At 63.0% G+C, this 43,719-nt stretch carries 46 protein-coding genes and 2 pseudogenes; 23 read left to right on the forward strand and 25 right to left on the reverse strand.

Features of this window, described 5'->3' with window-relative positions; translation table 11 throughout:
- Window positions 1-259 precede the first annotated feature (259 nt).
- Window positions 260-499, reverse strand: a complete 240-nt coding sequence (locus AC1DEZ_RS26570) for a hypothetical protein (RefSeq protein ID WP_476781196.1) — start codon at window positions 497-499, stop codon at window positions 260-262.
- Between the two features lie 215 nt (window positions 500-714).
- Entirely contained in the window at window positions 715-1,272 is a 558-nt protein-coding gene (locus AC1DEZ_RS26575; protein ID WP_476781197.1) for a TetR/AcrR family transcriptional regulator, read from the reverse strand.
- Between the two features lie 47 nt (window positions 1,273-1,319).
- On the opposite strand from AC1DEZ_RS26575, the gene AC1DEZ_RS26580 reads away from it, so the two are divergent.
- Entirely contained in the window at window positions 1,320-1,844 is a 525-nt protein-coding gene (locus AC1DEZ_RS26580) for a dihydrofolate reductase family protein (RefSeq protein ID WP_476781198.1), read from the forward strand.
- Between the two features lie 218 nt (window positions 1,845-2,062).
- Window positions 2,063-2,264, forward strand: a pseudogene (locus tag AC1DEZ_RS26585) (IS5/IS1182 family transposase); the annotation flags it as partial.
- A gap of 20 nt (window positions 2,265-2,284) precedes the next feature.
- Here the strand turns inward: AC1DEZ_RS26585 and AC1DEZ_RS26590 are convergent.
- Window positions 2,285-3,655, reverse strand: a complete 1,371-nt coding sequence (locus AC1DEZ_RS26590; protein WP_476781199.1) for an MFS transporter — start codon at window positions 3,653-3,655, stop codon at window positions 2,285-2,287.
- A 91-nt stretch (window positions 3,656-3,746) separates the two neighbouring features.
- Between AC1DEZ_RS26590 and AC1DEZ_RS26595 the strand changes: the two genes are divergently transcribed.
- Window positions 3,747-4,643: a LysR substrate-binding domain-containing protein gene (locus AC1DEZ_RS26595; RefSeq protein WP_476781200.1), complete on the forward strand. Its 897-nt coding sequence runs from the start codon at window positions 3,747-3,749 to the stop codon at window positions 4,641-4,643.
- Window positions 4,644-4,903: 260 nt separating this feature from the next.
- Here AC1DEZ_RS26595 and AC1DEZ_RS26600 read toward each other — a convergent pair whose 3' ends face one another.
- The 6 genes from AC1DEZ_RS26600 to AC1DEZ_RS26625 all read right to left on the reverse strand — a co-directional run bounded on the left by AC1DEZ_RS26600 (window position 4,904) and on the right by AC1DEZ_RS26625 (window position 10,018).
- On the reverse strand, window positions 4,904-5,557 hold the full coding sequence (locus tag AC1DEZ_RS26600) for an RraA family protein (RefSeq protein ID WP_476781201.1): 654 nt from the start codon (window positions 5,555-5,557) through the stop codon (window positions 4,904-4,906).
- 34 nt (window positions 5,558-5,591) lie between these two features.
- The gene (locus tag AC1DEZ_RS26605; RefSeq protein WP_476781202.1) at window positions 5,592-6,614 is read right to left on the reverse strand and encodes a C-terminal binding protein; all 1,023 of its coding nucleotides are present in this window, start codon (window positions 6,612-6,614) and stop codon (window positions 5,592-5,594) included.
- 24 nt (window positions 6,615-6,638) lie between these two features.
- Window positions 6,639-7,391 (reverse strand): amino acid ABC transporter ATP-binding protein, encoded by a 753-nt coding sequence (locus AC1DEZ_RS26610; RefSeq protein ID WP_476766343.1) that lies wholly within the window; start codon window positions 7,389-7,391, stop codon window positions 6,639-6,641.
- A gap of 2 nt (window positions 7,392-7,393) precedes the next feature.
- Window positions 7,394-8,191, reverse strand: coding sequence for an ABC transporter permease subunit (locus AC1DEZ_RS26615; protein WP_476781203.1), 798 nt, complete (start codon window positions 8,189-8,191; stop codon window positions 7,394-7,396).
- Window positions 8,188-8,904, reverse strand: coding sequence for an amino acid ABC transporter permease (locus AC1DEZ_RS26620; protein ID WP_476781204.1), 717 nt, complete (start codon window positions 8,902-8,904; stop codon window positions 8,188-8,190). Before AC1DEZ_RS26620 ends, AC1DEZ_RS26615 begins: the two co-directional genes overlap by 4 nt.
- 223 nt (window positions 8,905-9,127) lie before the next feature.
- A complete protein-coding gene (locus AC1DEZ_RS26625; protein WP_476781205.1) occupies window positions 9,128-10,018 on the reverse strand; it encodes a transporter substrate-binding domain-containing protein in 891 nt (296 codons plus the stop codon).
- A 137-nt stretch (window positions 10,019-10,155) separates the two neighbouring features.
- Between AC1DEZ_RS26625 and AC1DEZ_RS26630 the strand changes: the two genes are divergently transcribed.
- A complete protein-coding gene (locus AC1DEZ_RS26630; RefSeq protein ID WP_476781206.1) occupies window positions 10,156-11,064 on the forward strand; it encodes a LysR substrate-binding domain-containing protein in 909 nt (302 codons plus the stop codon).
- A 63-nt stretch (window positions 11,065-11,127) separates the two neighbouring features.
- Here the strand turns inward: AC1DEZ_RS26630 and AC1DEZ_RS26635 are convergent, their stop codons facing one another.
- The gene (locus AC1DEZ_RS26635; RefSeq protein ID WP_476781207.1) at window positions 11,128-12,435 is read right to left on the reverse strand and encodes an ABC transporter substrate-binding protein; all 1,308 of its coding nucleotides are present in this window, start codon (window positions 12,433-12,435) and stop codon (window positions 11,128-11,130) included.
- On the opposite strand from AC1DEZ_RS26635, the gene AC1DEZ_RS26640 reads away from it, so the two are divergent.
- The 13 genes from AC1DEZ_RS26640 (at window position 12,325) to xth (ending at window position 23,477) form a co-directional block, all read left to right on the forward strand.
- Window positions 12,325-13,209, forward strand: a complete 885-nt coding sequence (locus AC1DEZ_RS26640; protein WP_476781208.1) for a LysR family transcriptional regulator — start codon at window positions 12,325-12,327, stop codon at window positions 13,207-13,209. The genes AC1DEZ_RS26635 and AC1DEZ_RS26640 overlap by 111 nt on opposite strands.
- A gap of 177 nt (window positions 13,210-13,386) precedes the next feature.
- The gene (locus tag AC1DEZ_RS26645) at window positions 13,387-14,730 is read left to right on the forward strand and encodes an acyclic terpene utilization AtuA family protein (RefSeq protein ID WP_476781209.1); all 1,344 of its coding nucleotides are present in this window, start codon (window positions 13,387-13,389) and stop codon (window positions 14,728-14,730) included.
- Between the two features lies 1 nt (window position 14,731).
- The gene (locus AC1DEZ_RS26650) at window positions 14,732-15,055 is read left to right on the forward strand and encodes a DUF4387 domain-containing protein (protein ID WP_476781210.1); all 324 of its coding nucleotides are present in this window, start codon (window positions 14,732-14,734) and stop codon (window positions 15,053-15,055) included.
- Window positions 15,056-15,083: 28 nt separating this feature from the next.
- A complete protein-coding gene (locus tag AC1DEZ_RS26655; protein WP_476781211.1) occupies window positions 15,084-16,148 on the forward strand; it encodes an ABC transporter ATP-binding protein in 1,065 nt (354 codons plus the stop codon).
- Window positions 16,149-16,188: 40 nt separating this feature from the next.
- The gene (locus AC1DEZ_RS26660; protein ID WP_476781212.1) at window positions 16,189-17,043 is read left to right on the forward strand and encodes an ABC transporter permease; all 855 of its coding nucleotides are present in this window, start codon (window positions 16,189-16,191) and stop codon (window positions 17,041-17,043) included.
- A complete protein-coding gene (locus AC1DEZ_RS26665) occupies window positions 17,040-17,849 on the forward strand; it encodes an ABC transporter permease (RefSeq protein ID WP_476781213.1) in 810 nt (269 codons plus the stop codon). The genes AC1DEZ_RS26660 and AC1DEZ_RS26665 overlap by 4 nt, the downstream gene beginning before the upstream one ends.
- 63 nt (window positions 17,850-17,912) lie before the next feature.
- On the forward strand, window positions 17,913-19,106 hold the full coding sequence (locus AC1DEZ_RS26670; RefSeq protein ID WP_476781214.1) for a CaiB/BaiF CoA transferase family protein: 1,194 nt from the start codon (window positions 17,913-17,915) through the stop codon (window positions 19,104-19,106).
- Window positions 19,107-19,113: 7 nt separating this feature from the next.
- Complete coding sequence (locus tag AC1DEZ_RS26675) at window positions 19,114-20,262, forward strand: thiolase family protein (protein ID WP_476781215.1); 1,149 nt, start codon at window positions 19,114-19,116, stop codon at window positions 20,260-20,262.
- On the forward strand, window positions 20,259-20,672 hold the full coding sequence (locus tag AC1DEZ_RS26680) for a Zn-ribbon domain-containing OB-fold protein (RefSeq protein ID WP_476781216.1): 414 nt from the start codon (window positions 20,259-20,261) through the stop codon (window positions 20,670-20,672). The genes AC1DEZ_RS26675 and AC1DEZ_RS26680 overlap by 4 nt, the downstream gene beginning before the upstream one ends.
- Before the next feature lie 1,017 nt (window positions 20,673-21,689).
- Window positions 21,690-22,049 carry a DUF2171 domain-containing protein gene (locus AC1DEZ_RS26685; protein WP_476781217.1) on the forward strand — a complete coding sequence of 120 codons (360 nt, stop codon included), beginning with the start codon at window positions 21,690-21,692 and terminating at the stop codon, window positions 22,047-22,049.
- Entirely contained in the window at window positions 22,049-22,435 is a 387-nt protein-coding gene (locus tag AC1DEZ_RS26690; RefSeq protein ID WP_476781218.1) for a hypothetical protein, read from the forward strand. Before AC1DEZ_RS26685 ends, AC1DEZ_RS26690 begins: the two co-directional genes overlap by 1 nt.
- A complete protein-coding gene (locus AC1DEZ_RS26695) occupies window positions 22,404-22,688 on the forward strand; it encodes an alpha/beta hydrolase family protein (protein WP_476781219.1) in 285 nt (94 codons plus the stop codon). Before AC1DEZ_RS26690 ends, AC1DEZ_RS26695 begins: the two co-directional genes overlap by 32 nt.
- A gap of 12 nt (window positions 22,689-22,700) precedes the next feature.
- Entirely contained in the window at window positions 22,701-23,477 is a 777-nt protein-coding gene (gene xth / locus AC1DEZ_RS26700; protein WP_476781220.1) for an exodeoxyribonuclease III, read from the forward strand.
- 149 nt (window positions 23,478-23,626) lie between these two features.
- On the opposite strand, the gene AC1DEZ_RS26705 is transcribed toward xth, so the two are convergent.
- A complete protein-coding gene (locus AC1DEZ_RS26705; protein WP_441514479.1) occupies window positions 23,627-23,782 on the reverse strand; it encodes a CsbD family protein in 156 nt (51 codons plus the stop codon).
- A gap of 876 nt (window positions 23,783-24,658) precedes the next feature.
- Between AC1DEZ_RS26705 and AC1DEZ_RS26710 the strand changes: the two genes are divergently transcribed.
- Window positions 24,659-25,405, forward strand: coding sequence for a hypothetical protein (locus AC1DEZ_RS26710; protein WP_476781221.1), 747 nt, complete (start codon window positions 24,659-24,661; stop codon window positions 25,403-25,405).
- Here the strand turns inward: AC1DEZ_RS26710 and AC1DEZ_RS26715 are convergent.
- From AC1DEZ_RS26715 to AC1DEZ_RS26735, 5 genes are all read right to left on the reverse strand, one after another.
- Window positions 25,402-25,698, reverse strand: coding sequence for a glycogen debranching N-terminal domain-containing protein (locus AC1DEZ_RS26715; protein ID WP_476781222.1), 297 nt, complete (start codon window positions 25,696-25,698; stop codon window positions 25,402-25,404). The two genes, AC1DEZ_RS26710 and AC1DEZ_RS26715, sit on opposite strands and share 4 nt — an antisense overlap.
- A 104-nt stretch (window positions 25,699-25,802) precedes the next feature.
- Window positions 25,803-26,927 carry a glycosyltransferase family 4 protein gene (locus AC1DEZ_RS26720; protein WP_476781223.1) on the reverse strand — a complete coding sequence of 375 codons (1,125 nt, stop codon included), beginning with the start codon at window positions 26,925-26,927 and terminating at the stop codon, window positions 25,803-25,805.
- A 111-nt stretch (window positions 26,928-27,038) separates the two neighbouring features.
- Entirely contained in the window at window positions 27,039-28,229 is a 1,191-nt protein-coding gene (locus AC1DEZ_RS26725; RefSeq protein ID WP_476781224.1) for an MFS transporter, read from the reverse strand.
- 97 nt (window positions 28,230-28,326) lie between these two features.
- A complete protein-coding gene (locus tag AC1DEZ_RS26730) occupies window positions 28,327-28,848 on the reverse strand; it encodes a phospholipase D-like domain-containing protein (RefSeq protein ID WP_476781225.1) in 522 nt (173 codons plus the stop codon).
- A 76-nt stretch (window positions 28,849-28,924) separates the two neighbouring features.
- Window positions 28,925-29,299, reverse strand: a complete 375-nt coding sequence (locus AC1DEZ_RS26735) for a phospholipase D-like domain-containing protein (RefSeq protein ID WP_476781226.1) — start codon at window positions 29,297-29,299, stop codon at window positions 28,925-28,927.
- A gap of 1,653 nt (window positions 29,300-30,952) precedes the next feature.
- On the opposite strand from AC1DEZ_RS26735, the gene AC1DEZ_RS26740 reads away from it, so the two are divergent.
- On the forward strand, window positions 30,953-31,186 hold the full coding sequence (locus tag AC1DEZ_RS26740) for a DUF6894 family protein (protein ID WP_441514186.1): 234 nt from the start codon (window positions 30,953-30,955) through the stop codon (window positions 31,184-31,186).
- A gap of 11 nt (window positions 31,187-31,197) precedes the next feature.
- Here the strand turns inward: AC1DEZ_RS26740 and AC1DEZ_RS26745 are convergent, their stop codons facing one another.
- Complete coding sequence (locus AC1DEZ_RS26745; protein ID WP_476781227.1) at window positions 31,198-31,620, reverse strand: hypothetical protein; 423 nt, start codon at window positions 31,618-31,620, stop codon at window positions 31,198-31,200.
- A 400-nt stretch (window positions 31,621-32,020) separates the two neighbouring features.
- On the opposite strand from AC1DEZ_RS26745, the gene AC1DEZ_RS26750 reads away from it, so the two are divergent.
- Complete coding sequence (locus tag AC1DEZ_RS26750; protein ID WP_476781228.1) at window positions 32,021-32,254, forward strand: ATP-binding protein; 234 nt, start codon at window positions 32,021-32,023, stop codon at window positions 32,252-32,254.
- A gap of 42 nt (window positions 32,255-32,296) precedes the next feature.
- Complete coding sequence (locus AC1DEZ_RS26755; protein WP_476781229.1) at window positions 32,297-32,698, forward strand: hypothetical protein; 402 nt, start codon at window positions 32,297-32,299, stop codon at window positions 32,696-32,698.
- On the opposite strand, the gene AC1DEZ_RS26760 is transcribed toward AC1DEZ_RS26755, so the two are convergent.
- The 7 genes from AC1DEZ_RS26760 to AC1DEZ_RS26790 all read right to left on the reverse strand — a co-directional run bounded on the left by AC1DEZ_RS26760 (window position 32,655) and on the right by AC1DEZ_RS26790 (window position 41,072).
- Window positions 32,655-34,574 (reverse strand): CocE/NonD family hydrolase, encoded by a 1,920-nt coding sequence (locus tag AC1DEZ_RS26760; protein WP_476781230.1) that lies wholly within the window; start codon window positions 34,572-34,574, stop codon window positions 32,655-32,657. The two genes, AC1DEZ_RS26755 and AC1DEZ_RS26760, sit on opposite strands and share 44 nt — an antisense overlap.
- Window positions 34,571-36,160, reverse strand: coding sequence for an ABC transporter substrate-binding protein (locus tag AC1DEZ_RS26765; RefSeq protein WP_476781231.1), 1,590 nt, complete (start codon window positions 36,158-36,160; stop codon window positions 34,571-34,573). The genes AC1DEZ_RS26760 and AC1DEZ_RS26765 overlap by 4 nt, the downstream gene beginning before the upstream one ends.
- Before the next feature lie 13 nt (window positions 36,161-36,173).
- Entirely contained in the window at window positions 36,174-37,202 is a 1,029-nt protein-coding gene (locus AC1DEZ_RS26770; protein WP_476781232.1) for an ABC transporter ATP-binding protein, read from the reverse strand.
- Window positions 37,199-38,170, reverse strand: coding sequence for an ABC transporter ATP-binding protein (locus tag AC1DEZ_RS26775; protein ID WP_441514193.1), 972 nt, complete (start codon window positions 38,168-38,170; stop codon window positions 37,199-37,201). Before AC1DEZ_RS26775 ends, AC1DEZ_RS26770 begins: the two co-directional genes overlap by 4 nt.
- 3 nt (window positions 38,171-38,173) lie before the next feature.
- Window positions 38,174-39,094 carry an ABC transporter permease gene (locus tag AC1DEZ_RS26780; protein ID WP_476781233.1) on the reverse strand — a complete coding sequence of 307 codons (921 nt, stop codon included), beginning with the start codon at window positions 39,092-39,094 and terminating at the stop codon, window positions 38,174-38,176.
- Window positions 39,094-40,065 carry an ABC transporter permease gene (locus tag AC1DEZ_RS26785; RefSeq protein WP_441514195.1) on the reverse strand — a complete coding sequence of 324 codons (972 nt, stop codon included), beginning with the start codon at window positions 40,063-40,065 and terminating at the stop codon, window positions 39,094-39,096. The genes AC1DEZ_RS26780 and AC1DEZ_RS26785 overlap by 1 nt, the downstream gene beginning before the upstream one ends.
- Before the next feature lie 107 nt (window positions 40,066-40,172).
- Window positions 40,173-41,072 (reverse strand): LysR substrate-binding domain-containing protein, encoded by a 900-nt coding sequence (locus AC1DEZ_RS26790; protein WP_441514196.1) that lies wholly within the window; start codon window positions 41,070-41,072, stop codon window positions 40,173-40,175.
- 222 nt (window positions 41,073-41,294) lie between these two features.
- Here AC1DEZ_RS26790 and AC1DEZ_RS26795 point away from each other — a divergent pair.
- Both AC1DEZ_RS26795 and AC1DEZ_RS26800 read left to right on the forward strand, forming a co-directional pair.
- A pseudogene (locus AC1DEZ_RS26795) lies at window positions 41,295-41,726 on the forward strand (hypothetical protein); the annotation flags it as partial.
- 430 nt (window positions 41,727-42,156) lie between these two features.
- Window positions 42,157-42,342 carry a hypothetical protein gene (locus AC1DEZ_RS26800; protein WP_476781234.1) on the forward strand — a complete coding sequence of 62 codons (186 nt, stop codon included), beginning with the start codon at window positions 42,157-42,159 and terminating at the stop codon, window positions 42,340-42,342.
- Between the two features lie 184 nt (window positions 42,343-42,526).
- On the opposite strand, the gene AC1DEZ_RS26805 is transcribed toward AC1DEZ_RS26800, so the two are convergent.
- Complete coding sequence (locus tag AC1DEZ_RS26805) at window positions 42,527-42,667, reverse strand: hypothetical protein (protein ID WP_476781235.1); 141 nt, start codon at window positions 42,665-42,667, stop codon at window positions 42,527-42,529.
- Between the last annotated feature and the right edge of the window lie 1,052 nt (window positions 42,668-43,719).

The following is a 43,719-nucleotide window of genomic DNA, read 5'->3' on the forward strand; positions in this document are numbered from 1 at the left end:
AGAACCAGAACCGTCGATACTTTCTCAATCAGACTCATCATGACCTCGGCCCATCATGCTCAACTTACCTACCGGGTCTCGTTAATCCGACAAAGTGGCTACTACCCGCGCAAATCATTCTCGGAGTGGCAGAGGCCAGAGGCTACGGTGCGCCAGTTGCGGACATTGGCGGACTGCCTGAAACCAGACGTCCATAATCGCCGACTTCTGTCGAATGGGGACACACTAGCTGGTGGCTCGCCCGAAACCGGACAACCAACTATTCCGGCAGTCCCGCTAGACGCAGCGCGTCACCGAGAGCGTCTGCAAGCTCTGGAGCGCAGTTCACACCGGCGAACTGACGGCTGAAGCGGAATGTCGGATGGAGTTCGAGCACCCGTGCGGCTGCGCGCCCCGCTTCCTCCAGTCGCCCCTGCTTGGCCAGCGCAACCGCCAACGGGCTGATGGCGAGCGCGGCTTCCAAAGCGGTGAAGGCCGCTCCGCGGTCGTGCCCGTCCATCCCAACCGAAAATCCCGCGAGGGTCAGCGCGGTGGCATCGTCCTGGCCATGGATGAGCGCAGAGCGGGCGTGGCGGATCGAGGCTTCGCGGTTGGCCTCCTGCAGCCCTTGATGCCATTTGCTAGTGCATAGAACGCCCTCAAGAGGGACGGCGGAGCGCCTCCTCTTCGCTGCTGAGCGAAAGTCGATCTACTTCCGGCTCGGGCCAACGGTGGTCATTCCATCCCACCAACAAACTCCTCCAACACCCGCCTGATCGCCTGTTCCGCCGGCACGTCGCGTGTGAAGGCCCACCACGTATGCGCGCCCTGCCAGAGGCTCGCCATCTGCCAACCGAGGCGTTCGCCTCGCGTACGGTCCTTCGAGAGGCGGCGGCCGAGAGCTTCGGCCAAGCGATGGCCCCAGGCAGCGCCGCGGGTGCGGAGGGCGGGATTGCGGATGTCCTCCCTCAACAGCAGCAGGCCGCTGGTGGCATCGCGTTCCGCGGTTTCAGACGGCATCAGACGAATCAGAAGGTTTATCGCGCCTTCGGACGTCGGTGGTTCCTCCGCGTCCGCTGCCTCTGTCTCCGCGTCCAGCCGGTCCCAGGCCCGCAGGAGAATCGCCTGAACCATGGCCTCACGGTTGCCATAGCGCTGTACCAGCGTCGCCGGCGAGAGCCCACAGGCCTTCGCGGCGCGGGTGAAGGTGAGGCTATCGGGCCCGCTCTCCATAAGTGTCCCAAGGAGGTTGTCGAGGATTTGCTCGTCAGGGATCGTCTTGTGTCTTGCCATGGATATATATAAACGTATATTCATTTATAAATCAATAAGGGACCACCATGGCTCGAATTCTGGGATATATCGCCACCAGCCTCGACGGGCTGATCACGGCCGAGGACGACAGCCTCGACTGGCTGTTCAAGTACGACGACATGAACCTCGGCGAGCACGACTACCGCACCTTCCTCAAACGAATCCGCACCGTAGTGATGGGGCGCGGTACGTATGAGTTCATAGCGGGGGATTCCTCTCCCTGGTCATACGGGGACAAGCGCGTGATCGTCCTCACGTCGCGGCCGATCGACAATCCGAAGGCGCCGCTGGAGGTTCGCAGCGACGTCGATGCGGTGATCCGCGAGCTGCGCGGACTGGACGATGGCGATGTCTGGATGCTGGGCGGCGGGCAGTTGCAGATGGCCTTCCTTGAGCGCGGGGCACTGGACGAGATCGAAATCTACGTCATCCCGGAAATGCTAGGCGGCGGTCGGCCGCTCTTTCCACTCAGCGGGTTTCGCGCGAGCCCGACACTGATCAGCGCTCAGGCGATCGATAAGGGCTGCGTGCGGCTGCACTACCGATTTTAGCGTAATCCGGCCGGCGCGACACGCACGTCCCACGGTCCGCACAATCAATCAGTCATAAGTTCAGCTCCTCGCGGATCGTTGGTGGTCTTTGCTGCCCAATGCCGCTTCTTTGAATGGCGAGCCGCTCCGGGCAACGTATGCTTCCTTGGCGTCGGACTGCCGCCTGAGACCAGACGCCCTGTGGCCGGATTCATGTTCGTGGGTAAGGCGAACCTGGGAAGCTGTTCGAGTCGACAGTTTGGCATTGCCTCGCGGAAGCGCTTGCCAACAGAGAATGCTTCGCCGTCGATGGCGGTTGATCAGGGCCGACGCGAACAAGCAGCACTCGGTGAAAGCTTCGATCCGGTCGACTTGGACGCTCTCGACCGGATCCGTCGCTCGGCGCGTGAGTACCTCGAAACGCTCGACGAGGCCGGCTGGGCGACACAACCTGTCCTATATTAACCGGCTACCTCGTGAGGGACGCGCACGAGGCTGACGACCGCGGCAAGGCCGGCGAAGGCAGCGGCCAGCACCAGCGCAACCTCCGGCGCCGAGGAGAGCGGGACGACGTCGAAGACGATAGCCATCACGATGGCGCCGAAGGTCTGGCCGGTCAGCCTCGCAGTGCCCTGCATGGCACCGGCGGCACCGCTGCGCGCCTTGGGCGCCGATAGGAGTAGGACGCGGTTGTTAGGGGTCTGGAAAAGGCCGAAGCCGAGGCCAGCGATCACCGTGCCAATGATGAAGCTCGCTCCGTACGGACCGGCCGGCAACAGGCCGACACTCGCGAGTCCGACGGCCAGCAGGACGCCGCCAGCGGTGCAGAGCCAGGCCGTCTTCACGCGATTGGCGAGCCATCCGGAAACCGGCGCGATCAGGGCCACCGCCGCCGGCCACGGCATCATGTACAGCCCCGCCTGGGTCGTCGCCATGCCGAGCCTGTGCTGGAGATAGAAGGGCAGAGCGAGCAGGCCCAGCATCTGCCCGGTGAAGCAGCAGACCGACGCGATGACGGAGAACCGGAAAGCCGGCGAGCCGAAAAGATCGGTGGGCACGAGTGGTGTCGCAACCCGGCGCTCGATCCGCAGTAACGTGAAGAGGCAGACCACCGACGCGACTATCAGCAGTCCGCCTGTCACCGGAGCCTGGACGACCCGGTCAGCACCGAGGAAGAACAGGACGAACATCAAGGCATTCGCGATCATGGCTCTGCCGTCGAGCCTCCGCGCCACGCCCTCAGTCGACGCCAAAACTGTGCCGGATGCCAATACGACGATGCCGAGCGGTATGTTGACGGCGAAGAGCCAGGGCCAGGGCGCCACCGCCAGGATGGCGCCTGCAAGACCGGGCCCTGCGGCCGAGGAGATGGCGATCGTCATCGCGTTGATGCCGATGATCGTGCCGAGAAGCCGCTGCGGCACCGACAGTCGAAGGTTCGTTACGCCGAGAGCCATCACCGCACCCGCGCCCAAGCCCTGGACGAACCGCGCAGCGACAAGTATCGGCAGCGTCCCTGCGCAGGCGCAGGCGGCGGAAGCAAAGGTGAAGAGCGCGACGCCCGCTAGAAAGACCCGCCGCGCCCCGACCATCTCGCCGATGGCGCCGCAGGGCAGCAGCGCGACCAGCACCGCGAGCTGATAGCTCGAAACGACCCAAACCGTATCGCTCGGGCTGGCATGCAACGAGATGGCGATCGAAGGCAGAGCGATGTTGGCGATGGCGCCGTCGAGCACCACCAGCACCAACGTCAGGAGGAGGACGGCGATTGCGAGATAGCGTCGCGGCGCCGGCAGGCCATCGATATGGAAATCGGTAACAGTCTGCGACATGAGAGCTTTCCTTGGTGGCTCCATCCTGATATGCCGCGGCCACAGATTGCACCATACGCAACGGATTCAACTGACATTTGCGTATAACGCCATGCGTGACATCGATCTGAACCTGTTGACGGCGCTCGATGTCCTGCTTGAGGAACGCAGCGTGACACGCGCTGCGCTCAGGCTACGGCTCAGCACCTCCGCGATGAGCCGCACCTTGTCCAGGCTCAGAGAGGCTCTCGGCGATCCGGTATTGGTACCGGCCGGCCGCGCGATGGTTGCGACACCTCGCGCCGAGGCCATTGCCGCTGAGGTGCACATGCTGCTGACGGGCGCGCAAGCGATGCTGCGGCCGCCGCCGCCGATCGATCCGCGGAGAATGGAGCGCGAATTCACCATCCGCGCCAATGAGGCATTCACGCAGCTCTATGCAGCAAAGCTCAGCGCCGCGGTGTCGGCCACGGCGCCCAGTGTTCGGCTGCGCTTCGTGCCGAAGCCCGACAAGGAGATAGGTCCTCTGCGGCACGGGACGGTCGATCTCGAGATTGGGGTGATCTCTGGCGAAGGAGATGAACTTCGCGCACAGACCCTCTATCGCGACAGCTATATCGGTGTGGCTCGGGCCGGCCATCCCCTCCTGGATGCGGCAGTTACGCCGGAGGGCCTTTGCGCGTGGGGCCATGTGGTGTTTGCGCGGCGTCGGGATCGATCCAGCCCGGCCGATGAAGCGCTGGCCGCCCTAGGGCTCTCGCGCCGAGTGGCCGTCATCGTCCCCGGCTTTCCAGCTGTGATTGCCGTTGCTGCCGCGTCCGACCTCCTGGGTCTCGTCCCGCGCTCGGCTTGCCTGGCACTGCCGGGATACAAGACAGTTCTCTTCGATTTGCCAATCCAGATGCCCGAGCTCGTCGTGTCGCAGATCTGGCACCCGCGGATGGATGCCGATGCCGGCCATCGCTGGCTCCGTGCACTGGTATCCGAAGCGTTCCGCAAGGGTCCTTAACCCCACGCGAAGTCCGCGGCCGCCGCCAGGTGAACGTGGGGCCGATGGTCAGCGCCGCGCTTTGCAATGCTTTCTGCACGACCAGGGCCAAGGTCAACCATCCGGTCGCGCCACTTCCCGACATTAATGCGCTGCCCGGAAGCGGACGTCCCCGTTTCACAGACAGCGGAGTCTTGCGATGAGTTGCAGCCAAGCGACACGACCGCATTGATGTTGCGGCGCCACGGGGATATGACGGCAGCACGTAAACCGCAGTCTGTCTATTTGGCCGCCGGGATTGAAAACATCTCCGGTATTCTGCCTCCGGCCCGGATGTCTCGGATCCAGCCCTCCTCTTTAAGGAGGTGAGCCTGGGCAGCCGCCAACACTTCTTCGGATCTTTCAAGCGGCACGACGACGACACCATCATCGTTACCGAGAACGATATCTCCAGAGCGCACGGGTACACCGGCGATGGACGCGAGCCCGTCGATCGTGCCGCCGAACCCATGATGTGGGCCGCGAGGTACGATTGCCCGGCAGAACATCGCGAATCCTGCTTTTCTCATGTCTGACACGTCGCGGATGGCACCATCCACAACCGCGCCTCCGAGTCGATGCTGAATCGCCTCTTCGGTCATCACGCCGCCCCAAACCGCAATATCCTCCACGCCACCGGCATCGACCACGATGACCTCCCCAGGCTTGGCGCTGCTGATCAGCGCGCATATGGGACCGCAATCCCCGACCATCGTCGTCACAGTGCGGGCTTGGCCGCACAGGATGGTGTCGGGAGAAATCGGCTTTATCGCCGCCTTCATGACCTGCGTGCGGTTCATGCAATCCGATGCGACGGCCGGCGGGATGGCCCGCCAGGCGTCGAGTTGCTCTGCGCTGAGCGCCCTGAAGGCGATATCGCTCTGCTGAAATGCCATGTGCCGTATCCGTGCTTGAGAAGACTAATCCCGCTTACGCCGCCTTGGCGTCCCAGCCGGGATTGACGTTGTTCCGCAGCCGTCCCTCGAACAGGAATTCGAGCAGGATCTCGGCGGAGAAGGTACGCATGTCGAGATAACCGGCCTCCGAATAGAAGGCGGCATGCGGCGTCACGACGAGGCGGCCGGAGAGCCAGGGCGCGTTGCTGCGCCAGGCCTCGATCAACACCGGCGCCGGCAGGGGCGGTTCCTTCGGCAGGACGTCCAGTCCGGCTGCGGCGATGTGACCGCTCTTCAGCGCGTCGTGCAGCGCATCGATATCGACGAGACCGCCTCGGGCGATGTTGATGAAGATGCTGCCGGGCTTCATCGCGGCGAACTGCGCCGCGCCCATCAGATTGCGCGTGGCCTCGGAGAGCGGGACATGCAGGCTGATGATGTCGGCTCGGCGCAACAGCTCATCCTGGGTGCGGACACGCTCGATCCCCAGCCCCAGATCATGCCCCTCCGGCTGGTAGGGGTCGACATAGATGACCTTCATGTCGAAGGCAGCCGCACGCCGGGCGATCGCAGTGCCGATGCGCCCCATGCCGATCGCACCGAAGGTCGCTCCACGGATGCGGCGCACGGCCGGCACGTTTTCGGCGACGAAGCCGGCTACGGGATCGGCCTTCAGCCGTGCCTCGTAGCTGCCGAGGCCACGGACGAGGTGCAGCAGCATCGCGAGCGCATGGTCGGCAACTTCCGTGGTGCCATAATTCGGCACGTTGGAGAGCGGGATGCCGCGCGCGCGGCAGGCAGCGCCGTCGACATTGTCGAAGCCGACGCCCACCCGGACGATCAATCGGCAACGATCGAGCTTGGCGACGACATCGGCCGTGATCTTCATGCGATGCCAGACCAGAATGGCGTCACAACTCCGCCAGATCTCGTCGGGAATCGTACCCGGATCGGTCTCGTCGAAGACGATGTAGTCGAGCCTGTCGCCCGAGACGCCGCGCTCGACGTCGAGATCACGCAGATGCGCGTCGGGAACCAATATCTTGAGGGTAGTCATTGCAATCAGTCCTGGTGGCTGGGTTCAGAGAACCTTGTCGAGAAAGTCCTTCAGGCGCGGATCGGAAGGAGCCTTGAAGAGGGTTACCGGGGCTGCATGCTCGACGATGACGCCGCGGTCGGTGAAGAACACCTCGTCGGCGACCTCCTGCGCGAAGCGCATCTCATGGGTCACCAGCACGCAGGTCATGCCCTCACGCGCGAGATCGCGAATGACGCTCAGCACCTCGCTGACCATCTCCGGATCGAGCGCGGCGGTGACCTCGTCGAAGAGAATGACGCGCGGCTGCATGGCAAGCGCCCGCGCAATCGCAACACGCTGCTGCTGGCCGCCGGAGAGCTCGCCGGGATAGGCGCTCTCCTTGCCGGTCAACCTGACCTTGTCGAGCAGGACCCTCGCGCGCTCCGTTACTTCAGCCGGTTTCTCGCCGAGCACCTGGACGGGCGCCATGGTGAGGTTCTGCAGCACCGTCCGATGCGGGAACAGGTTGTACTGTTGGAATACCATCGCGACCTGGTGGCGCAGCGGAATGAATTCGCGATCGGTCCGGAGCTTCTCCACCTGAAAGTCGCCCACGCGGATGCTGCCGCCATTGATCGGCGTCAGCCCATTGATGCAGCGCAGGATCGTCGACTTGCCGGAGCCCGACGGGCCGATGATGCAGACCACGCCCCCGTCCCTGATGGAGAGCGAGACGCCCTTGAGCACCGGGAACGTTCCGAACGACTTGCGAACGTCGCGCAGCTCGATGAATGGTTTGTTGGCGGCGGTTGTCATGGTCACCTCGCCCGCACGCGCCGTTCGAACCAGCGTGTCAGGATCGCGATTGGGAAGCTGAACAGGAAGAACAGCAGCAGCACGAAGATGTAGACGGCCGTTGCCATGTGATCGCCGTCGCTGCCGATGACCGTGCGCGCGACGGACAGAACGTCGGACGTTCCCGTGACCACGACGAGGCTCGTGCCGATGAACAGCATCGCGTAGATTGTCATGAGATTGGGCGTCATCAGCGGCAGCGCCTGTGGAACCACGATGTGGCGCAGGATCTGCAGCCGGCGATAGCCGAGCGAGCGGGCCGATTCCCACTGGCCGCTCGCGATCGCCTCGACACCGCCGCGAAACACCTCGGCGATATTGGCCGTCACCGGCAGGGCGAGCCCGACGACCGACTTCACCATCGGCGACAGGAAGACGGTGGCACCGAAGACGGTGATCTCGAAAGGCAGCAGGTAGAGCATCGCATAGAGCACGACGAGCCAGGGCGAATTACGCAGCACGTTCATCACGAATTCGGACGGAATGCGGACAAGCGCGCTACGGGCGATCAAACCGATACCGAGCACGATTCCGATCGCAAGGGCGATCGCCATCGCCCAGAGGCTGATGATGATGTTTGCCGCGAAACCGCCGGTGTAGTTGCTGAAGTCCGCGGAGCCGGACAGGAGCAGCGGTGTGCGCAGCCAGATCTTTCCAAGGATGATCTGCGTCTCGGCCCCATAGACCGCCACGAGCAAACCCGCGAGCATGGCGGGAACGCCGACGATGCCGAGCAGGAAGGCGCGCCACTCGCTACTCATGATGCCTGCACTCCATAGCCGGGAATGCGGAAGACTTCGCTGAGGCGGCGCAGGACGACGACGGCCAAGCTCGCGAGGGCGACATAGAGGATCCAGATCAGCAGCATCACCTCGAGGTTCCGGAAAGTCTCGAGTGAGATTTGGGTCGCGCCGTACATGATGTCGGGAACCGCGACGAGCGCAGCCTGCGACGAGGTCTTGATCAGGCTGACGACGTTGTTCGTCATCGCCGGCATCGACAGCCTGAAGCCGATTGGCAACTCGACGTAGCGGAAGGCCTGGAGGCGGGTGTAACCGAGCGAGCGAGCGCCCTCTACGGTCTGGGACGGCACTGCGAGCAACCCCGAACGGATGATCTCGACCGCAATCGCGCCGTTGTAGAGCCCTAGCGACAGCACCACGCAGGTGAAGCCGGAGAACAGGGGCACGCTGCGGCCCGTTGTCGGGTCGGTGAGCTTCAGGCCGACCTCCGACAGCATGAAATAGAGGAAGAAGAGCTGCACCAGCGGCGGCGTGTTGCGGAAGAGCTCGACCAGTACGGTCGTTAGCGTCTCCAGCGCTGGCAGGCGGAAATGCAGACACAAGGCTCCCGCAACGCCGATAACCAGCATCAGCACGATGCCCAGGAGGCTCATCATAACCGTCGTTCCCAGGCCGCGCAGCAGCCAGGTCTGGTAGAGGCCGTCACTGAGCCAGCTATAGTCGAGGCTCATGCCGAAACTTTCCTATCCCGAAGCAGTTCGATCCCGGCGAGACCGGCAAGGCCATCGATGCGGAGCGGGGCCATGGCCATGTTGATCTCCTGTGCGAGCAAAGCGATGGCGCCGGCGACGCAGCGCCGGCCGCGATGATGCCCTTGAAGACCAGCTTGCGCTTCCACCGACGCTTGCATGATGGAAGATGCCCGCCCGCGCTGCGGCCGGATCCGTGTGGGCGCTACTGCGTCTTCTTCGCGTCGGCCGCACGCTTCTGGACGTACTCGCTCTCGCCGAGATTGTATTTCTTCTCGCCCTCGACCATGAGCCCACTCGCCTCCGCTTTGACGATCGCAGCGTCGAGCGCTTTGAGAAAGCCGGGCTCGTTCTTGCGGACGCCGCCGGCGATGGGGATATAATCGAAGGTCTGCAGCGCGATCTTGTACTTATCCTTCCAGCCGTCCTCTGTAACTTTCATGTTCAGGATCGGGCCGTCGAACCCGATCGCGTCGCAACGCCCCCCTTGGAAAGCACTGAAAATCTCGGCGCTATTGCTGAAAAGAACGAGCTCGGCGCCCATTTTCTCGCTGAGAGTGCGATTGTAGAGATTGCCTTGGCTGCCGCAGAGCTTCTTACCGCGAATATCATCCCAGCTCTTGTAGGAAGCATCTTTGGGTGCCAGCAACACGATGCCAGCCATCAAATAGTAGTTCTCCGTAAAGTCGATGACTTTACCCCGATCCGCGTTCACGCCGAGCGTCGCCAGGATGAGGTCGATCCGGCCGGCGTTGAGGAACTCGATCCGGTTGGAGGCACTGACAGGAACGAACTCGATCGCCGATTCCGAACCGAGCAGATTCTTGGCTACAGACCGTGCCAGATCAATTTCGAACCCGACGTTCTGGCCTTTGGCGTCGAGATAACCGAACGGTACGTAGTCGTTTTTGATCCCGACGATGAGCTTGCCGCGCTGCTTGACGCGGTCGAGCTGGTCCGCATGGGCGATGCCGACCGAAGTTGCAAGGCCCAGTCCAAGCAACGAGGTGCCGGTCAGGAAACGAGCGCCACGGACCATGCTGGCTGCGGCGGATACCATGGAGCGGACACGCCGCTGAGCAATTTCGATGAACATGACGATCCCCATTGTCCGGACGCTTGACTGGAAGCTCGCAGACATCCTTGCGTCCTTGAGATGATCATCCTCTTGCGGAATATAATTATCCAATAGAAAATTGTCGTCACAGAATAACTCAAACTTATGTTGATTCCATGAATGTCCGCCAGATCGAGGCTTTCCGTGCGGTTATGACGACCGGCAGCGTGACGCGCGCCGGGGAGAGATTGAGCATCTCACAGCCGGCGGTGAGCCAGCTGATCGCCCAGTTCGAGCGCCATTGCGGCTTCCGCCTGTTCGAGCGGCAAGGCAGCAAGCTCGCGCCGACACGGGAAGCGCAGGCGCTGTTCTCCGAGGTCGAACGGATGTTCGTTGGCGTTGGCCAGATCGCCCGGGTTGCGACAGCGCTGCGCGACCAGACCTGGGGTGCACTTAGCATCGCGGCCTTTCCAGCCATCGCACGCCGCGTTCTGCCAGAGATCATCTGGTCCTTTTGCCAAAGCCGGCCCGACACCCGCTTCCGGTTTGAAAGCATGCGGTCACGCAGCTTGATCGATGCTGTCGCCGCTCAGCATGTCGATGTTGGCTTCAGCATTCTCCCGGGCGACCGTCCCGAGGTTGAGAGCACCCATCTCCATCGGCTGCGCGGCCTTTGCATCATGCCGAGCGGACATCGGCTTGCAAAAGCCGCCAGCGTCCAGGCCGAAGACCTTGCCGAGGCAGACTTCATCTCGCTTGGCCCGCAAGACCATTCCCGCTTCATGATCGATCGGCTCTTCGAGGAACGAAGAATCTCACGCAGGTTGCGGCTCGAAGTAGGCCAGTCGGAGACGGCTTTCTCATTCGTCGCCGCCGGGGCTGGTATCGCCATCGTCGACCCCATCAGCGCTTACAACAATACCGATGCCCGCATCACGGCCAGGCCGTTCGAGCCGGCAGTGGAATTCGACATCTGGCTCATTCGGCCGAAGGCGGCGCGTTCATTCAACTTGATCGAGCGGTTCGTCGAGCATGCACTGACACAACTGCAGGATTTCACCGACGAGCTCGGCAGGAAAAATTAAAGGCGGGCGATCAGATTCGCCCGCCTCCGGCCCTGCTCCTGAAGGTTGTCGCAGCCCTGGCGGTTACTTCTTGGCGACCACCGTCTTGTTGAATGCCTCGATGATGGCGGCTCGATTTGCGTTGATCTTGTTCCAGTCGGGCAGTGCCAGGCTCTTGATCGAGCCGTTGGGTCCCCATGGCATGCGTTGCTTCGCATTATCCGTCAGCTCGACACCCGAGGTTGCCGGCCCGACATAGATTTTCTCTGCCATGCATTTCGCCGGCCCTTTGCCGACCGCGTAGTTCATGAACTTCTCCGCCAGTGCCTGCTTCTTGCTGTTGGCGACAAGATGCAGACGAATATCGCCGCCGATCGCTCCTTCTTTCGGCACAACGAATTCGATCGGGAGCTTCTGGTCGCGCATCGCATAGGCCGAACTGGCATAGTGAGCGCCGATGATGACCTCGCTGCTCTGGAACAGGTTGGTTCCAGCCCCCGCGGTATCGAAATAGGCGGAAACCTTGAGCTGCTTGAGTTTCTCGAAAGCAGGGGCGACGTTATCGGCATTGCCCCCGAGCAGCCCCGCAAGGTGCACGATAAATGGCACCCCCATCGCGTTCGATGGGCTGGGGAAGGTGACTGCTCCGGCGAATTCAGGCTTCCACAAGTCGAGCCAGGAGGCCGGCGCCTCCTTGATGTCGCGGGTGTTGTAGGCGAGTCCGAGCGAGTAGAAGCCCGTGCTGAGCGCGAAGATCTTGCCGTCGGCGCCCTTGTAGACACCTTCGGGAATCATACCGGCTACGGCGGGGACCTTCGCCGGATCGACCGCTGCGACTACGCCATCGGCAGCCGCGATTTCGGAAACGCCGCCGTCGATCCAGACGGCATCCAGCGAAGGAGCTTCCTTCTGCTGGCGCAGCTTGCTGAGCGTCACACCCGAGACCCCAGGCTCCGGTGTCACGCGCACGCCGGTTTCACGGGTGAAAGGATCGATGATGCAGGCCTGCATCGCAGCGCCCCATTCCCCGCCATAAGTCGCGACAGTGATGGAGTCCTCAGCTGCGGCAATGGTCGCGAAGCCACCAAGCACCGCGAACGAAATCGTGCCCGCAAGCAGCTTTGCCTTGAAATGCGTCATGGCTTCTCCTTCGCCGTTTGGCTTATTTCCCCTGAGAGAGGTATGAGGACTCGGCTTGAGTTCGGCATCAAATTGAAATCGAAGGCTCTGAGATAACTTTTCGCTATGAACATTCGACAGCTCGAAGCCTTCAAAACCATCATGGAATTGGGCAGCTTCACCAGAGCCGCGGAGAAGCTCGGCCTGTCGCAACCTGCCGTCAGCAAACTGATCTTTCTCCTCGAGCGAAAATGCGGCTTCTCGCTGTTTCATCGCCAGAAGAACGGGGTTGTCCCCACATCGGAAGGGCAGATGCTCTATTCCGAGGTCGAACGGGTTTTTCTGAGCGTGGAATCGGTTTCCGCACGGGCGCGGGCGATCAAGCAGTTCGACTATGGCGAGATCAATCTCGTTTCCTATCCCTCGCTGGCGGCAAGGGTCCTGCCCCCCATCCTGGGCGGTTTTCTGGCTACCAGGCCCGGTCTGCGGATCGAGATGTCCAGCCGGAATTCCTGGCTCCTTGTAGAGGCCGTCGCCACGCAGGGGTTCGATCTGGGCTTCGGGATGTTTGCACCGGACCGCGCTGGTGTGAATTTCGAGATACTGTGCTCGATGAAGGCTGTCTGTGCCATGGCGCCTGATCATCCCCTGGCGTCGCGCGAAGTGATTCATGCCCGCGACCTGCATGGTGAGCGCTTTATCGGCATGGTCGACGAAGACCGGGCGCAGCTCGAAATCGACCGGGTGTTTGCCGAATGCGGCTCCGAGCGAAACATCGTCATCAAGGTCCAACTCACTGAGGCGTGTTGTTCGTTTGTCGCGGCTGGCGTGGGCGTGTCGATCGTGGATCCGCTCAGCACCGAAGGGTTCACGCCAGATCAGCTGGTCGTCAGGCCGTTTCTCCCCGTGGTGAACTTCAACGTCTGGGTTGTCATGCCGAGTTTCCGCGAACCTTCCCTCGCGACGAAGGCGCTCACCGAGCATGTCCGGTCAAATCTGACGGCGAAAATTGCCGCGATGTCCGCCGCGATTGGCGACGAACTCTGACGTCGCCCGGCACGATAACCGGAGCATCCACCGCTAAGGCATATCTAGAGGTTATGGCTGACCTGCCAGAAGCAATTTGACCACTGCGGAGGTCGATCGCTCAATAGAAGCCGATGATTTCGCCCGAAACTGGCGAATTCAATAGTTTTCCGGCCGAGCGAAAGATCGAGGTCAAAGATGGCTGCCATTACCGTGCTGACCCCCACGGGAACTCTAGGCTATGGCTTCGGCGATGAAGCCTTGGCGCGCGGCATGTCGCTCAATCCCGCGGTGATTGCGGTTGATGCCGGCTCGACCGATCCCGGCCCTCACTATCTTGGCTCGGGCAAACCGCTGGTCTCGGATGTCAGCATCAAGCGAGAGCTGACGGCCTTGATCCGCGCGGGGCAGAAGGCTGGCATTCCCGTCATCGTCGGCAGTGTCGGCGGAGCAGGTTCCGGGGTTCAGATCGATCGGACTGCCGCTCTGGTTCGCGAAATCGCCAAAGAGAATGGGCTGAAGCTCAAGCTTGCAACCATTCGTTCGGATATTCCGATCGAGCGCGCCAAGCGCGCGGTCGCATCGGGCGAGGTGCTCGACTTCGAGGCTGGTCATCCACTCACGCAAGACGCTCTCGACGAGACCGTGACGCTTGTCGCGCAAATGGGGCACGAGCCGATCTGCAAAGCCCTTGACGCCGGCGCAGACGTCATCATCGCCGGCCGCGCCTGCGATGACTCGGTGATCGCCGCCTATCCGATATGGAAGGGCGCCGATCCCGCGCTCGCCATTCACATGGGCAAGATCCTCGAATGCGGCGCGTTCTCGGCTGAGCCCTTTGCCATGGACGTTATGCTCGGAACTATCCATGAGGACAGCTTCGTGCTGGAGCCCGGCAGCATCGGTCGGCGAGCCTCGGTCAAATCGGTCTCGGCGCACTCGCTTTATGAGCGAGAGAATCCCTTCAAGCAGGGTGGGCCTGGCCACGAGATCGACCTGACCGCCTGCTCATTCGAGCAGCTCGGCGACAGGCAGGTCCGTGTCAAAGGCGCGAAGCTGACCGAAACGGACGATTATTACGTCAAGTTGGAAGGTGCACGGCTGGCGGGCTACCGCTCGATCTCGATCGCCGGCATTCGTTGTCCGACGACGATTGCGGCACTCGACGGCATTCTGGATCAGCTCAAGCTCAAGGCGATCGATTATTTTGCGCCGTCTGCAATCTCGATCCAGTTTCATGTGTATGGCCGCGACGGCGTGATGAAGGAGCTGGAGCGAGACAAAGCTTTGCAACGCGAAGTCGGGCTTGTGATCGAGGTGACCGCAGCCAGCCAGGAGCTAGCACATGCGGCCTGCCATCAGATCAGCGGAGCGATGCTGCACCATCACTACGAGGGCATCATCAATCCATCGGGCAATCTAGCCTTCCCCTATTCGCCCTCCGACCTCGATGTCGGCCCCGTCTACGAGTTCAGCGCCTATCACCTGATGAAGGTGGATTCACCGACCGAGCTTTTCCCCGTCAGCATCGAGGAGTTGTGAGATGAGCGTCCGCCCCCTCCGCGAGATCGCGGACATCGTCCGCAGCAAGAACGCCGGCCCCTATCGCATCACCTTCGACATCCTGTGCAAGGAGAAGGCGAATTACGAGGCGATCCGCTCCTCCGGCGCTATCACACCCGAAACCGTTGCCGAGGCCTATGGCCTTTCGGTCTCGGATATTTCGTCGTTCTTCGAGATCGACATGGCCAACGCCATCAAGATCACGATCARRCGCCCSCGYGCGCAGGGATCMGCSGGCGARGGCGACATGTATGGCTGYCAGCAGCACGTCCCGCTGATGAATATGCCGATCCCCGTAGCCTGAGATGATGCGCGAACGGCCGGGAACATCAATGAGCAACAGCTACATCCGAGTCGAGCACCTGACGAAGCGCTACGGCGATCTCGTGGTGCTGAACGACATCTCGCTGGATGTGGCCGAAGGCGAATTCCTGGCCTTGCTGGGTCCAAGCGGCTGCGGAAAGACGACCCTTTTGCGCGCCATCGCCGGCTTCGTCGAGTTCAACGATGGCGACATCATGATCGAAGGCCGGTCGATGAAGCGCCTGCCGCCCAACCGTCGGCCGGTGAACACCGTCTTCCAGAACTACGCGCTGTTCCCACACTTGACCGTCGCCCAGAATGTCGGCTTCGGTCCCCGCCGAGCCCGCAAAGCCGCGGGCGACGTTTCGTCGATCGTCGACGAATGCCTCTCGACCGTGGGCATGGCAGCCTATGCCGGGCGCTTTCCGTCGCAGCTCTCCGGCGGGCAGCAGCAGCGTGTCGCCCTGGCTCGCGCCATCGCGAACCGGCCGAAGGTCCTGCTGCTCGACGAGCCGCTCGGCGCGCTCGATCTCAAGCTCCGCAAGCAGATGCAGATCGAGCTGAAGGCCCTTCAGCAGAAGCTTGGCATCACCTTCGTCTTCGTCACGCATGACCAGGAAGAAGCTTTGGTGATGGCCGATCGCATCGCCGTGATGGACGCGGGCCGCATCGCCCAGATCGGCTCTGGCCGCGACATCTATCACGCACCCGCCGAGCGCTATGTCGCCGACTTCATCGGCGACGCCAACCTGTTGGCCGGAACCGTCGCGACGGATGGGTCGCTGTCCGTGGGATCGCTGTCGATTGCAGGGCATCACAACGCCGAGCCCGGCATCATGGCGACGTATCTTCTGCGCCCGGAAGCCGTCAGCGTCCAACGCTCCCCCGACCCGTCCAGCGATTGCGTCTCCACGCCCGCACGCATCAGGGAGATCGTCTTCGCTGGTGCAATCGTTCGGATCTACGCCGTCACGGCCGCGGGGCAGGAAATCGTCGCCCAGCAAACGGCCTTCGCCGGTGACGCGCCAGTCGCGGTGGGCGACGACGTGGTGCTGTCCTGGAAGCGCGACAGCGGTCGGGTGCTGACGAAATGAGCGCGCTCGCCGTCCACGATCGATCAAGGGAGGCCGTGCGATGAGAATCCGCAATGGCTGGGCCGCCTTTTTGGTCGGTGTGCCGCTGGCCTTCATGGCAGCCTTCTTCCTCGTGCCCTTCTTTGTCGTCGTTATCGCGAGCTTCCAGACAAGGGATGGCGTCTGGAGCTTGGCAAACTATGCCCGCATTCTCGGCGACAGCTACTATCCCGGCGTCCTCTATGCGACGTTCAAGCTCTCGCTGATTGCGACGCTGGTCTCCTTCGCGATCGGCTACCCCATCGCCTACTACATCGTGAACGTTCTGCGCAGCCGCGCGGCCAGACGCATCTGCTACATCCTGGTCATCATGCCGCTGTTCACGAGCAACATCGTGCGCTCCTTCGGTTGGATGATCCTTCTCGGACGGCAGGGGCTGGTGAACACGACGCTGATGGCGCTCGGCATGACCGACAGGCCGATCCCGATCCTGTTCACGGAACTGAGCATCGTCATCGGCCTGACCTACATCCTCGTGCCCTTCATGGTGCTGACGGTAGCAGGTGTGCTCCAGACCATCGACAAATCGCTGGTCGAAGCCGGGCTGGACCTGGGAGCGAGCCGGTTCGTTACCTTCGCGAAAGTGACCTTCCCGCTCAGCCTGCCGGGGGTAGTCGCGGGATCGCTGATCGTCTTTACTCTCGCGGTCAGCGCCTATGTGGTGCCGAGCATCATGAGCGGCGGCCGCACCGTCGTGATGGCGATGTCGATTTTTGAGCAATACGGCTCGCTCTTCGACTTCAACTTCGGTGCCGCGCTCGCGGTCGCGCTGCTCGTCGTCACGCTCGTGTTGATCGCGCTTTATCTGTTCTTCATCGAACGGCATCCGACGGGCTGCCAGGCGGTGCGCGCATGATGACGCTCTCGGAACGAATCGGCCGTGTTTTCCTGGTGATTTTCGTCTGGGCGGGTCTGGCTTTCCTGACGATCCCGCTCGCGATCATCGTGGCGGTCTCCTTCACGGAAACGGAATTCCTGACCTTCCCGCCGGTAGGCTTCACCGTGCGCTGGTATGAGCGCTTTCTCGCCGACACGTCCTATCTGGACGCGATCGGGCTCAGCGTTTCGCTCGCGGTCGCCTCCACAGCGATTGCAGTCCTGCTCGGGGTACCGGCGGCTCTGGCGATCACGCGAAGCAACCTGCCCGGCATGAAGATCATCAATACGATCTTCCTCGCGCCCTTGATCCTGCCGACCATCGTGATCGGCGCTGCGCTTCTGCAATATGCCAGCATGCTCGGCTTCGCGCGCAGCTACACCGCGCTGCTCGTCGGCCATGTCGTGATCGTCGTACCCTATATCCTGCGCACGGTACTGGCCTCGCTCGCCCGTTTCGACCAGACGTTGGAGGAAGCGAGCCTCGATCTTGGTGCCTCCGCCGTCTCGACCTTTTTCCTGGTGACGCTGCCGATCATCAAGCCCGGGCTCGTCGCCGGCGCGCTGTTTGCGCTTATCATTTCCTGGATCAACGTCGAGCTGAGCATTTTCAACGCGACCGCGACGCTGATGCCCATCCCGGTCAAGCTCTTCAACTACGTCCAGTATGCGATCGACCCCATGGTCGCGGCGATCTCCGCCGGAACGATCTATGTCGCGATCGTAGCGGTAATTTTGCTCGATATCTTCGTCGGCATCGACCGAGTCGCGGCACCCACAAAATAGGCGGCCAGTGCCGCCTTTCATCCCTCCAGAAAGCGAGCCATCATGGAAGCGCACGCCCGAACTATGCCTGAAGGTGCCCTCTCTGACCTCAAGGTGCTCGAACTCGGCTCCATGCTGGCCGGACCATTCGTCGGCTCGATGCTGGGTGATTTCGGCGCACGCGTCGTCAAGGTGGAGAAGCCGGGCAAGCCGGATGCCTTGCGCGAATGGCCGCCGCACAAGGATGGCGCAGCCCTGTGGTGGAAGACGATGGCTCGCAACAAGCACGTCGTCACGCTCGATATCTCGAGGCCGGAAGCGCGCGAACTCGCGCTCCGGCTGATCGGTGAAAGCGACATCGTCATCGAGAACTTCCGTCCCGGCACGCTTGAGCGCTGGGGTCTTGATCCGGCGGAGTTGTCGAAACGCTTTCCCCGCATCGTCTGGGTCCGCGTCAGCGGCTGGGGGCAGACCGGACCCAACCGCGAGCAGGGCGGTTATGCGACCATCGCCGAGGCTTTCTCGGGCTTGGCATCCTTCACCGGCCATGCCGACAAGGGGCCGACCGTCTCGGCATTCCCGATGGGCGATTACCTCGCCGGCGTCTTCGGGGCTTTCGGCGCCCTGGCGGCGATCCATCGGCGCGAGAGCAGCGGGCGCGGTCAGGTGGTCGACGTTGCGCTCTACGAGCCGCTGCTGCGCATCATCGAGTCCGTCATCGTGAGGTACGACCAGACCGGCCAGAAGAAACCACTGCTCGGCAACCAGATGGAGGAGGACGTTCCGCGCAACGTCTACGCCACGGCCGATGGCGGCGCGATCGCCATTAGTTGCGGCTCCCAGCGGATTTACGAAGGCCTTGTCGATGCGATGGGGCGTCCGGATCTCAAGCACGATTCCCGCTTCGCGACCATGGCCGACCGCGTCACGCATCGCGTTGCGATCGATGACGAAGTCGCGGCGTGGCTGAAGACGCAGCCCACCGCGCTCGCACTGGAGAAACTCGTGGCCAACAAGGTGGTTGCCGGCAAGATCAACGATATCGCCGATGTGCTGGGCGACGCCCATGTTGCCGCCCGGGAGGCCGTCCGCACGCTTGTCGACGACACCCTTGGGCCGATGCGCATGCCCGCCCCCGTGCCGAAGCTGAGCGAAACCCCCGGCGACATCCGCTGGCCAGGCCGCGATCCCGGCGCATCCAACGACGAGGTTTTCGGCGGCTGGCTCGGGCTTTCTGCCGCCGAGATCGAAGACCTACGGCGCAACCACATCATCTGAGGCGGTCATGACAAGCTCTATCGGAATCGCGGGCTACAGCCGCACCGCCTATGAGAAGCGCACCACGCGCACGCTCTTCTCCTTTCTGGCTGAAGCCGGCCGCAACGCGCTGGATTCGGCCGGCCTGACCTTCAAGGACGTCGACGGGCTGGCCATCTGCTCCTTTGAACTGCCGCCGGACAATACAGTGACGGCCGCGGAGCAGCTCGGCATCTCCGTCTCCTGGGCCTATCTCGGCACCGCCGGCAGCGCCGGCCCGGTCGCCAGCATCATCAACGCCAAGCACGCGATCGAGAGTGGTCAGGCCACGACGGTACTCTGTATCGCCGGCGACAATTACGATGTCGGCGGCCACTTCAAGCTCATGGACAATTTCAGCCGGGGCTTGCGCAATTACGGCACGCCGCTCGGATTTGGCGGCGCCAACGGCCTGTTCGGCATCATCCAGCGCAAGCACATGGAAACCTACGGCACGCGCCGCGAGGATCTCGGCCGCATCTCAGTCGACCAGCGCCGCAGCGCGCAGCGCAACGAGCACGCGCTCCTGCGCGGCCCGATGACGATCGACGACTACATGAACGCCCGCGTCATCGCGGACCCGATCTGCCTGTATGATTGCGTGCTGCCCTGTGCCGGCGCCGAGGCCGTGGTCGTCACCACGCTCGACCGCGCACCGGCCGGAAAGGCCGTCCGCATCCTCTCGGGCTTCGAGCGCCACAATCATCCGCCGATGGAGATCGCTCCGCTGCGCGGCGGCTGGGAGACCTTCGCCGGGAAGCTGTACGACAAGGCCGGTTTCGGCCCCGGGGACATGGATTTCGTCCAGCTCTACGACGACTACCCGATCATGGTCGCGATCCAGCTCGAGGATCTCGGCTTCTGCAGGAAGGGCGAGGTCAGCGACTTCCTGGCGGCGAACAGCTTCTCCTGGGACGGCAGCCTGCCGCTCAATACCGGCGGCGGCCAACTCTCCTGCGGGCAGGCGGGCATCGCAGGCGGGCTGCTCAGCGTCACCGAGGCGGTCTGCCAACTGCGCGCCGAGGCCGGCGACCGGCAGGTCGCCAATGCCAGGCGCGGCCTTGTCGCGGGCTACGGCATGGTTGGCTACGGCCATGGACTTTCCGCCAGCAGCATCATCCTGGAGGCCGTGCAATGAGCGTCGAGATCGCCTATCCCCAACCGTACGAAGATGAGGACAACGCCCCCTTCCTGGCCGGCTGGCGCGAAGGCAGGCTCATGCTCCAGCAGAGCCGCGACGGTGGGCCCCTGTTCTTCTATCCCCGGCCGATCTGTCCCTATACCGGCGCGACGGATCTGATCTGGACGGAGGTGTCAGGCCGCGGGCGGATCGTGTCCTTCTCCCTGATCACGCGCCCCAACCATCCCTCGTTCAACGAGGAGGTACCGATCATTCTCGCCGAGATCGCGCTAGATGAAGGCGCGAGCCTGCTGGGCCGGATCATCGGCGCGGACGCGAAGTCGATCGCGAGCGGAGCCAGGCTGGAACTGCTGCCGCCCGACGAGGCGCGACGCTACCCGCTGCCTGCCTTCCGACTCGCTGCGTGAGGCCTGGCAGTGCTCCATTCTCGATGATGAGGCGGTCGCCGCGGCGCTGGATTGGCCGTCAATCGTCAACGCGTTGCGGGCCGGATTTTGGAAGGGGGCTGAAAGCCCTCCTCGCCCGCATTACGGCGTGACGGTGGCGGGCGTGCGGGATTGCGACCCTGGTGCTTATGCCCGCTTGGATGACCGGAGGCCATATCGGCCTCAGGACCGTTACGGTCTTGCCGGACAACGGGCGGCGCGCCCCACCGGCCGTCAGCGCAGGAAATGCGGGCGCGGGCGATCGTGGACTCGCACCGGCGGTAGCGCTTGAGCTGTCATGTTGATGAACACACCGCCGAGATATTGGCGCGGGCCCTGAAACCGCTCCGCGCTGGGGTGTCGTTGTAAATCGAATCCTGACAATTGATGAAAACGCTGCAAGCCACGCTTGCTTCAATCTCGCCGATGTGAGGAACTGAGCAAAGGCTGACCGTTTAGGTTAGTCCTTCGCCAGTGCGCCAGCGGACATTGCCTTGGCGCCTAAAAGCCGACGCTCCACTCGAACCAGAGCGATCCGCAAGACGCAACCTCAACGCCGCCGAACGGTTAAGCTGCTGCAACACCCCCACCAGGTCGTCTAGTAGCTTCTCGCGGATCTTTGCTCGATGACGCTATACCCAGCGAAATCAATTAATGCGTTGGGCTCAGCTATAGCATGTTCTTCAATTATCCATCACGAGTGACTTGCCAAATAAACGAATTTTCCGAGATACACCCGAACGTCCGCTCGCCCCATGTCGGTCATTCGGCCGGATAAGGTGCCCTGGGGGCCGGGATGCGCCATAAACGGACCTTGGCGCGTTGCCCGAAAGCGGACCCAGCAGATCGCTGACGTTCCAGCTTCGTCGAGAAGCGGACATCACTCGTTCGAGCCAGGTCTCGACAAGTCTGCCTGACAGCATCGGTTCATGAAATCTCGCCGCCGGCTCCCTCACAACGAGCGCAGGTTCGTGTGGTTGATGCATTTGCATCGGGCTCATGAAAATGGCGAGGCCGCGGCGCGAGATCGCGCAGTGTGACCATACCACCATTCCGATTGGAACCTCTGTGCCCGACGTTCCGTTGCCGTTCGAGCAAGCACAGCAAGGAGAGCAACCCATGATGTTCGTAGAGGAAATCAAGGAAGGCCAGCGCGTCATCGGCTCCGATGGAGGGCATGTCGGAACCGTCGATTCTCTGAGTGGCCAGCTCATCAAACTCAAGAAGAATGATCCCGAATCGGGCGGAGCCCATCATTACCTCGACCTGACGCTCGTCGTTGCCCTCGAGGACAATACGATCAAGCTGATCGTCCCGGCGGCTGAAGCCAAGGAAAGATGGTCGGAGGCGACCGAGTAATGGACCGACGCCATTTTGTTGCCGGAGTCGGCGCGACCATCGTCGCTGGGTCGGCCCAGGCGAGCGTCGCAGTCGACCGCTTTGGTCTCACCATTTCAGGTCCCAGTGTCATCCTTCTCTACGGCTCGGACGGTTTGACGAACAACGGTCGATATGAGTTCGCCGCAAACATGATTGCGGGGGCTGGTTATAACGTCCTGCTACCACGCTACTTCGAGGCCACCAGCGACCGCCGCGCCCACTACGGCGAAATCAAAAGCAAGTTCCCGGTCTGGCTGGAAGCGATCAAGACGATCAGGCGATCAGCAGGCCCCTTTCGCCGTTGTCGGCTTTTCCCTTGGCGGCGCCTTGGCCTTGGCTCTGGCGGCCCGCGATCGCAGGGTTAGAGCTGTCGTCGACTTCTTCGGATTCCTGCCGCCGGGCATGGAACGAGCTTCGCTGCCCCCTACGCTCATCCTGCATGGGGATGCGGACCGAGTGGTGCCTGTGTCCAACGCCGGTGCCATCGAGAGATTGGTCAAAAGCAAAGGAAGAACTGTCCAAAGCCATATCTATCCCGGCGAAGGACATGGTCTTTCTCTGGCGAGTTGGCCCGATGCGATAGCCAGGACACAGGCATTCCTGCGCGAGCACCTCTAACGATCGTGTTTGATGAAGATCGCAACCTACAATGTGAACGGCATCAATGGCCGGTTGCCCGTTCTTCTCCGGTGGCTGAAGGAGGACCATCCTGATGTCGTGTGCCTGCAAGAGCTGAAATGCTCAGACGACCGCTTTCCCGAGCGCGAATTGCAGGAAGCCGGCTACGCGGCGGTCTGGCACGGCCAGAAGAGCTGGAATGGTGTCGCGATCCTCGCAAGGGGCGGGCCGCCGATCCTCACGCGTCGAGGTTTGCCTGGAGATCCGGACGACAGCCATAGCCGTTACATCGAGGCCGCGGTCAACGGCGTACTGATTGGGTGTCTTTATCTGCCCAACGGGAATCCCGCTCCCGGCGACAAGTTTGAATACAAGCTCCGCTGGTTTGCGCGACTTCATAGCTACGCGCAGGAACTACTCTCCCTTGAGGTGCCGATCGCACTCGTAGGCGATTTTAACGTCATGCCGACGGAGCTCGATGTTTACGCCCCCGAACGGTGGCGAGATGACGCCCTCTTTCGTCCCGAGGTCAGAAAAGCTTACGCCGACCTGGTCAATCAGGGTTGGACGGACGCCATCAGGCACCTTCATCCGAGAGAGCGCATCTACACGTTCTGGAAATACTGGCGGAACTCGTTCGAACGCGACGCCGGCCTTCGGCTCGACCATCTCCTGCTCGGCCCTATCTTGGCGGCCCGGTTGAAATCCGCGGAGGTCCGACGCGCTCCGCGAGGCTGGGAGCACACTAGCGACCACGCGCCGGTGATGATCGAGCTTCTGGCGGCATAGGCTTGGGTGCGCCAGAGCTTTCAACGCTTCACCCGCTCTCAACACAACGGGTGGCCGTTAAGGCGCGAAAGCCCGGCCCCACTGGAAAGGGCCCGGCTTCCTTACGCGGCGAGCACACGCTGGGCAGCGAGGGGCTCAGTCGTCGGTGATCACCATGTCTGGCGATTGTACCAGGTGTCGACGTCGGTCTTCTCCTTGTCCTTCTCGATGCCGTAGCGCTCCTGGATCTTGCCTTCGAGCTGATCGCGCTTGCCGGCGATGACGTCGAGATCGTCATCGGTCAGCTTGCCCCATTTATTGAGCACACCCCGCTACCGCATGAAGAACCACAGCAGGATAATGATGGGAATCGGCACGCCGACGAGCCAAAGAACGATGGAACGCATTTTCAGCCCCCGTTTGATAAACGGTGCTGTGGCAACGCTCAGAATTTCACGAAGGTTCCTGGCGTCATAATCATTAGCGAGCTTCGACCTCGCCGAGCGCCCGTCAGGTATCTCAACTCGGCCAAGATTTTCGCGCCCCGGTCGAGATAACAATCATTGCGTAGCAAGTCCCGCGCCCGCTTTGCCCGATGAGTTTCTGCTGACACTGTTCGATTGCTCGATGGCCGTGAGTAGCGGTAGCGCTCTCGCCATTTGGCCGGCGAGCTCTGCGGCACTTTCGCCCGAGATAACTGCGAAGCTCGACGCAACTGACGGCGAGTTCGCCGAGTATCATTATCACGACAGGCCCGTGCGCCGCGGCCCGCCGCCGCACTCTCGCGATCGAGGTCCGAGATCATACTGGCGCCACAGGCGCGATCCGCCACATGATTACTACCGCCCGCCGACACCGCCGCTACCGTCGCCACCATCGCTGGCCAGCATTCGCTCCGTCGCCGGACCGGCTGGCGGAGCTTACTGTTTTGTCTCGCAGCGGAACTGATTGCTCTCAGGCGGTGTTGCTCCGGCATATTCCAATCAGCGGAGGTCGCAATGAACGGCGTTATCTATATCGTGGGACTTATTGTCGTGGTCCTGGCAATCCTGTCGTTCCTCGGTCTGCGGTAGGAATTTGGCAAGTCCCTATCCGGCACGGATGTCGTGTCTCTCCGGTGCGTCAGCAAGGATAATCGCTCCTATGTACAATGGGGTCCGATCATCGGCGGTGCGGTGATCGCAACCGCGATTTCGACCATCATGACGGTATTCGGTTCGGCGATCGGCCTGTCGATGGTCTCCGCCGATTTCGAGAGGAGTTCGAGCGCGACGGCCCTGGCGATTGCCGGTGCTCTCTGGGCGCTGTGGGTCATGGCTTCGGCAACGATGGCCGGCGGCTACCTGGCCGGGCGGATGCGTCACTCGAGCTTCGATGCGAATGCCGAGGAGCGCAAGGTGCGCGACGCGGACGCCGGTCTGCTTGTCTGGGTGACCGGAGCTCTTCTGATCACCGTCGTCGCGACCTCGTCGCTGGTCGGTGCCGCCAAGACGGCAGCCAGCGGCGTCGCCAATGCAAGTTCGGGCATGGCATCGCTGGTCTCCCAGAACGTCGACCCGCTCGCGATGTCGCTCGACAACATCATGCGCGCGAACGGCCAGCAGCCGCCGACGGCCCAGGAGCGAGACGAGGCCTCTCGGATCTTCGTCAATGCGTTCAAGAACGGCAAGATCGAGCAGGGCGACCGCGACTATCTGGCATCGCGGCTGGCGGCGCGCTTGGGCATCAGCGAACAGGATGCGCAGAAGGGTATCGACGACGCTTATGCGAAGCTCTCGCAGGCCAAGGAAACGGCCAAGCAAGCTGTGGAGCGTGCGCGAAAGATGGCCGTGCTGACCGCCTTCCTCACGGCTGCGGCTCTGCTCGTCGGCGCGGCCGCCGCTTCCTGGGCCGCCACGCTCGGCGGCGAGCATCGCGACGAGAACCTTCGCGTTCAGACAGCGGTTTAGCGATTGGCCCACGCTTCGTTGAAAGGCCCGCCGGCGATGACGGTGGGCCTTTTCGCGCGATGAAGCAGCTTAGCGCCGTGCAGCATGACGAAAAGCGGGGTCGCATCGATCGTCCCGTAATAGCGGGCGAAGGGCCGATTGCCTTCCACGCGTAGTTCGAGGCGGGACAGGAAACGCGTGTCGCGGAAATACAGGCCCTCGGCGGTGTCGCTTAAAGTCCCGATATTGCCATGCGCCTGGAGCACGGCAAAGGCATCGCCGTGTTTGAGATTGCGCAGGGCATGGTCCGTCAACGACGTCGTCGCCTCGATCTCATACTCGGACCATAGATTCTGCCGGGCCCAGGCATCGCCTGTCCGATCTTACGAATGCTCTCGGACATGGCGCCTGCCTCGGTTCATGGGGACTGCAGCTGCGACAGTCCCACGCTGCCCTCGAAGCCAGGGAGGTCACCGCCCGGCGACAGAATAGCGGTCAAGGCGGACGCTGGCTTCGCCACAGGGCGGCAGCACAGCGCGTCAAAGGTATCGATGTAGTCGGCTGCCATGCGCGCTGCCGTAAAGCGCATCTCGAAGCACTCCCGCACGGCCCGGCGATCCAGCCTGTCGATCCGGGTTGCTGCCTCGACCGCTTCGTCGATCGAGGTCACAATGACGCCGGAAACGCCTTGATCGATCACTTCGGGGACGGAACCCTCCGCCCAGGCGATTACCGGCGTTCCGATCGCCATCGCCTCGATCATGACCAGTCCGAAAGGCTCGGGCCAGTCGATCGGAAACAGCAGCGCCGATGCTCCCCCGAGAAATTCATCCTTCCGCATGTCGTCAATCTCGCCGATGAATTCGACCAAGGGATGGTCGAGCAGCGGCCGGATCGTGCAATCGAAATAATCGCGATCGTTCGCATCGACCTTGGCTGCGATCTTCAAAGGCATGCCGCTCAGCTTGGCGACCTCGATCGCCCGGTCTGGTCGCTTCTCCGGCGAAATGCGCCCCAGAAAAGCAAGGTATGCGCCGCGCTCGCATCTGAAGCGATGAAGCTGTTCGGGCAAGCCATGGTGGATGGTGGATACCCAATTCACCGGCGGCATGTGCCGCCTCTGAGCGTCCGAAATCGAAACCAGCGGCATATCGGGGAAGGCCCGGTAAATTGGATGAAAGTCCGGGAGGTCGAGGCGCCCGTGCAAGGTCGTGACGCATTTCGGAAAAAGGTTCTTGAAGAGTGGGAATTGAAGCAGGTCGACATGGAAATGTATGACGTCGAATTCATCGGCCCGCCGCAGAACCTCCTCCAGCATCACCAACGTGCTAGCCGTGTGGTCCCGAATTCCCGCGAGGCGCAGTGCTTCGGGCACAGCCCGGACGAGCCTGGCGCGGCTGCGGGAATCGCCGCTCGCGAAAAGGGTCACATCCTGCCCCTGCCGGACGAGCTCCTCCGTCAGCCAAGATACAACCCGTTCCGTTCCGCCATAGAGCCGCGGCGGCACGGCCTCCGCCAAGGGAGCCACCTGAGCAATCCGCATCGCCTGTCGTCCTTTGAATGCCCCGAACCAGGGGAAATCGCCTCGGGGATGGCAACGCGCCCGGAGCCGCTTCGGTTCAATGATCCAGAGGGGCATCGTCTCGCCCTTCGGTCAGAACCGTTCGCGTTCCCGCAACCCAGCTGTTAAAGGCAACGCAGCGGCGCAGAGCTCAGCCATCGCGAAAAACGCGTGAGCGCCGAAATGCGCAAAAAGGGAGCCGGACGCCAACGTCGTAAGGCCGGTCGCCGACGCCGCGGCGAATGCATAGATCGCCTGGCCGGTAGCCGCCAGACGGGCGGGTACGACCCGGACCAGAAGTCGCATGCAGGCGAGATGGAGCAGCGCGAAGGTCAAACCGTGCAACGGCTGCACGACCGAGAGCGCCAATCGGTCGGCGCTGATCGCCATGACGATCCAGCGAAGAACGCCCGCGGCCGCGGCGATGGCTGCAGCGCCGGCTGGCCCCGCACGGGCCAGCAGCCGCGGCCCGATGAGCCAGAAGACGACCACCTCCGACGCGACCGAGAGGGACCAAAGAACGCTTGCCAGGCCGGGGCCGATGCCGGCCGCGTTCCAGCGGATGACGGCGAAGGCGTCGTGCATCGCATGGCTACCGAGCACCAGCGCCGCGACCAAAAGCAGGCGGCGAAACAACGGCAGGTGCAGTAGCACGCGATAACCCGCGGCGGCTGCCGTCGCCGGCTCGGCACCCTCCTCAGGCTCCGGTCCGTCCTTGATAGAAAGCGAGGTTACCAGGGCAGCGGCAAGGAGCAACCCGGAATGAAGCAGCACGGCGGATGCAAGCCCCGTGACGCTGACCACTTGTCCGGCGATCAAGGTTCCGACGACGAACGCCGCCGAGACGGCGCCGCGCACCCAGCCATACTCGAAACCCCCATTCCCCGGCCCGGCCGCTTTTGCTCCGTGGCGAGATGCCAGCGCGTCGGCCAGAGTCGTGACGGGCGCTAGCACCGCTGCCTGCGCAAGACTCACCCCCAGCAGCAGTAGAAACCCATCTGCCCGTAACAAGCCCAACACGAACAGCGCCGACAGCCCGATGCAGATCGCGAGCGTCCTCACCCGCGCATCGAACCTGTCGGCTATGCCGCCGGTGATGGGACCGGAAACCAAACGGGCGGCCGTGCCCATCGCCAGCAGCAGACCCAGTTCAGTCGGGGTCACGCCACGCTCCTCGAAAAAACGTGGCCAGAACGGCGACGCCACGCCAAACCCGGCGTACATCAGCCCATTAAGCAGAACGAAGCTCTTGAGCTTATGCCGACCTGCCCCAGGCGGAATCACCTCCGTAACTCCTGGGGCGCCTTCAATTGGGGACCCCCTCCCGATCTGGATCGACCTTCTAGCTTTCTGTGCCACTGGCGCGACGTGCTTATCGAGATCACGACGGCTTCGCGCCTATGCCGAAAAAGCCTCCGACATCAACGGCCCGATCATCGATGTTCGTTGAACCGACGGAGGTCCAAATGGCGTCGACGACAACCAGCTTGCAGTGGAAAAAGTCGGTTGGTACTCGCTGATCTTCACGCTTGCCTGGAGCAAATCCCCCACAGGTGCCGCGACGCCTTCCCAACGCCGCGCGCATCGGTGTGCGCTCCGGGACGAGAATCTGAATATCTACGCCGCGCGCGCGGGCTTCCAGAAGCTGCTGTCGTGTCATTTCGTCGGGCACGAAATAGGGCGTCGCGATCCGGATGTTCTTCTGCGCAGCGGCAAGCACCGCCATGAGCATAAGGTGCATGACGTTGCGCTGATGGGTCGAACTGGCGACCACCTGTGCGCCGCGCTCGCCGGCCGGATTTATTTTGGGAAAGTGGCGGTCGCCTAACAGCAGCTCGCGGGTCTCCTCGATCCAGTGCTCGGCAAAAGCCGCCTGGAATTCCGCAGCTGCAGGCCCCTCCACGCGATAGTGATTGTCGCGCCATTCCTACGAGTATCGCCGTTCCATTCATCAGCAATGCCGGCGCCGCCCGTAAAGCCTATGCGACCATCGACGACCAGCAGCTCCGATGGGTGCGGTTGTTCACCCGGTCGATCGTGTACCAGATGACCGGTCGGAACCGCACGACCTCGACGCCGGCATCCTGCATTCGATTGATCAACTGCTCGTCCATTGGAAGGCTGCCGACCCAGTCGAGCAGGACTTTCACGCTTAGTCCTTCCCGAGCATCGACCGAAAGCGCATCGGCGAATTCCTCCGCGACGGCGCCACGCCAATAAATGTAAGTCTCGAAGCTGATCGTATGTTGTGCCCCACGGATGGCGCGTAGCATCGCAGGAAAAATTTGGACACCGTTGACCAACGTATCGACCTTGTTCCCGGGAATATAATTCGACGCGAAAAGTGCGCCCATCGATGTCTTGAGCTGGTCATCCGACGAAGCCAGATGATGCGGAAGCGGTTGTCTTAGCTCCTGCGGCTCCGGCAGCAGGCTGAAGGCAACGAGGCATCCCCCGGTTCCAAGCGCAGCCGATAAAGGCGCGACCCATAGAGGGTGGCAGTTTCACCAATTATCTCGCGCGGCTCGAGCGGTCTCTGGATCTGTCCTTGCACGCACGATTCAATCAGATCGAAATCAGATCTAGCTGCGTATGCGAATCAGGCACGTGCGTGGGTTTCGAGCACAGAGACAGAAGCCTCCCCGGTCCGATCCCGAATTTTTGCGGATAGACCTTTTTTCTAAAGCGTCTTTTTACATATCCGCGTGCCTAGTTTTCTGCTTTTCTAAGTCGCTACGCCCATGCCGGCCCAAATCGAAACAGTGTGTACCTCATGGGGCCATTATGCGTTCAGATATCAATCACGAAAGTCTCTCTTCGAGCTACGAACAGTGTATGGTTTTCTTGAGAAGCGCATTCCTTTGCGCAATTGGCGAAAGGCAAGAAGACCTTCGCCTTCGAGATTCTATTCGGAGCGCATTCGACAATCTAGATGCGGCACGAAGCGCTGCGAATTCTTCGAATATCGTCCCATTTCGCCGGAATGCACCGAAGGCGCTCTAGGCCGGAAGAATGGGACGATGGCACTGGCGTTTGCCGCCTCGGACCATCTCTGACGTCGATCTATTCGAGATCACACTGCCAGCCTACCCACGCAGCGCGGACCTACGCGCGACGATGGACGTGAGCTCTGCAGTCCGGCGCCAGCGTCAGAATTGTGAAGCAACGCACCTGCTGTGAGGCATCCGATTATCGACGAGGTTGTTTCAATTGCCCGTGGTGCCCGCATCAACTGTGCTGGCGGGCCGCTCGCCATCCATCGTAACGTGTTCGGCGACCACGAGCTTGCAATCGGCCAGCGGGTCGAGTTCCGGCCTTTCAGGACGGGTGGCGGCGCTACAATCGCCGCCAATGCTAACCCGATCACCGCTGAGCGTGCCGAGGTGTTGCGATGCTTTGCATAACCTCGCGGGTGTGGTTGAAAAAAAGTCGGAGAGCGCTGAATCGCCCCCACCCGAACACGACGCCGCGCGACAATTGAAATGTTGGTCTGCAACTACTCGCCGACGCCGCGGCCGGCGTGTTACCCGGCCGCTCCTGCGTCTTCTCCGTCTCCGGCTTCCGATCAACGTCCGGTTTGACGGAGACCTTCGTCGTCGCGTCTCAATCCGGCTCGCCTTGGATCGACGGGACTTTCTTCAAAAGGTGGATGCAGTTCTCGCCGAGGGGCCCGTTGACCAGGCCGTGGGAGCCATCGCTCGCCTCCTTCAAACAGAGCCGATCAATCGCGGGGCCGATGCTTCTCGGCAGCTAAGCCGTCGCGATCAGCCTGCTCGAAAGGAGCATGCGACCCCGTTGCATTCCTCGACCGCGGATTGGGCCCGGGCCGCCGCTGATCCTCATCTCCCGGCTGGCCAGGTCGCCGCGGCGTATGAAAGTTCCCCCGCGCTGAAGCATCGCCCTGCGCGAGCGGTGAAGCCGCCGCTTCCCACTCCTGGACGGCGGCGACCAAGCGGCGCCAGAACGCAGATAGTGGAACTCCCTCGGCGCAACTGCATTCTGCAAATATGCCAAGATACTTCTTCCACACTCGCGATGGCGAGAAGTTCGATCTGGATGACGAGGGCACGGAACTGCCCGATGAGCAAAGCGCTTACAACGCTGCCAAGGAGCTGCTCACCGCAATGAACATCGAGAAGCTGCCGAACGGGGATCACATTTCAATGGCGGTGACTGTCCAGGACGCTGTTGGCGGAGAGATCTGCGTAGCGACGCTCGAACTGCACACAAATCGGCCCTGAACCAATAACCTCTACGACCTCAGTTCGCATGCTTTGACCAGCTCCTCATGGGTCGCACGCCACCACGAAGCCCAGACCAGATCGTCGGGCAGTCCGGAGCTCCACGGGTGATGCCGGGCGGCGGTCTCCATAGGCACGAGCTCGCCGGTTACCTCAACGACGACGAGCGGCCCTTCATGGGACATCAGCACTCTGTCAAGCGGCAGCTCGCTTGCAGGCACGGGATAGCGTCGGCGGCGGCGCTCGGTCTCCGCTGCTTTCGCGTCTTCATCTTCGGCGGTGGATTTCGCCGCTTCGCGCCTTTGCCTTCGAGCTTCCGGCTCGCTGCGTTCCGCGGCTGCTTCAATCGCCGGCCATCTCCTGCGAAGTTCATAGAACGATCGAAACGGAACGTGCCAGGCCTTGTCCTCGCCGTTCCACCACGCCCATGGCACCGCGCGTAACTCCTCGACGACGGTTCGCGAATAGGGGTGCGCAACACGATCTCATCGGCGCCCTCCAGATAAGGACTTACGATCGGCTCGAACGAGAAGGAATCGCGACCACGCTCATCAGGACTAATGCTCCTCGGAGCTCGCGGTCGAGCCATCGTATCGCGCGAAGCAGATCTGCGGTTCCCGTTCGGGAACGATGCGGCCATCGAGCTTCGCCAGCTTAAGGCAGCCTTAAGCTGACGGGAGGAATCCGGCGTCGAGGGAATGACATGCGCGTTCTGATCGTCGAAGACGACCCCATCCTTGCCGACGGGCTTGCCGTGGGCTTGAAGATCCATGGCATCAGCGCAGAGGTCGTCGGCTCCTGTGGCGTTGGCGAGCCGGAGAGAGCAGCATCCTTGTGGAAGACGAGGGGCCGGGTATTCCCGTCGATGAACTCGCGCTGGTCATGCAGCGCTTCTATCGGGGCCGAGAGCAACACCACAACGGAAGCGGGTTGGGTTTGGCGATTGCGGAAGCTGCGCTTGCGCACCTTCGCGAAAGCAAAGTCGAGCTAAGGAATATGGAAGGTGGCGGACTCCGGGCAACCGTTTCGCTCCTGAATACCGCGAGGCAGCAAAGCTCGCATCAGTAAGGCTAGCCGCGCTCCGCCAAAGTTGTGCCCAGAATCGACCGAATGGCCGGGGCAAAGGATTATCGGCTGATCGCCTATCGCGACGACAACGCGACGGGTTATCCATTGGTCACCGGCGATATTTTTACTCCGCGCATCGCGACGCCGGCGCAGTACCAGACGCAGATACTCGATCCCCTCTATGACAGCCTTGCGAATGTCGATCGGGAAGGCATTCTGCGTCATCCCTGGCTCAATTCCCGCGGAGAGATTCCTCGCTTCGACAGCAATGCAATCGAGATTCGTTTAACCGATACGCAGGAGAGCGTAGCGGCCGACCTGGCGGTGGCGGGAGGACGGCCGGCCCGTTCCAAACACTGTCGTTTGCAGCGATGCCGGGGGAGTAGGCCGTGGAGAAGCGCTACAGATCCGACAACGAGGATAAGGGTACAACGGGGACAATGATGCGTGATGGGCGCTTTGCGTCGCACAGGATGGTGTTACGAGCGACCCGCCGCCTGCGGCCTCGCCCTTCCGGATCGAAGGTATTGGGATTGACGTCGAATTTCGGGAAATTCGAGGAGGAGATGTCGAGCCTGATCCGGTGACCGGCCTTGAACAAGGTCGCCGTGGCGAAGGGCTCGATGGTGATCCGGAACGGGACCTCCGGCTCGATCGGCTCCGGCTCCTCCCAGGAGTTGCGATAGCGGCAGCGGAAGATGCCGTCGGTCAGATTGAGCGCGAAACCGGTGGGATAATCCGCGGAGGGCGGATGCATATCGACAAGCTTGGCGGTGAAATCGGTGTCGGGCGCGTCGGACGCCACCCAGAGCTCGACCGTGATCGGCCCGACCACCGCCATGTCCTCTTCCAGCGGCATGCTTTCGAAGGCGAGCACGTCACGCCGCGCGATCAGCGGCATGCCGGCAGCGCGCGAGCCGAAGAAGCGCGGCCCCTCGCGCTGATCGAAGCCGCCACCCTCGAAGATTGGCTGGCCGCTCGTCAGCGCGCCGCCGATGGTCGGGACTGGGTCGGCCGGGTCGAAATCATAGGTCAGGGGCGCGGCGTCGGCGGCCGGCTCGTCGCGCGAGAGCTGCCCGTTGCCATGGATGTACCAATCCTGCCGTTCCGTGCCCGGCAGCGGCCAGTTCGAGGCCTCGATCCAGCGCCCGCCCTGGACGAGCCGCCCGTCGGCATTCTTCTCGCCCGAGCCGCCGCCCATCAGGAAGAGGCGCAGCGTCGGGTCGGCCTCCAGCCCGTTGGGCTCGTCCCGGAGCCAGCGATCGAACCACCGCCGGCGGAAATCGAGCCAGTTCGTCCCGACATTGCCGTCGAAGGGCGCGGCCTCGCCGAAGGAAACATCTCCCGCGAAGGTGGACTGGCGGTTCCCGTGCAGGCTGGGTCCCATGATGACGTTGAGATGGCGGCGTCCCGATGCGCCCAGGCCCGCGAAATTGTCGAAGGTCGTCTTCACATAGACGTCGTACCAGCTCGACATCAGCAGGATGGGGATGTCCGGCACCGCGTCGTAAAAGCCCTCCAGCCAGAGGCCCGGCCGTTTCCACTCGGGGCCGAAGGAGCCGGCGCGCCACTGATCGAGCAGATAGGTCTCGTATTCCGGCACCCAGCGCACCGGCGAGCGCCCCTCGCTCCACGGCATCACGCGGAACCAGGCGTGCAAATCCTCCGCGGCTAGGCCGGCGGCGACCACGGGGTCGGCGAGGGCATCCGGGCTTTCCTGCGCCCGGTTATAGGCCCAGGTCGCCTGCTTGAGCTCGAAGGCGCCGCCTTGCCGGATGCCGCATTGGAAGGCGTTCGAGAAGCCACCGGAATCGAGGATCATGCAGGCGAGGCCGGGCGGAGTCAGCGAAGCCAGTGCCGCCTGGGTGTGGGCGGCGTAGGACAGGCCCATCGTGCCGATTCTGCCATTGCACCAGGGCTGCGTGACGATCCAGGCGCAGGTGTCGTAGCCGTCCTCCGCGTCGGAAACGTATTTGACGAACTCGCCTTCCGAGCCGTAGCGGCCGCGGCAATCCTGATAGACCACCGCATAGCCGGCCCGGACGAAATGAGCGGCCACATCGGAGCGCGCCAGGGGCTTGGCCTCACCACGGCCGATCTCGGCGCGCGAGCGCTCGGCCTTGCCATAGGGCGTGCGCTCCATCACGACCGGGAACGGGCCAGGAAAGGGCTGCCCGTCCCGCGCCGGCAGATAGATATCGGTGGCAAGCCGGATGCCGTCCCGCATCGTCACCATCACGTCTTTCAGCGTGACGACATCGCCATCGGTCGCGACGGATGCGGGATGCTCAGAGCCGGCCTTCATCGACAGGGTGCTCATTTCGCCAGCCCCGCCCGCGCCGCCGTGGTGTCCTCGGCCATGTTCGCCTCATAAGTGATGTTGCCTTTCGAGGCCCAGGCGATCTTCTGCCAATAGAGCGGAATCACTGGCAGATCGGCGAAGACCATCTTCGTCGCGGCCTGGATCGCGGCAATGCGCTTGCCCTCGTCGAACTGCGTCAACGCTTCCGACAGCGCCTTGTCGAAGGCGGGGTTGGAATAGCGCGCGCGGTTGAAGCCGCCGGTTCCGGCCTTGGGATCGGCGGTCATGAACAGGTTGCGCAGGCCGGGGCCGGCGGTCGGCGTCGTCGTGCCGAAAGAGAAGATGAAGGCAGAGAAGCTTTGCCGGCTCGCGGCGCCTGCGTAGACGTTATAGGGTTGCGTGACGACGCCGTTCACCTTGATGCCGCCACGCGCGAACATCTGGCCGATCGCCTGCGCGATGTCCTTGTCCCCGGCGAAGCGGTCGTTCGAGGAATGGATGGTGATGCCGAAACCGTCCTTCAGCCCGGCCTGCTGCAATAGGGCCTTGGCCCCGGCGAGGTCATAGGCGAGGGGCTGGAGTGAGGGGTCGAAGCCGGCGACACCGTCCGGCACGAGCTGGCCGGCCGGCACGCCCGCCCCGTTGAGCAAACGCTCGACGATCGCTGGCACGTTGATCGATTTGGCGAGGGCCTGGCGGACGCGCGAATCCCGGAGCGGGTTCGGCTTCAGCGGCTTGTCATCCTTGTCGGTAACGAAGGGGCTCTCCTCCCGCGCCGTGTCGAGTGCGAGATAGATCAGCCGGGCCGAGGGGATCGTATGCACCTTCAAGCCCGCCGTCTTCTCCAGCACGGGCAGATCGGCGGGCGGGACGCCGTCGATCAGGTCGACCGCACCCGAGCGCAGCGCCGCGACGCGCGCCGCGTCATTGGCGATGAAGCGGATCGTCACCGTCTCGAAAAAGGGCTTCGCGCCCCAATAGCCATCATTGCGCGTGAGGACGACGCGGTCTCCCGGCACCCATTCCTTGAACCTGTAAGGGCCGGAGCCGACGAGTCCGTCGCCCTTGTTGTAGTCCTGCAAGGTCTTGCCCTCGGCGGCGGCCCTTTCGAGGATGTAGACGAAGCCGATCCGCTCCATCAGGTCCGGCGTCGGGGCGTCGGTCTTCACCTCCAGCGTCGTCGCGTCGAGCTCCTTGACGGAGATCACGCCCGAGACGTTGTTGGAAAACGGGGCCGGGCTGTTCGGGACATTGCGCGCCCGCTCCAGCGAGAATGCGACATCGTCGGCCGTGACCGGCTTGCCGTTCTGGAAGCGAGCGTCTTTGCGTAGGGTGACACGCCAGGTCGTCGGGTCGAGCGTCGTCCAGCTCTCGGCGAGGCTCGGATGCATGCCCAGATGGGCATCCGTCTCCACGAGCCGGTCGAAGATCTGCATGGCGATGTTCTGGTTCGGGCCGGTGCGCGAGAACAGCGGGTCCATCGCGGAGGGTTCGCTCGCCGTGCCGATGACGAGGTCGGCAGCCTGCGCCCCTCCCGGCGAGCCGAGGCAGGCGACGCTCGCGAGCAATGGGAGGAATGCGGCGAGGCGGGGCTTGAAGCTCATGAGATTCTCCTCCTCAGGCGCAGCCGCCGGCCGATAACGGCACGGCCGGGGCGTCGTTGAGATGGCAGGCGCTGAGATGCCGCTCGGCGACCGGCTTCAGGAGCGGCCGGGCCTGGGCGCAAGGCGAGAAGACGCGCGGGCAGCGAGGATGGAAGGTGCAGCCTGCCGGGGGATGCAGCGGCGAGGGGATTTCGCCGCGGATCGGCGTGAAGGCGCGCCGGCGCTCCTTGACCGAAGGCAATTCGCCCAGCAGGGCGGTGGTATAGGGGTGGTTCGGCGCGGCGAAGAACGACTCGGCCGGCGCGGTTTCCACCACGCGCCCGAGATACATGATCGCGACCCGGTCGCTGATATGCTTCACCACGCCGAGATCATGGCTGATGAAGAGATAGGTCAGGCCGAGCTCCTCGCGCAGGTCCATGAACAGGTTGATCACCTGCGCCTGGATCGAGACGTCCAGCGCGGAGACCGACTCGTCGCAGATGATCATGCGCGGCTTGACCGCGAGCGCCCGGGCGATGCCGATGCGTTGGCGCTGCCCGCCGGAGAACTGATGCGGGTAGCGCTTGCGGTAGGAGGGGTCGAGGCCGACCTTCTCGAGCAGTTCGGCAACATAGTCGTCGACCTCCCCACGCCGGATGAGGCCGTGCACCCGCGGCGCCTCGCCGACAAGGTCGACGACGCGCTTTCGCGGGTTGAGCGAGGACATCGGGTCCTGGAAGATCACCTGGACGGCAAGGCGCATCTCCAGCGCTTCGCTGCGCGAAAGCGAGGCGACGTCCTTGCCTTGCCAGAGCAAGCTGCCCTCGGTCAGCGGCAGGAGCCCGGCGAGCAAACGGCCGAGCGTGGACTTGCCGCAGCCGGACTCACCAACGAGGCCAACCACCTCGCCTTGCTGGATGGCGATGTCGACGCCTTCCACGGCATGGACGGTCTCCTCGGAGATGTTGGCGCCCAGCGCCCTGGCGAGCTTCTCCGCCGCGTCGAGGCCGCGGGAGAAACGCCGGACGAGGCCGCGACCTTCGATCATTGCTCCGGTCATGCCGCCACTCCGGTCGCAAGCGGATGGTGGCAGCGGAAGCTGTGACTGGTTCCCTGCAATGCAGGCTCCTGCTGGCAGATATCGGTCGCGGCGAAGCAGCGAGTCCGGAAAGCGCAGCCGCCGGGCCGTGCCAGCGGGGAAGGCGAAAGACCGGGGATGGGGTGCAGCCTCTCGCCCCGGGCCGCATTGGCGGGCAAGGCATCCATCAGACCGCGCGTATAGGGATGGGCCGGCCGGTCGAGCACGTCGTCGGTATAGCCGGTCTCGACGATGCGGCCGGCATACATCACCGCAATGCGGTCGGCGAGGCTGGCGACGACACCGAGATCATGGCTGATCCAGATCAGCGCCATGCCGAACTCCGTGGAAAGCCGGCGCACCTCGAACAGGATCTGGCTCTGGATGGTGACGTCGAGCGCCGTCGTCGGCTCGTCGGCGATGATCAGGTCGGGTTTGTGCAGCAAGGCGATGGCGATGGCGACGCGCTGGCGCATGCCGCCCGAGAACTGGTGCGGATAGGCCTTCAGCCGCTCCTCGGGAGAGGGGATGCCGACGAGGCCGAGCGTGTCGCGGGCCCGCTCGCGCGCCTCCTTCCACGAGACCGCGTCATGGGCGAGCACGGCCTCGACCATCTGCGTCTCGATCGAGAGCACAGGATTGAGCGTCATCATCGGGTCCTGGAAGATCATCGCGATCTTCTTGCCGCGCAGGCGCCGCAAGCTCTCGGTCGGGAGGCCGACCAGATTCTCGCCCTGGAACAGGATGCGCCCGCCCGCGACCCGTCCGGGTGGCTCGATCAGGCCGAGGATCGAGAAGCCGGTGATCGACTTGCCCGAGCCGGATTCGCCGACGAGGCCGAGGATTTCGCCGCGGTCGATGCTGAAGGAGACGCCGTCCACGGCGCGAACGAGGCCCGCCGCGCTGGCGAACTGGGTTTCGAGGTTTTCGACGACGAGCACCGGCGTCATGGCTCAGCGCTCCGCCAGGCGGGGGTTCAGCACTTCGCGCAGGCGGTCGCCGACGATGTTGATGCTGAAGACGAGGATGAGCAGCAAAAGCCCCGGATAGACGCTGATCCAGTACTGGCCGGAGAGCAGCACCTGATAGCCGTTGGCGATGAGCAGGCCGAGCGAGGGCTGCGTGATCGGCAGGCCGATGCCGAGGAAGGACAAAGTCGCCTCGGCCGAGATCGCATTCGCGACCTGGAGCGTGCCGATGACGATGAGGGGCGAGAGACAATTCGGCAGGAGATGTCCGAACAGCATGCGCGGTCGCGAGAGGCCCAGCATGCGCGCCGCCTCGATGTAATCCTTGCCCTTCTCGACCAGCGCCGCGGCGCGGACAGCGCGGGCGAACATTGCCCATTGCACCAGCACGAGGGCGAAGATGACCTTGCCCACCCCCTGGCCGAGGATCGCGAGCAGCATCAGCGCGACGAGCAGCGTCGGAAAGCCCAGCATCAAATCGACCAGCCGCATGATCAGGCTGTCGACGCGCCCGCCGAAATAGGCGGCGGAAAGGCCGAGCACGGTGCCGACCAGCAAGGCGACGAGACCGGCGAGCGCGCCGACGAGGAGCGAGGTCCGCAGGCCGTAGATCATGGCCGAGAGCATGTCGCGCCCCTGCACATCCGTGCCGAACCAGTAGACCGAACCGTTCATGCTCTCGGAGCCCGGCGGCAGCTTCGAATCCATGATGTCCAACGTCGACAGGTCGTAAGGATCCTGCGGTGCCAGCGCCGGGCCAAAGACGGCGGCCAGGATGAGCAGGATGCAGACGAAGGCGGCGATCGTCGCCTTCGGGCTCTTCAGGATACCGGCCAGCGAGCGGGCTAGGAGACTGTCGGAATCGGGGCGCAGCGCCGCGAACAAAGCGGGTTTCGCGAAGGCCATCAGTTGCGCCCCAGCCGGATGCGCGGATCGAGGATGGAATACAGCACATCGACCGCGAAGTTCAGCAGGATGAACAGGCTGACGACGACGAGCAGGTAGGCGACCACCACCGGGCGGTCGAGCCGCATGATCGAGTCGATCAGGAGCTTGCCGATGCCGGGCCAGGCGAAGATCGTCTCGGTGACGACGCCGAAGGCGATCAACGAGCCGATCTCCATGCCGATCACCGTGACGAGCGGGATCATGATCGTCTTCAGCACATGGACCAGCACGACCCGGCGCTCGCTCAGGCCCTTGGCGCGGGCGAACTTGACGAAATCGAGCGGCATGGTCTCGCGCACGCCGGTTCGCGTCAGCCGGATGACGAGCGCCAGCTTGAACAGTGCGAGATTGATCGCCGGCAGGATGAGATGGCGGATGCCTTCCCAGGAGGCGAAGCTGGTCTCGATGCCGAACATATGCCCGGTCGGACCGCGCCCGCTGGAGGGCAGCCATCCCAGCCAGACCGAGAAGATCATCACCAGCATCATGCCCTGCCAGAAATTCGGCAGGCTGAAGCCGAGGATCGAACCGGTCATGATCGTCTCGTCTGCGACCGAGCGCGGCTTCAGGCCGGCGATCAGGCCCAGTGGAATGCCGAAGACGAGCGCGATCAGAATCGCGACGAAGGCGAGTTCCAGCGTGGCCGGCAGGCGCTCCAGGATCAGCGAGATCGAGGGCTGGTTGAACACGAAGGAGCGGCCGAGATCGCCGTGCAACGCATTGCCGAGAAAGGCGAGGAACTGGATCGGCAGCGGCTTGTCGAGGCCGAGCGACGCTTCGACCTGCGCGCGTTCGGCCGCCGTCGCATCGGGCGCGATCAGCATCTCCGCGGGATCGCCGATGGCGTAGACGCCGACGAAGACGATGACAGCGGTCGCCGCCAGCACCAATATGCTCTGCATCAGTCGTCGAATGACGAAGACTGTCATCGAAGGCTCCCGGCGTCCGATACGGCGGCGTGATCGCCGTTCACGTATCGTGGCGACCATGGGCGGCACCGGAAGCCCGCGCAACCTTATGCGCAAAGCGCATCGGGCTATGCTTTGCCTTGCGCCTCGAGCCGGTTCTTCAGGATCTCGATGAAGGCTTCAGCGGAGCGCGAGAGCGGCGCGCCCTTGAGCGTGACGATGCCGTAGGCGCCGTGGATGCAGGGGCTGAAGGGGCGCTGCTCGATCGGCAGGTGCCGATAGAGCCCGGCGATCAGCTCCGGTACCACGGCGACGCCGAGCCCGCGCGCGACCAGGCCGCAGGTGGCCTCGACGGAATGGACCTCGATGCGCACAATCGGGAAGACGCCGGCCCGCCGCAACAGCCGCTCGAAGCGCAGGCGCGCCGGGCGTTGGCGGCCCAGCATGATAATGCCGTGCCCCGACAGGTCGCGCGGCGTCAGGGTCGCCTTGGCCGCGAGCGGATGGCCTGATGGCATGATGCAGACGGATTCGGAGCGCACGATCTCGCGGGCATCGAAGCCCTTGTCGCGCGGCGGCAGGCCAACGAAACCGATGTCCGCGACGCGCGCCAGCACCATCTGTTCGATCGCGTCGTAATGGCCGCCGATCAATTCGACCGATGCGTCGCGTCGCTCAGACAGATAGGTCTCGATCACCTCCGGCATCAGCGTCGCGATGAAGGAATGCGGCACCGCCACCTTGAGGAAGCGCTGGCCGACGGTTCCGGCTCGCAGATCCTCGGTGTAGCGCTTCAGCCGCGCGACAAGCGAGGTCAGTTCGCCGACCTCGTCCATCAGGGCGAAAGCTTCAGGCCGCGGCAGCAGACGCCCCTTTCTGCGCTCGAAGAGCTCGAAGCCCAGCTCCTCCTCGAGTTGGGTGAGCTGGCGGCTGACGGCCGATTGCGAAAGCCCTAGCGCGGTGGCCGCCGCGATGGTGGAGCCGCCCGCCATCACGGAACGGAAGATCTCGATCTGCCGGATCTTCACGGGCTGAAGTTCACGTGGTGCAGCGGCAGCATGAGATCGTGCAAGATCGTTGTCATCTGAGTGCGGTGTTGGAGGGCCCAGAAACCAGACAACCATGGATCATGTCAAAGGTACTGTCGATGCGAAGGCAGGGTGCAGTAGGTAAGCGCCGCGCCCGTTGGCCTGCCCCCTGAAAAGTGGTCCTCCGTGAAGTAGGCTTTTGGAGCCTTGGAGGTTGCCGCTATGGCGCAGAGGAAGCATAAGCCTGAAGAGATCGTCGCGAAGCTGCGGCAGGTCGACGTGTTGTTGTCGCAAGGTCGGCCCACCGGCATCGAGGGCGCCAAAGCTGACGCCAAGCCGAATCCATCCCTCTTCATCAACAATTCGGAGCCGACCATCATGGACGACGTCATCGTAATCGGAGGCAGCTTTGCCGATCTCGCCGGCGCCCTCCAACTCGGCCGCGCCCGCCGCAAGGTCTCCGTTCTCGATACCGTCCTGCCGCGGAATCGCTTCGCCGGTCATTCGCATGGCATGCTCGGCCACGATCACAAGCCACCGCTCGACATCCTGGCCGAGGCGCGGCGGCAGCTGGCGCGCTATCCCACGATCAAACTGGTCAAAGCCCGGGCGGATAGCGTCTCCGGCGGCATAGACGATTTTTACGTCCGCACCAGCGGATAAAGGATGCCCAGGCGCTCGGGTTGGACAGCGGATTTCGGCGCGCTTCAAAAAGCTCTTGGTGGACGAGGCGGGAAGCGTACCAGTCATCGCTGCGCGGAATCTTGCGGCTCAACAGCGCCCCGCACGGCTCGACGCGTTCAGGCACGATCTTCCGCCGGCGGCTGAGCGGCGGCCCCTTGACGGTGTCGCAGCCCAGCCCGGCTCTGAGAACCCGACGCGCACACATCGAACGCAACTCCACAACCCAACGAGTCGCGAACGGGCGCCGATGTGAATCGTTCCGGTGGAACTGGATGGCATCCCGCATGTTCGCACTTCCAGACAAAGGAGCAGCGAAATGCCGTTCGAGCACATCACTACCCCCACGCCTTCCACGACAGCCGGCGATTGAGCTTCACGCGCGTAGGTTTTGAGACTTGCCATGCCTCTGTATCGCTTCATCACCAACAACGACCGCTCGCACTCCGTCGATCTTGATTTGCCAAGCGACATCGCAGCCCGACGGGAAGCGCGAAAGGCCTTTGCCGAGGCCGCGTACGATGCGCTAGCCGACAGCGACGGTTGCGAGATGACAATGCAGGTGGAGCTGAATCGGCGAGTGATCTAACGAGGGCGCATCGCGTTCGATTGTGGCGACGTGAACGCTGAAAATGATTGAGGGAGGAAGTGCGGCGCGTGGAGCCGGGTTCCGACTGCGCGAAAAAGCCCGCACGATCGCACGCGCGTTACCGCGATCTTGGCCTACCGATGGGCCGAGTCCTGGACCGCAAGTGGGCTTCAGTTCGCGCAGGCTATGCCGCCTTCTTCGACGCGCGCCGCTCGGTCGCGAATGGCCCGCGCTCCGCGGTGCTCGCACCCGTATAGAGCGCCACCGGACAACTGATCTCGCCGAATTTCAGATTGCCCTTCCAGTTCGCACGCACCGCTACCATGGCACTCTACTCCAGACGCAACACCACCGGTGTCAATGCGGAGCGGGGCGCTGGGTTCCAGAGGTGCGAAAGAGTCCGCCAGGGCAGATGCTGAATGATTGGAACAGCGATCCAATCACACCAGTTGAATCGCTCGTCACTGATGTTCGTTACAAGGGGCTGCATCATGGACAACTCGAAACAGGATGGCGTCGCCTTCGTCTTCTTCCGCGTAACCAATCCATTTGAATACCGGGCCGCATTGGCAAGGTTGCGGGCCTTAGAGTCCGCCCCGCCGAATAGCGCGTTGGCTCAGGAGCGGACCCGCTTGGAATTGGCGGTGTCGCGATACCTGGCTACAGGGGGCGATCGGAAAGCCGAGCGATAGCGGGCGCGGGCCGCATCGATGGGACTTGGAGAGCTAGTGCGCAAATCGGTACTCGCGATCACCGAAACGGCAAACCCCGCCACGGCGGTGGCGGGGTTCGCTGGGCCTCCAGCCCCTTGTCCGACCTTGGCCAGATCGGGCACCTCTCGGAAATCCGGATGGTGAACGCGGTCGAGAGTCGAAGGAAGCCGCACCGAAGGTGCGACTCTGACGCGCCTCCCTACCGCCTTCCGAGGATGCCCCTAAGCACGTCGATGAAGGATTTCACCGGCGCTCGAAAGCGGCAGGATAAAAACCGGAGAAAATCAGAACGGTTCCCGCGCGCTAAGGCGATCTTGGCCTACCGATAGGCCGAGTCTTAAACGTCGACCGGAATCTGGCCAATTGAAGCGTGGCAGGGCGAAAATTGCTAGATTGAGCTTTCCGATGCCGATCTCAGGGCCATCCTCCGCGGTCGACCTCGGACAGGGGTTTCGAAGGACCGGCAGTGCGCGCCGATGCGCATGATGCCGCCGCTGCGGTGTCCAATTGAAGGGTAATTATGAACCGCGCCGGGTTTGTCGGAGGCTCCAACTCCTGAGAAGGTGGAGCGATGACGAGCAAGACGACGAACAAGTTCTCGCCTGAGGTGCGTGGGCGCGCGGTGCGGATGGTGCTGGATCATGAGGCCGAGCATCCGTCGCGC

Source organism: Allobosea sp. 10L422 (genome assembly GCF_056395345.1).

Excerpts from the sequence above, each read along its gene's own strand:
- AC1DEZ_RS26570 (WP_476781196.1), bottom strand. The coding sequence starts at position 499 with ATGGACGGGCACGACCGCGGAGCGGCCTTCACCGCTTTGGAAGCCGCG.
- AC1DEZ_RS26575 (WP_476781197.1), bottom strand. The coding sequence starts at position 1,272 with ATGGCAAGACACAAGACGATCCCTGACGAGCAAATCCTCGACAACCTC.
- AC1DEZ_RS26580 (WP_476781198.1), top strand. The coding sequence starts at position 1,320 with ATGGCTCGAATTCTGGGATATATCGCCACCAGCCTCGACGGGCTGATC.
- AC1DEZ_RS26590 (WP_476781199.1), bottom strand. The coding sequence starts at position 3,655 with ATGTCGCAGACTGTTACCGATTTCCATATCGATGGCCTGCCGGCGCCG.
- AC1DEZ_RS26595 (WP_476781200.1), top strand. The coding sequence starts at position 3,747 with ATGCGTGACATCGATCTGAACCTGTTGACGGCGCTCGATGTCCTGCTT.
- AC1DEZ_RS26600 (WP_476781201.1), bottom strand. The coding sequence starts at position 5,557 with ATGGCATTTCAGCAGAGCGATATCGCCTTCAGGGCGCTCAGCGCAGAG.
- AC1DEZ_RS26605 (WP_476781202.1), bottom strand. The coding sequence starts at position 6,614 with ATGACTACCCTCAAGATATTGGTTCCCGACGCGCATCTGCGTGATCTC.
- AC1DEZ_RS26610 (WP_476766343.1), bottom strand. The coding sequence starts at position 7,391 with ATGACAACCGCCGCCAACAAACCATTCATCGAGCTGCGCGACGTTCGC.
- AC1DEZ_RS26615 (WP_476781203.1), bottom strand. The coding sequence starts at position 8,191 with ATGAGTAGCGAGTGGCGCGCCTTCCTGCTCGGCATCGTCGGCGTTCCC.
- AC1DEZ_RS26620 (WP_476781204.1), bottom strand. The coding sequence starts at position 8,904 with ATGAGCCTCGACTATAGCTGGCTCAGTGACGGCCTCTACCAGACCTGG.
- AC1DEZ_RS26625 (WP_476781205.1), bottom strand. The coding sequence starts at position 10,018 with ATGTTCATCGAAATTGCTCAGCGGCGTGTCCGCTCCATGGTATCCGCC.
- AC1DEZ_RS26630 (WP_476781206.1), top strand. The coding sequence starts at position 10,156 with ATGAATGTCCGCCAGATCGAGGCTTTCCGTGCGGTTATGACGACCGGC.
- AC1DEZ_RS26640 (WP_476781208.1), top strand. The coding sequence starts at position 12,325 with ATGGAATTGGGCAGCTTCACCAGAGCCGCGGAGAAGCTCGGCCTGTCG.
- AC1DEZ_RS26635 (WP_476781207.1), bottom strand. The coding sequence starts at position 12,435 with ATGAAACAGCGAGAAGCCGCATTTTCGCTCGAGGAGAAAGATCAGTTT.
- AC1DEZ_RS26645 (WP_476781209.1), top strand. The coding sequence starts at position 13,387 with ATGGCTGCCATTACCGTGCTGACCCCCACGGGAACTCTAGGCTATGGC.
- AC1DEZ_RS26655 (WP_476781211.1), top strand. The coding sequence starts at position 15,084 with ATGAGCAACAGCTACATCCGAGTCGAGCACCTGACGAAGCGCTACGGC.
- AC1DEZ_RS26660 (WP_476781212.1), top strand. The coding sequence starts at position 16,189 with ATGAGAATCCGCAATGGCTGGGCCGCCTTTTTGGTCGGTGTGCCGCTG.
- AC1DEZ_RS26665 (WP_476781213.1), top strand. The coding sequence starts at position 17,040 with ATGATGACGCTCTCGGAACGAATCGGCCGTGTTTTCCTGGTGATTTTC.
- AC1DEZ_RS26670 (WP_476781214.1), top strand. The coding sequence starts at position 17,913 with ATGCCTGAAGGTGCCCTCTCTGACCTCAAGGTGCTCGAACTCGGCTCC.
- AC1DEZ_RS26675 (WP_476781215.1), top strand. The coding sequence starts at position 19,114 with ATGACAAGCTCTATCGGAATCGCGGGCTACAGCCGCACCGCCTATGAG.
- AC1DEZ_RS26680 (WP_476781216.1), top strand. The coding sequence starts at position 20,259 with ATGAGCGTCGAGATCGCCTATCCCCAACCGTACGAAGATGAGGACAAC.
- AC1DEZ_RS26685 (WP_476781217.1), top strand. The coding sequence starts at position 21,690 with ATGAAAATGGCGAGGCCGCGGCGCGAGATCGCGCAGTGTGACCATACC.
- AC1DEZ_RS26690 (WP_476781218.1), top strand. The coding sequence starts at position 22,049 with ATGGACCGACGCCATTTTGTTGCCGGAGTCGGCGCGACCATCGTCGCT.
- xth (WP_476781220.1), top strand. The coding sequence starts at position 22,701 with ATGAAGATCGCAACCTACAATGTGAACGGCATCAATGGCCGGTTGCCC.
- AC1DEZ_RS26710 (WP_476781221.1), top strand. The coding sequence starts at position 24,659 with ATGACGGTATTCGGTTCGGCGATCGGCCTGTCGATGGTCTCCGCCGAT.
- AC1DEZ_RS26720 (WP_476781223.1), bottom strand. The coding sequence starts at position 26,927 with ATGCGGATTGCTCAGGTGGCTCCCTTGGCGGAGGCCGTGCCGCCGCGG.
- AC1DEZ_RS26735 (WP_476781226.1), bottom strand. The coding sequence starts at position 29,299 with ATGGGCGCACTTTTCGCGTCGAATTATATTCCCGGGAACAAGGTCGAT.
- AC1DEZ_RS26740 (WP_441514186.1), top strand. The coding sequence starts at position 30,953 with ATGCCAAGATACTTCTTCCACACTCGCGATGGCGAGAAGTTCGATCTG.
- AC1DEZ_RS26755 (WP_476781229.1), top strand. The coding sequence starts at position 32,297 with ATGGCCGGGGCAAAGGATTATCGGCTGATCGCCTATCGCGACGACAAC.
- AC1DEZ_RS26760 (WP_476781230.1), bottom strand. The coding sequence starts at position 34,574 with ATGAGCACCCTGTCGATGAAGGCCGGCTCTGAGCATCCCGCATCCGTC.
- AC1DEZ_RS26765 (WP_476781231.1), bottom strand. The coding sequence starts at position 36,160 with ATGAGCTTCAAGCCCCGCCTCGCCGCATTCCTCCCATTGCTCGCGAGC.
- AC1DEZ_RS26770 (WP_476781232.1), bottom strand. The coding sequence starts at position 37,202 with ATGACCGGAGCAATGATCGAAGGTCGCGGCCTCGTCCGGCGTTTCTCC.
- AC1DEZ_RS26775 (WP_441514193.1), bottom strand. The coding sequence starts at position 38,170 with ATGACGCCGGTGCTCGTCGTCGAAAACCTCGAAACCCAGTTCGCCAGC.
- AC1DEZ_RS26780 (WP_476781233.1), bottom strand. The coding sequence starts at position 39,094 with ATGGCCTTCGCGAAACCCGCTTTGTTCGCGGCGCTGCGCCCCGATTCC.
- AC1DEZ_RS26785 (WP_441514195.1), bottom strand. The coding sequence starts at position 40,065 with ATGACAGTCTTCGTCATTCGACGACTGATGCAGAGCATATTGGTGCTG.
- AC1DEZ_RS26800 (WP_476781234.1), top strand. The coding sequence starts at position 42,157 with ATGCCTCTGTATCGCTTCATCACCAACAACGACCGCTCGCACTCCGTC.
- AC1DEZ_RS26805 (WP_476781235.1), bottom strand. The coding sequence starts at position 42,667 with ATGGTAGCGGTGCGTGCGAACTGGAAGGGCAATCTGAAATTCGGCGAG.